This is a genomic window from Rhizobium sp. 18055 (genome assembly GCF_902706285.1).
Taxonomy (GTDB): Bacteria; Pseudomonadota; Alphaproteobacteria; order Rhizobiales; family Rhizobiaceae; genus Rhizobium.
This window is the reverse complement of sequence record NZ_CACSKD010000020.1, coordinates 1-56646: the sequence shown is the minus strand read 5'-3', so window position 1 is coordinate 56646 and position 56646 is coordinate 1. Positions and strand designations below refer to the sequence as shown.

The 56646-nt window shown below is 56.8% G+C and carries 52 protein-coding genes and 4 pseudogenes (1 of these 56 only partly in view); 27 read left to right on the top strand and 29 right to left on the bottom strand.

Annotated features, from left to right (window positions below):
* The 5 genes in view from traA to GVL52_RS25050 are tightly spaced (at most 59 nt apart) and all read left to right on the top strand, a layout consistent with a single transcriptional unit that may run on beyond the window.
* Nucleotides 1–2003, top strand: the 3' portion of a protein-coding gene (gene traA, locus GVL52_RS25070) for a Ti-type conjugative transfer relaxase TraA (protein ID WP_160012132.1). 1630 nt of this gene lie to the left of the window's left edge; only the last 2003 of its 3633 coding nucleotides appear in the window; its start codon lies off the left edge, out of view; its stop codon occupies nucleotides 2001–2003.
* A gap of 17 nt (nucleotides 2004–2020) precedes the next feature.
* Complete coding sequence (gene traF / locus GVL52_RS25065; protein WP_244619273.1) at nucleotides 2021–2566, top strand: conjugative transfer signal peptidase TraF; 546 nt, start codon at nucleotides 2021–2023, stop codon at nucleotides 2564–2566.
* Nucleotides 2556–3752, top strand: a complete 1197-nt coding sequence (locus GVL52_RS25060) for a conjugal transfer protein TraB (protein WP_160012128.1) — start codon at nucleotides 2556–2558, stop codon at nucleotides 3750–3752. Before traF ends, GVL52_RS25060 begins: the two co-directional genes overlap by 11 nt.
* Nucleotides 3734–4351 carry a TraH family protein gene (locus GVL52_RS25055; protein WP_160012126.1) on the top strand — a complete coding sequence of 206 codons (618 nt, stop codon included), beginning with the start codon at nucleotides 3734–3736 and terminating at the stop codon, nucleotides 4349–4351. Before GVL52_RS25060 ends, GVL52_RS25055 begins: the two co-directional genes overlap by 19 nt.
* Nucleotides 4352–4410: 59 nt before the next feature.
* The gene (locus GVL52_RS25050) at nucleotides 4411–5217 is read left to right on the top strand and encodes a DUF3800 domain-containing protein (protein WP_160012124.1); all 807 of its coding nucleotides are present in this window, start codon (nucleotides 4411–4413) and stop codon (nucleotides 5215–5217) included.
* A gap of 124 nt (nucleotides 5218–5341) precedes the next feature.
* Here the strand turns inward: GVL52_RS25050 and GVL52_RS25045 are convergent, their stop codons facing one another.
* Both GVL52_RS25045 and GVL52_RS25040 read right to left on the bottom strand, forming a co-directional pair.
* Nucleotides 5342–6337 (bottom strand): RcgR family putative quorum lactone hydrolase, encoded by a 996-nt coding sequence (locus GVL52_RS25045; RefSeq protein ID WP_160012122.1) that lies wholly within the window; start codon nucleotides 6335–6337, stop codon nucleotides 5342–5344.
* Nucleotides 6337–7929 carry an RcgA family putative transporter gene (locus GVL52_RS25040; protein ID WP_160012174.1) on the bottom strand — a complete coding sequence of 531 codons (1593 nt, stop codon included), beginning with the start codon at nucleotides 7927–7929 and terminating at the stop codon, nucleotides 6337–6339. Before GVL52_RS25040 ends, GVL52_RS25045 begins: the two co-directional genes overlap by 1 nt.
* A 276-nt stretch (nucleotides 7930–8205) precedes the next feature.
* Between GVL52_RS25040 and GVL52_RS25035 the strand changes: the two genes are divergently transcribed.
* Complete coding sequence (locus GVL52_RS25035; protein ID WP_160012120.1) at nucleotides 8206–8910, top strand: autoinducer binding domain-containing protein; 705 nt, start codon at nucleotides 8206–8208, stop codon at nucleotides 8908–8910.
* Here the strand turns inward: GVL52_RS25035 and GVL52_RS25030 are convergent, their stop codons facing one another.
* The 12 genes from GVL52_RS25030 to trbB all read right to left on the bottom strand — a co-directional run bounded on the left by GVL52_RS25030 (nucleotide 8911) and on the right by trbB (nucleotide 18964).
* On the bottom strand, nucleotides 8911–9210 hold the full coding sequence (locus tag GVL52_RS25030) for a transcriptional repressor TraM (protein WP_160012118.1): 300 nt from the start codon (nucleotides 9208–9210) through the stop codon (nucleotides 8911–8913).
* Nucleotides 9211–9405: 195 nt separating this feature from the next.
* Nucleotides 9406–10707 (bottom strand): IncP-type conjugal transfer protein TrbI, encoded by a 1302-nt coding sequence (trbI, locus tag GVL52_RS25025; protein ID WP_160012116.1) that lies wholly within the window; start codon nucleotides 10705–10707, stop codon nucleotides 9406–9408.
* A gap of 15 nt (nucleotides 10708–10722) precedes the next feature.
* On the bottom strand, nucleotides 10723–11169 hold the full coding sequence (gene trbH, locus GVL52_RS25020; RefSeq protein WP_160012114.1) for a conjugal transfer protein TrbH: 447 nt from the start codon (nucleotides 11167–11169) through the stop codon (nucleotides 10723–10725).
* Between the two features lie 3 nt (nucleotides 11170–11172).
* Nucleotides 11173–11994 carry a P-type conjugative transfer protein TrbG gene (gene trbG, locus GVL52_RS25015; protein ID WP_200847898.1) on the bottom strand — a complete coding sequence of 274 codons (822 nt, stop codon included), beginning with the start codon at nucleotides 11992–11994 and terminating at the stop codon, nucleotides 11173–11175.
* A gap of 23 nt (nucleotides 11995–12017) precedes the next feature.
* Complete coding sequence (locus GVL52_RS25010) at nucleotides 12018–12680, bottom strand: conjugal transfer protein TrbF (RefSeq protein WP_160012110.1); 663 nt, start codon at nucleotides 12678–12680, stop codon at nucleotides 12018–12020.
* Between the two features lie 24 nt (nucleotides 12681–12704).
* On the bottom strand, nucleotides 12705–13883 hold the full coding sequence (gene trbL, locus GVL52_RS25005) for a P-type conjugative transfer protein TrbL (protein WP_160012108.1): 1179 nt from the start codon (nucleotides 13881–13883) through the stop codon (nucleotides 12705–12707).
* On the bottom strand, nucleotides 13877–14191 hold the full coding sequence (trbK, locus tag GVL52_RS30980) for an entry exclusion protein TrbK (RefSeq protein WP_160012106.1): 315 nt from the start codon (nucleotides 14189–14191) through the stop codon (nucleotides 13877–13879). Before trbK ends, trbL begins: the two co-directional genes overlap by 7 nt.
* On the bottom strand, nucleotides 14077–14889 hold the full coding sequence (trbJ, locus tag GVL52_RS24995) for a P-type conjugative transfer protein TrbJ (protein ID WP_200847894.1): 813 nt from the start codon (nucleotides 14887–14889) through the stop codon (nucleotides 14077–14079). Before trbJ ends, trbK begins: the two co-directional genes overlap by 115 nt.
* A complete protein-coding gene (locus GVL52_RS24990) occupies nucleotides 14879–17314 on the bottom strand; it encodes a conjugal transfer protein TrbE (protein WP_160012172.1) in 2436 nt (811 codons plus the stop codon). Before GVL52_RS24990 ends, trbJ begins: the two co-directional genes overlap by 11 nt.
* A gap of 10 nt (nucleotides 17315–17324) precedes the next feature.
* Nucleotides 17325–17624, bottom strand: a complete 300-nt coding sequence (locus GVL52_RS24985) for a conjugal transfer protein TrbD (protein WP_160012104.1) — start codon at nucleotides 17622–17624, stop codon at nucleotides 17325–17327.
* Nucleotides 17617–18009: a TrbC/VirB2 family protein gene (locus tag GVL52_RS24980; protein ID WP_160012102.1), complete on the bottom strand. Its 393-nt coding sequence runs from the start codon at nucleotides 18007–18009 to the stop codon at nucleotides 17617–17619. Before GVL52_RS24980 ends, GVL52_RS24985 begins: the two co-directional genes overlap by 8 nt.
* Complete coding sequence (gene trbB / locus GVL52_RS24975; protein WP_160012171.1) at nucleotides 17999–18964, bottom strand: P-type conjugative transfer ATPase TrbB; 966 nt, start codon at nucleotides 18962–18964, stop codon at nucleotides 17999–18001. Before trbB ends, GVL52_RS24980 begins: the two co-directional genes overlap by 11 nt.
* A gap of 369 nt (nucleotides 18965–19333) precedes the next feature.
* Here trbB and repA point away from each other — a divergent pair, with 369 nt between their 5' ends.
* The 8 genes and pseudogenes from repA (at nucleotide 19334) to GVL52_RS24935 (ending at nucleotide 26097) form a co-directional block, all read left to right on the top strand.
* Entirely contained in the window at nucleotides 19334–20533 is a 1200-nt protein-coding gene (gene repA / locus GVL52_RS24970) for a plasmid partitioning protein RepA (RefSeq protein ID WP_160012100.1), read from the top strand.
* A gap of 120 nt (nucleotides 20534–20653) precedes the next feature.
* The gene (repB, locus tag GVL52_RS24965) at nucleotides 20654–21613 is read left to right on the top strand and encodes a plasmid partitioning protein RepB (protein ID WP_160012098.1); all 960 of its coding nucleotides are present in this window, start codon (nucleotides 20654–20656) and stop codon (nucleotides 21611–21613) included.
* Nucleotides 21614–21786: 173 nt separating this feature from the next.
* Complete coding sequence (gene repC, locus GVL52_RS24960) at nucleotides 21787–23007, top strand: plasmid replication protein RepC (protein ID WP_160012096.1); 1221 nt, start codon at nucleotides 21787–21789, stop codon at nucleotides 23005–23007.
* Nucleotides 23008–23157: 150 nt separating this feature from the next.
* Entirely contained in the window at nucleotides 23158–23520 is a 363-nt protein-coding gene (locus tag GVL52_RS24955; RefSeq protein ID WP_160012094.1) for a hypothetical protein, read from the top strand.
* A pseudogene (locus GVL52_RS24950) lies at nucleotides 23513–23722 on the top strand (IS6 family transposase); the annotation flags it as partial. The gene GVL52_RS24955 and the pseudogene GVL52_RS24950, both read left to right, overlap by 8 nt.
* A gap of 103 nt (nucleotides 23723–23825) precedes the next feature.
* Nucleotides 23826–24870, top strand: a pseudogene (locus GVL52_RS24945) (IS110 family transposase).
* Nucleotides 24871–25124: 254 nt separating this feature from the next.
* Nucleotides 25125–25593, top strand: a pseudogene (locus GVL52_RS24940) (transposase); the annotation flags it as partial.
* Nucleotides 25594–25764: 171 nt separating this feature from the next.
* Entirely contained in the window at nucleotides 25765–26097 is a 333-nt protein-coding gene (locus tag GVL52_RS24935; protein ID WP_160012092.1) for a hypothetical protein, read from the top strand.
* Nucleotides 26098–26140: 43 nt separating this feature from the next.
* Here GVL52_RS24935 and GVL52_RS24930 read toward each other — a convergent pair whose 3' ends face one another.
* Both GVL52_RS24930 and GVL52_RS24925 read right to left on the bottom strand, forming a co-directional pair.
* Nucleotides 26141–26674: a hypothetical protein gene (locus tag GVL52_RS24930; RefSeq protein WP_160012090.1), complete on the bottom strand. Its 534-nt coding sequence runs from the start codon at nucleotides 26672–26674 to the stop codon at nucleotides 26141–26143.
* Between the two features lie 481 nt (nucleotides 26675–27155).
* A complete protein-coding gene (locus tag GVL52_RS24925; protein ID WP_160012170.1) occupies nucleotides 27156–28289 on the bottom strand; it encodes a tyrosine-type recombinase/integrase in 1134 nt (377 codons plus the stop codon).
* Between the two features lie 431 nt (nucleotides 28290–28720).
* Between GVL52_RS24925 and GVL52_RS24920 the strand changes: the two genes are divergently transcribed.
* Genes GVL52_RS24920 through GVL52_RS24910 form a run of 3 tightly spaced genes read left to right on the top strand, consistent with a single transcriptional unit; the run spans nucleotide 28721 to nucleotide 33042 of the window.
* Complete coding sequence (locus GVL52_RS24920; RefSeq protein WP_306440386.1) at nucleotides 28721–29833, top strand: aminotransferase; 1113 nt, start codon at nucleotides 28721–28723, stop codon at nucleotides 29831–29833.
* Nucleotides 29833–32331, top strand: coding sequence for a DEAD/DEAH box helicase (locus GVL52_RS24915; RefSeq protein ID WP_160012086.1), 2499 nt, complete (start codon nucleotides 29833–29835; stop codon nucleotides 32329–32331). The genes GVL52_RS24920 and GVL52_RS24915 overlap by 1 nt, the downstream gene beginning before the upstream one ends.
* A 9-nt stretch (nucleotides 32332–32340) precedes the next feature.
* On the top strand, nucleotides 32341–33042 hold the full coding sequence (locus GVL52_RS24910) for an IS6 family transposase (RefSeq protein ID WP_160012084.1): 702 nt from the start codon (nucleotides 32341–32343) through the stop codon (nucleotides 33040–33042).
* 12 nt (nucleotides 33043–33054) lie between these two features.
* Here the strand turns inward: GVL52_RS24910 and GVL52_RS24905 are convergent, their stop codons facing one another.
* The 6 genes from GVL52_RS24905 to GVL52_RS24880 form a co-directional block, all read right to left on the bottom strand.
* Nucleotides 33055–33291 carry a DUF6429 family protein gene (locus GVL52_RS24905; protein WP_160012082.1) on the bottom strand — a complete coding sequence of 79 codons (237 nt, stop codon included), beginning with the start codon at nucleotides 33289–33291 and terminating at the stop codon, nucleotides 33055–33057.
* Between the two features lie 618 nt (nucleotides 33292–33909).
* On the bottom strand, nucleotides 33910–35037 hold the full coding sequence (locus GVL52_RS24900) for an S-(hydroxymethyl)glutathione dehydrogenase/class III alcohol dehydrogenase (protein WP_160012080.1): 1128 nt from the start codon (nucleotides 35035–35037) through the stop codon (nucleotides 33910–33912).
* A gap of 17 nt (nucleotides 35038–35054) precedes the next feature.
* Nucleotides 35055–35888 (bottom strand): sugar phosphate isomerase/epimerase, encoded by an 834-nt coding sequence (locus GVL52_RS24895; RefSeq protein WP_160012078.1) that lies wholly within the window; start codon nucleotides 35886–35888, stop codon nucleotides 35055–35057.
* Nucleotides 35889–35902: 14 nt separating this feature from the next.
* On the bottom strand, nucleotides 35903–37132 hold the full coding sequence (locus GVL52_RS24890; RefSeq protein WP_160012076.1) for an NAD(P)/FAD-dependent oxidoreductase: 1230 nt from the start codon (nucleotides 37130–37132) through the stop codon (nucleotides 35903–35905).
* Between the two features lie 2 nt (nucleotides 37133–37134).
* Nucleotides 37135–37446 (bottom strand): MocE family 2Fe-2S type ferredoxin, encoded by a 312-nt coding sequence (locus GVL52_RS24885; protein WP_160012074.1) that lies wholly within the window; start codon nucleotides 37444–37446, stop codon nucleotides 37135–37137.
* An 81-nt stretch (nucleotides 37447–37527) separates the two neighbouring features.
* On the bottom strand, nucleotides 37528–38559 hold the full coding sequence (locus GVL52_RS24880) for a sterol desaturase family protein (protein WP_160012072.1): 1032 nt from the start codon (nucleotides 38557–38559) through the stop codon (nucleotides 37528–37530).
* A 145-nt stretch (nucleotides 38560–38704) separates the two neighbouring features.
* Between GVL52_RS24880 and GVL52_RS24875 the strand changes: the two genes are divergently transcribed.
* Nucleotides 38705–39736 carry a LacI family DNA-binding transcriptional regulator gene (locus GVL52_RS24875; RefSeq protein WP_160012070.1) on the top strand — a complete coding sequence of 344 codons (1032 nt, stop codon included), beginning with the start codon at nucleotides 38705–38707 and terminating at the stop codon, nucleotides 39734–39736.
* 150 nt (nucleotides 39737–39886) lie between these two features.
* Here GVL52_RS24875 and GVL52_RS24870 read toward each other — a convergent pair whose 3' ends face one another.
* From GVL52_RS24870 to GVL52_RS24855, 4 genes are all read right to left on the bottom strand, one after another.
* On the bottom strand, nucleotides 39887–40897 hold the full coding sequence (locus GVL52_RS24870) for a LacI family DNA-binding transcriptional regulator (RefSeq protein ID WP_160012169.1): 1011 nt from the start codon (nucleotides 40895–40897) through the stop codon (nucleotides 39887–39889).
* 117 nt (nucleotides 40898–41014) lie between these two features.
* Nucleotides 41015–42025, bottom strand: coding sequence for an alcohol dehydrogenase catalytic domain-containing protein (locus GVL52_RS24865; protein WP_160012068.1), 1011 nt, complete (start codon nucleotides 42023–42025; stop codon nucleotides 41015–41017).
* Between the two features lie 16 nt (nucleotides 42026–42041).
* Nucleotides 42042–42812, bottom strand: a complete 771-nt coding sequence (locus tag GVL52_RS24860) for an L-iditol 2-dehydrogenase (RefSeq protein WP_160012066.1) — start codon at nucleotides 42810–42812, stop codon at nucleotides 42042–42044.
* A 131-nt stretch (nucleotides 42813–42943) separates the two neighbouring features.
* Nucleotides 42944–44257 carry a sugar ABC transporter substrate-binding protein gene (locus GVL52_RS24855; protein WP_200847893.1) on the bottom strand — a complete coding sequence of 438 codons (1314 nt, stop codon included), beginning with the start codon at nucleotides 44255–44257 and terminating at the stop codon, nucleotides 42944–42946.
* A 322-nt stretch (nucleotides 44258–44579) separates the two neighbouring features.
* Here GVL52_RS24855 and GVL52_RS24850 point away from each other — a divergent pair, with 322 nt between their 5' ends.
* From GVL52_RS24850 to GVL52_RS24830, 5 genes are read left to right on the top strand one after another with little or no spacing between them, the layout of a single operon-like run.
* Entirely contained in the window at nucleotides 44580–45569 is a 990-nt protein-coding gene (locus GVL52_RS24850) for a sugar kinase (protein WP_160012064.1), read from the top strand.
* Complete coding sequence (locus GVL52_RS24845) at nucleotides 45566–46834, top strand: D-tagatose-bisphosphate aldolase, class II, non-catalytic subunit (protein ID WP_160012062.1); 1269 nt, start codon at nucleotides 45566–45568, stop codon at nucleotides 46832–46834. Before GVL52_RS24850 ends, GVL52_RS24845 begins: the two co-directional genes overlap by 4 nt.
* A gap of 59 nt (nucleotides 46835–46893) precedes the next feature.
* Complete coding sequence (locus GVL52_RS24840) at nucleotides 46894–47766, top strand: carbohydrate ABC transporter permease (protein WP_160012060.1); 873 nt, start codon at nucleotides 46894–46896, stop codon at nucleotides 47764–47766.
* 13 nt (nucleotides 47767–47779) lie between these two features.
* Nucleotides 47780–48604 carry a carbohydrate ABC transporter permease gene (locus GVL52_RS24835; RefSeq protein WP_160012058.1) on the top strand — a complete coding sequence of 275 codons (825 nt, stop codon included), beginning with the start codon at nucleotides 47780–47782 and terminating at the stop codon, nucleotides 48602–48604.
* Nucleotides 48605–48633: 29 nt separating this feature from the next.
* Nucleotides 48634–49641 (top strand): ABC transporter ATP-binding protein, encoded by a 1008-nt coding sequence (locus GVL52_RS24830; RefSeq protein ID WP_160012056.1) that lies wholly within the window; start codon nucleotides 48634–48636, stop codon nucleotides 49639–49641.
* Nucleotides 49642–50077: 436 nt separating this feature from the next.
* Here GVL52_RS24830 and GVL52_RS24825 read toward each other — a convergent pair.
* A pseudogene (locus tag GVL52_RS24825) lies at nucleotides 50078–50657 on the bottom strand (IS110 family transposase); the annotation flags it as partial.
* An 18-nt stretch (nucleotides 50658–50675) separates the two neighbouring features.
* A protein-coding gene (locus GVL52_RS24820) for an IS5 family transposase (RefSeq protein WP_210254113.1) occupies nucleotides 50676–51508 on the bottom strand; the annotation gives its coding sequence in 2 pieces (ribosomal slippage) (nucleotides 50676–51484 and nucleotides 51484–51508; 834 coding nt in all).
* A gap of 268 nt (nucleotides 51509–51776) precedes the next feature.
* Here GVL52_RS24820 and GVL52_RS24815 point away from each other — a divergent pair.
* The gene (locus GVL52_RS24815; protein WP_160012054.1) at nucleotides 51777–52079 is read left to right on the top strand and encodes a hypothetical protein; all 303 of its coding nucleotides are present in this window, start codon (nucleotides 51777–51779) and stop codon (nucleotides 52077–52079) included.
* Nucleotides 52080–52237: 158 nt separating this feature from the next.
* Here the strand turns inward: GVL52_RS24815 and GVL52_RS24810 are convergent, their stop codons facing one another.
* On the bottom strand, nucleotides 52238–53035 hold the full coding sequence (locus GVL52_RS24810) for an IclR family transcriptional regulator C-terminal domain-containing protein (protein WP_160012052.1): 798 nt from the start codon (nucleotides 53033–53035) through the stop codon (nucleotides 52238–52240).
* A gap of 220 nt (nucleotides 53036–53255) precedes the next feature.
* Between GVL52_RS24810 and iolD the strand changes: the two genes are divergently transcribed.
* The 3 genes from iolD to GVL52_RS24795 all read left to right on the top strand — a co-directional run.
* Nucleotides 53256–55103 carry a 3D-(3,5/4)-trihydroxycyclohexane-1,2-dione acylhydrolase (decyclizing) gene (gene iolD / locus GVL52_RS24805; protein WP_160012050.1) on the top strand — a complete coding sequence of 616 codons (1848 nt, stop codon included), beginning with the start codon at nucleotides 53256–53258 and terminating at the stop codon, nucleotides 55101–55103.
* 2 nt (nucleotides 55104–55105) lie between these two features.
* On the top strand, nucleotides 55106–55939 hold the full coding sequence (locus GVL52_RS24800; protein ID WP_160012048.1) for an NAD(P)-dependent oxidoreductase: 834 nt from the start codon (nucleotides 55106–55108) through the stop codon (nucleotides 55937–55939).
* A gap of 11 nt (nucleotides 55940–55950) precedes the next feature.
* A partial coding sequence (locus tag GVL52_RS24795) for an NAD(P)-dependent oxidoreductase (protein WP_200847892.1) occupies nucleotides 55951–56646 on the top strand: 696 nt, incomplete at its 3' end.

The window sequence follows — 56646 nt, the reverse complement described above, 5'->3', positions numbered from 1 at the left end:
GGATGCGCGATGCGTCGCTCGATCTTGCCCGCGGAAACATATCGGATGCACTCTCCGCCTACGAGAGCCAAGGCATGGTGCGAACCGGTTGGACCCGGGACAATGCCATCACGACTTTGATCGACGACTGGGACCGCGAATACGATCCAACCAAGTCCTCTCTGATCCTCGCCCATCGCCGTCGGGACGTCCGGATGCTGAACGAGATGGCGCGCGGCAAACTCGTCGAGCGCGGACTGATCGATGCGGGTCACGCCTTCAAGACGGAAGATGGTCTTCGACAATTCGCGGCCGGCGACCAGATCGTCTTCCTGAAAAACGAGGGGTCGCTTGGCGTCAAGAACGGCATGCTGGCCCGCGTGCTCGAAGCCGCGCCCGGCCGTCTCGTCGCTGCGATCGGTGGCGGCGATGATCATCGCAAGATCGTGGTCGAGCAGCGCTTCTATGCCAATGTGGATCATGGTTATGCGACCACCGTCCACAAGAGCCAGGGCGCCACCGTCGACCGGGTGAAACTGCTTGCATCGAGCACGCTGGACCGACACCTGTCCTACGTCGCCATGACCCGCCATCGCGAGACAGCGGAGCTCTATGTCGGGCTGGAAGAGTTCGCCCAGCGGCGCGGCGGTGTGTTGATGGCCCACGGCAGAGCGCCCTACGAGCACAAGTCTGGTAACCGTGAAAGCTACTATGTGACGCTCGGCTTTGCTGATGGCCAGGAGCTGACGGTCTGGGGCGTCGATCTCGCCCGCGCGATGAATGAATCGAGAGCCGAGATTGGAGATCGCATCGGTCTCCAGCATGTCGGATCCGAGCGGGTCAGGCTGCCGGATGGCACCGAGGCGGATCGCAATTCCTGGAACGTCGTGCCCGTCGAGGAACTGGCAATGGCGCGGGTGCATGAACGGCTGTCGCGCGACGCCTCGAAGGAAACGACGCTCGACTATCAGAACGGGCCTGCCTATCGCGCCGCACTCCGGTTTGCCGACGCGCGTGGCCTGCATCTGATGAACGTCGGGCGCACCCTGCTGCGCGATCGGCTGCAGTGGACCATCCGCCAGAAGGACAAATTGACCGATCTCGTCTCGCGGCTCGCTGCCATCGGGGGCCGTCTCGGTTTGGGCCCTGGCGCCGCCAGCGAAATCCACACCCGCGACGCATCTGAAACCCGAAGCCAGGCCAACTCTGTCATCCAAGAGGAAAGGAAGCCCATGGTTGCCGGCATCAACGCATTTGCAAAATCGATCGAAAAATCCGTCGAGGACAAGGTCTCGGCCGATCCTGCCTTGAAGAGCCAGTGGCAGGAGGTCTCGGCCCGCTTCCACCTCGTCTATGCGGATCCGCAGGCGGCGTTCAACGCGGTGAACGTCGACGCCATGGTCGGTTATGCCGAGACCGCGGAGGCAACGATCGCGACGATTGCCAAGCAGCCGGAAACTTTCGGTGCGCTGAGGGGCAAGACCGGTCTGTTCACTGGTAAGGCAGAAGCTCAAGCGCGAGAGACGGCGCTGGTGAATGCGCCCGCGCTGGCGCGTGACCTGGATGGATATCTGCAGAAGCGGACTGAGGCCGAGCGTCGCTACGAGGCGGAGGAGCGTGCTGTTCGCCTGAAGGTCTCGATTGATATTCCGGCGCTCTCCGTCGCGGCCAAGCAGATCCTCGAACGGGTGCGTGATGCTATCGACCGCAACGACCTCCCCTCCGGATTGGAATATGCGCTTTCCGACAAAATGGTGAAGGCAGAACTGGAGGGGTTTGCCAGGGCTGTCTCCGAGCGCTTTGGGGAAAGGTCTTTCCTGCCGCTCGCAGCAAAAGAGGCGGACGGCAAGGTGTTCGAGAAAATTTCCGCCGGTATGGCGCCGGCCCAGAAGGCCGAGCTGCAATCGGCGTGGAATACCATGCGGACGGTTCAGCAACTATCGGCTCATGAGCGGACAGTGACCGCCCTCAAACAGGCCGAGACCATGCGCCAGACCAAGACCACGGGGCTCTCCTTGAAATGAATGTCGAGACATTGGACATGCGTCGCACCAAGCGCGCCGACCGACCTGTGGCCGCCATCCTGCTGGGCGCCGTCCTCGGACTTGCGGCGGTCCTGGCTGCAGGCTTTGGCGCTGGCATCAGGATGAACACCACGCCGAGCGAGCCGCTCGGGCTCTGGCGCATCGAGCAGCTCGATCGCCCGATCGAAATCGGGGATCTCGTCTTCGTCTGCATGCCTGACGGGGCCGAGCGAATGGAGGGGAAATCGCGAGGTTATCTTCGCTGGGGGTTGTGCTCGGGCGGAACCGGACCGCTGATCAAGCAGGTCGTTGCCGTCGCCGGGCAGCAGGTGGAAATTGGCAAAAACGTATCCATCGACGGTGCGGTATTGGACAATTCCCGTCTTGTGGAGCGTGATGGCCGCGGCCGTCCGCTGCGCCCCTATTCCGGTGGGACTGTGCCGCCTGAGCAGGTCTTTCTCCATTCTTCTTTCCCGGGCTCCTGGGACAGTCGATATTTCGGCCCGGTTCCGGTTTCCGGGATCCTCGGAATGGCGCGCGAGGTTCTGACCTATGGGCCATGATCGGTGGAAGAGTGCGATCATCGTCGGCGCAGGGGCGGCAAGCGGCTGGATTGGATGGAGTGGTTATCTGCTCCTTCTGCCGGCTTCAGTGGCCTTCCCCTATCTGTGGTCACGCGCGCCAGGTCGAGCTTCAGCAGCGCTCGCGTCCGGGGCATATTTTCTGGCAGCTTCGCGGGGATTGCCGTTGGGTGTGGCGGCCTTCTACCAATCCGATATTTGGCCAGGATTGCTCTTGTGGCTGGTGGCGTCGAGCGGCTTCGTCTTCGTCCACTCTGTGCTCTGGACGGATCGACAAGGTCTCCGAAGCGGCCTGGCCTATCTCATCGCTATGATCCTCATGGCTTTGCCACCATTCGGCATTCTCGGCTGGGCTCATCCGATCACCGCTGCAGGCGTCGTCTTTGCCGGCTGGGGTTGGGTGGGGCTGATAGGAATGGCAGCCGGCCTTTCGGTCATGGCGACGCGGTATTGGCCGGCTGCAGCCCTCACCTTCGCAGGCTGCTGGCTTTGGTCCGCCGCATTCTGGACGCAGCCTCAGATAGGGCGTGAATGGCAGGGAGTGGACCTCCAATTGGGGGCCAGAATGGGCCGCGACGCAGGACTCGCCTATCAGCGTGATCTTCTTGCAACGATCGTTCGAAGCGAGGTCCAGAACCGGATCGTCATCTTGCCGGAAAGCGCTCTTGGCTTTTGGACGACAACCGTCGCGACCCTGTGGCAGGCCAATGCTATGAAGGGCCGCATGACGGTTATCGCTGGAGCCGCCGTCGTCAACGAAACCGGATACGACAACGTTCTCGTCCGGATCACAGGCCAGCGCGCCGAGGTAGTCTACCGCGAGCGAATGCCGGTTCCAGGTGCAATGTGGCAGCCGTGGCGCCGTTTTGCCGGCGAGAATGGTGGCGCGCGCGCACATTTCTTCGCGAACCCTGTTGTCGAAATAGCCGGGAAGAAGATCGCGCCCCTGATTTGCTACGAACAACTTATCGTCTGGCCGTTCCTGCAATCGATGCTGCATGACCCAGGCTTGGTCCTGGCTGTTGGAAACGGCTGGTGGACCAAAGATACTAGTATCGTCGCGATTCAACAGGTCAGCACTCAGGCTTGGGCTCGGCTATTCGGCAAACCACTCGTGACGTCCTTCAACACCTCACCTGGAGAAACACAATGGATGCCGCATTCATAGCCAAATGCGCAAACCCGAACCTTGCCCCCGCTATCGTTGAGCGGTTCGTTATAGAGGCCGGCGCGGAAGACCCCCTTGCCGTTTCGGTAAAGTCGGATGGTCGTGTGGTCCTCATTCCGAAACCCCAATCGGCCGACGAAGCGCTCGATGTGGTGCGAACCTATGTCGGTCAAGCGGTCGTGCGCGTCGGAATCACACAATTTCCGGCGGGAGTGGGCGTCACTGATGTCTCGCAACTTCGATCGGGCATGTTCGAGGCCTGTGAAAATTTGCGGACCGGCACCGGCATCTTCGCGAAGGTCGCCCGGATCGTGACCAAGTGGTACGGCCGCCCGACGAATAAAGAGCTTCTCCCACAGATGCTCGACGATACGATCTACGCCTGGAAAACGGGTACTTTTGAAGGCGACAACGTATTCAGTGCCGAAGACCCTGGTGGTCCGATCTTCTTCGGGAAGAGTGCAGGTGACGCGAAGCCTGCTACAGGTCCAACGAACCTCACACCGGACGAAGGAGTGGCTCCGCAATCGGGCGAACCGGAGACGGCTGCAGACGCCGACATCAGGATCGATTTGTCCCGGATCGGCGGCCAGAAATAACCGGATCGAGGGAGCGAAGACGTGGCTTTCCGCGCTTCTGTCGGATAGACTGGTCGACAATGACCTCAGTTCCTGAATATCACCTTTTCATTGACGATACGGGCAGTAGGGACCCGGATCATGAACTCCCCCAAGAGCGCAAGGACGGAATGGACTGCTTCGGCTTGGGCGGGTTTCTGATCAGGCAAGAAGATGTCGACGAGCTCAAAGCGCGGCACGCCGCATTCTGCGCCGAGCACGGGATAACCTACCCTCTTCACTCGCACAAAATCCGTGGCGGGCGCGGAGACTTCGGCTGGCTCAGGAACCCCGAGAAAGCGCGGATTTTCTTTCCGGAGCTCGACGCATTCATCCTCGCGCTTCCCGTGATAGGAATTGCGGCGGTTATCGATCGGCCGGGATATGTCCTACGGTATCGAGAGCTATACAAAGAGCGGCTATGGCTGATGAGCAAAACCGCGTACTCGATACTCATCGAGCGGGCTGCAAAGTTCGCCGATAGCCGCGGCCGTACGCTCCGGGTCTTTTTCGAGGCAAGTGGCAAGCACGAAGATCGCGATCTAATTTCCTATACCAAGGCGCTCAAGGCCGACGGGATGCCCTTTGCCGGCGAAGGCGCCAACGTCTACGGCGCCCTTTCCCCCGGGGAGTTTCGGCGGATCGTGAGAGGCGAGCCTAAGCGCCGGACAAAGGAAGCAGCGATGATGCAAGTCGCTGACCTGATGTTGTATCCCATGGCCAAGGGCGGATATGATCCCACCTACAAGCCCTATGTTGATCTGATGAAAGCGGGCAAACTGATAGACGCTCATCTGCCCGAGGAAGATCGTCCTAACCTCGGCATCAAATACAGCTGCTTTAAATGAAAAAAGGTCCTTACGGACCTCAATTCATTTCGGCCAGCGCCTAGCGCTGACCCCGGAGCGTTGCTCTGATTAGAAAATAGTACACGGAAGGAGGATTTGCAAGACCGAAGCTTGCCGCTCTAATTCACGATAGAAATCGTCTCGCCGTCAACCCGGCAAAGATGATGTAGGGCAACTTTCCGAGGGAGTAGTGGCCGCAGTTTATTCGCAGAACTTGTGGCTGTCCGCCTGCGTCTCTCAGACCTCGTATCAGACCTTCTGAAATCTCCGGCAATACAACGGTGTCTCTCCTTGCTAGAATGAGTTGAACATCGAGGCCAGGTCGAGCCAGTCGGCGCACGTAGTTCTCGAGATTGAGCGGAGCCCACGCTTTTTTGAGATCCGTTAAATGAATTTCCGGCTCAAGGCTCAGCCGTATCGAGCGTGTAGCGCGGCCTGTCCAGACCATATCGGCAAGGCTTCCACCCGCCAGGAACAGCGAAGCTTTAGCCACCATCTCATCGTGAGCTGCAGTCAGTCCTGCTACCCAGGCGCCAAGGCTCATGCCGAGGACCGAAATTTCCTTGTAGCCCTCGCCTTTCAGCCACCGGATCAATTTTCGTCCATCAGAGACAGCCTGTTTCACCGCTTCCATCGTCCGACCGAGATTTGCGCTGAGCATGTAATCGGCGTGAACTGAGCCAACCCGGCCACGTTCGAAATGGTAAGGCATTGCAATTTCAAAGACCCTAATTCCGCGCTTCGAAAAGAAACTGGCAATCCGCGGGTTTCGAGTCCGGGCATTCCAATGATGAAAAACCACCAGCGCCTTATCGAATGACCCGTTTCCAGTGACTTTAGCCCAAACGATGTTGTTCTCTGGGACATCAGTCTGGATATCGGATGGGAATTTAACCCAATGATCGCGCATCTCGAAGCTTTGGTCGCAGCCTGTCGGTTCGGCAAAAAAGCCCGGATCGGTCAAAGCCCGATCTGCGCGGGCACAAAATTCACGCAGACCCTCCGTGTTCTCACCTGGGAAGGCACGCTCTGCATCAAGGATGAAACCTGTGGTTTCCTTGCCTTCCTCACCACGCTGTGCGCGATGCTCGTCCCACTGATCAAGCCAGCTAAAATACACTATGACTGCTTCCTACTCTGACGCCCTAGCCCAGGGTGAACCAGGCCGTACACGCTGGCTAGCAAACCAACGCATAAAACGAATGAAGATCCCACGAAAGCATCCACCAGCAGATAGCTGGCAAAAACAGTTGCGACGATTGCTGACATTTTCCAAACAGCCGGATGAAGCCAAGTCCCTACTCCGCGCAAACACATCGAACCATAAAGAAAAACCACGATGGTCGAAACAGCCAACAGTAGGCTGCTATAGTGTGTAGGCATACGGTAGTGGAACGCGTTGCCAACGGCTTCACGACCAGCCAACGCCAATTTCATATCATCTGACAACCAAGCCACGATGTCTCGTGCGTTTGACGTAAGATATGCGCTTTGAGCCTTCATGCACAACGCGACGAGAATGCCGACAATCGTGCAACGAAATACCCCGCGCAACAGCCTGAATCGCAGTTCATGGAGTTCGCCTCGATACGTATCTCTCCCGAGCAACTTGGCTTCTGCGTCTATTTTCCTCAGATCATGGATAATCGTGTGGAGCAGAATAAGGCCTGCGAAAAACAGAAAGAAGCAAACGCACATATAAAGGTATGCCAGCGCTGTGAACGCGATCGATGCTGGGACCGAGATGAGGTCGGGCCGGACAATTGCCAGCGTACCCCAGCTTGTCGCGTAGTCGGCCCCGCCTTTTAACAGTGGAATCAAGCAAACACCGATCCATTGGAATATTCCGGCGAACAATATGCAAATGATAAAGACCGCCCAATAGGAAGAGGACGAGGCCTGCACGTTGCGCTCCCAGGCGGCGTCACTTTTCCACTTATCGTCGTCGGCCGTCGAGAGCTTTAAGCGCCCTTCCATCTTCCAGTAAGCGAGAAGCTCTATCACCAGCACAAAAAAAAGCGGCAACAGAACCATGAAAAGAAAGGTCCAATTGGGCGCCCAGAGAAACCCGACCTGCTTCGAAACGTTATCCCCACGGACATAGACATCGTCATGGATTCCCAGGATATAGGAAAGGAAACCGAGAGCGGAGGCGCCTGCGAACACAAAAGCAGGCAAATTCAACGGCGAGCCATTGCTGTAGAATGACTCCGACCCTCGCGCCAAGCTCCAAGACCGCTTTTTGCGGGTGGGTTCGGCATCTGGTGTGACCTTGGCGTCGGCCTCGTCATCGATTTCGACATCCCCAGGTCTCTCGAAAGTATCTTGTTCAGGGCTGCTTTCCGCCCTTTTCGCTTCGCGCCTTTTGGTCAAAAGCCGGCCCTGTGCCGAGCTCAACTCGACCTGCCACGCACTTGTTGCCCCAGGATCGTCGCACCCGAAGACCCGCGCTAGCCAGCGGATATTGTTGGCACTAATCCCCCTGTCATTGTCCTGAAACCAAAGTTGGACTGTTCGCAGATCAACCCCTGCTCGGTTCGAGTCGAGTTGTGAAATCGCCTCTGTGAGCGACTCAGGAGTCCAAGGACCAGACGGAAAACCGTCGTCGCCCAAAGGCCTACCCGCACCAACCGCGGCTGCTTTTGCGAATAGTTCCTTCCAATCACTGCCGTCATTAGGTGGCGATAGAAATAATTTTCCGTTCTGAAACAACCAGTTACCAGCCAATATTTCGTTTCGTTTCGCGGCACTTCATATTACATCGTGCCAAATCACGCAATCGGCGGTTAACGAAGACTGTCTTCGGGGAACTGCAAATTGAGTGCGCGCAATCGTCGATCACGAAAGCAATCCAAGGCTGCGCACGGGTGACCGTGTCGTGCGCAGCCTAAAAGTGGGACGTCAGCCACTGGTCTGCGTTGGGCTTGCCGACAACGCTACCGGAGGCCGCCCTGCCCGATGAGGCAGGACGGAAACGGAGAGATTTGGATGAAGCAACTCATATTGGGGCTTTTAGAAATCAGCGCAGTCGCGCACGACGCATCATCATTGGGACGCGCGCTAGAAAATTTAGCCGAGCAATTCGGATTTCTCGGTTACGGCTATGTCAAGCCAGTACCGGGCGACTTTTACATGATCTCAAATCTTGATCCCGAATGGATAAAGCGAAGCAAAACTTACGCTTTGAGCCGGCAAAATCCTATTCTGAGACGAGCCCAGCAGTTATGCCGTGCTTTTATTTGGTCTGGCGCTCTACAAGTAGACCAAATGACTGACGGAGACAGTAGCTTTTACGAAACCGCGTCTCACTACGAGATCCGCTCAGGGATAACTTTCCCAATTGCTATTGCTAACGGCGCCATTTCGATGCTGAGCTTTGTCTCAGCAATGCCGGTTTTGACAGTCCAAGAAGAAATTGATCCGATCGTTGCGTCCTCTGCAGTTGGACAGCTTCATGCACATATCGAGCATTTGAAGATAGCTTCGACGCCCCAGGAGCCGTTCTACCTCACTCCCAAAGAGGGAACATACACACGGTGGCTTTCACTCGGCAAAACCGTGGAAGACACGGCTGACATCGAGCAGGTTAAATATAACACCGTTCGTATTGCGCTCGCCGAAGCAAGGCGCCGTTACGACCTTTGCAACAACACCCAGCTTGTCGCTCAAGCAATTCGGCGTGGTCTTATCTGATCAGACTTTCGGGGTCCTGCCCAGGATGCTAAGAAGCGTCGTGAGAGCAGACATTTGGGCATGCATTTCAATGGTTGCATCTAGATAGCCGATGTAGGCAGCACTCGGCTCTAGCTGTTTTGTTCTCTCATTTGCCTGGACATCTTGAAACATTCGTTCGGCGCGATCGACCAGCTTGCGGTGCTTTTTGATTGCGCCGATCGTCAAGATCTCGATAGTTTGCTCAGACTCGTCAGAGAGCAGTCCGACAACTGGCCGAAGGTCAACATCTTTGGTCGTGATATTTCTGTCGCCGCTCATCTCTTCTCTCAAAGTCTACGCTTGGCTCCCACTGTACACCTGGAGGTTTGCCCAGCCGCCAGTAGAGCGACACAGCGCGTGGGTGCCTTAAGGCTTATACTATCGAGAGCCAGACGAGTCTTCCACTGCAGTTTTGCAGCGCCGGCCGTGAGGTGATGGCAGAGCGAGTTTTCATCTCCTTTCTAGGCTCATGGCTCAGTTGCTATAAATGCCCGGAAATATCATGTCCTGATCAACAAGCACGTTGAAGCGGTATCCAGGTCTGATCTCGATTGTCGGTTGAACATTGAGGTTTTTCGAGATCGTCTGCTCCGCGGCACGCCCGAACGTTTCAGCAAAGTTGCGTCGCGCGGCGTCAGAGGCGGTATCCTGCGTGGCGAGAGTGGAGCTCTGCGGCACGGCCATGTCGATCCCAGTCCCGATGAGGGCGACGAGTGCCGCCGATCCGAAGGTGCGAAGATAATGGTTGTCTACCTTGTCTTTGAAACCACCATAGCCCTCGGAGTCCGTCCCTGACATCCCTCCAATCTGGAGGGTGGATCCATTGGGGAAGATAATGTCGGTCCAAACCACCAGTGCGCGGCTCTGGCCGAAGGAAACCTTGCTGTCATAGCGGCCGAAAAGCTTGGTTCCCTGCGGGATAATCAGAAGATGTCCGGTGGCGCTGTCGTAGACGTTTTGACTTACCTGCGCTGTGATCCGCCCAGGCAGGTCGGAATTGATACCGGTAATCAGTGTAGCCGGGATCACCGACCCACGCTTGAGCTCGAAGCGAGACTGCTGTGGCACGACCTGGTTTGGCAGATATCCAAGGCCTTTGATGTCACTGTTGAAGAAATCTTCCTTCGAAGCCTGGCCGTTCTGATCACCAGCCTGTCCGGCGGCACCCGCCCGCAGAGCTGCGGCATAGAGATCGGACGCGCCGCCGGCGGGCGCCGCTGTCGATGGACGTGCCGATGAAGACGCCGCGTCCGTGCCCTTCGCGTCGACGTCGGAGATATCCACCTTAAGCGGCGAATCCAGAGCCGCATTTTTCGCCTGTAGGCTCGCCATGCGCTGGCGTTGCTGCTCGTGCGCGATCTGGTCCCGCTGTTCGCGCAACATGCGTGCGTTCCACTCTTCCTCAGATTCCATCTGTGGACGTTGTGCTGAGCGTGGATCAGGCTTCGGAGCCGCCGGCGGCGGTTGCGGGCTTGCCTGAGCAGGTGGATTGGGTGTCGGCTGGAACATTGGCTGATCTTGTCGGTCTCCAATGATGCCGTCCTTGACACCGCGCTTCATCTGCTCCGCAAAATTGGAGGCTGGCCCGTTCGACCCGCCGTCCTGAACTCCCTGTTGACCGAAATGCAGGCCACGAGACGACAAACCGTAGACCAGAACGGCAAGAAACAGGACTGCGATTCCGATCCCCACAAACAGTGGGACGCGGTTGAGGCGCTTCATGCCTCTCTCGTCGGCGGAAGTGTTTGGGTTACCGAGCTGCAGCGATTGAACCATGATCTTCTTCCTCGGTCAGTCACGCTTCATCAGGGAAAGGGGGCTCGCCGGAACCGCGATGCCATTGGAGACCGTGTAGGCCCGGCCGAGTTCGACATTATCTGTCGAAAGACGCGCCAGCACCTGGCCGTCCAGGCTCGCGAGCGAATAGGCAAGTTCCATCGGCTTGGAAGCATCCTTGGCGGATGCGGGTTTTTCGTCCGTGACGACGGAATAGCCCCAGCCCTTCAACGCCGCTTCGAGCGCCCCTGCGAAGTCCGAAGTATCTTTGTGCAATCTGATCGGTGTTGTGGTCGCACCTGCCTGCTCGGCGAAGCGGCCGGCCAAGTCGCCGGCGATCGCGCTCGCGGCCGGTCCTGTGATATCAGGGGGTGCCGCGCTGCTGGTCAGTCCATCGGTCGCCGTCTGGCAGCCTGTGAGCGCAATGACGATGGCGATCGGAAGGAAATAGCGTATCTGCATTGGTCAGCCTCCCCGCCTGATTGTGATCTTCTGCTGATGCCAGCCGACCCCGGAAATCAGAACCGCCTTGTCGATATTGTAATCGACAATCATCATGTCGTTCTTCATCCGGTAGTTGACGATCCGGTTCTGACCACCGGAGACGACGAAGAGGACCGGCGCATCTTGGCCAGAGATCGCCCGTGGGAACTGTATGTAGGTCTTCTGTCCGTCGGAATAGACCCGTTTCGGCTGCCAAGGTGCGCTCCCACTCATCGAATAGGAAAATGCTAGCTGCTCGGGTGGTACGCCACCACCGGGTCCGCTCATCGCCTGGATGCGGGCATTGATGTCAGAGAGCTTGGTTGCCGCGTCTTCCGGATATTCGAACCCGACGCGCGCCATGTACTGGCTCGGATGGGACTTGAGCTGGATATGATAGGTCCGCCTCGATGTCGTGACGACCATCGAGGTGACGAGACCCGGCTCAGACGGTTTGACGATCAGATGGATCGCCTGTCCACCTGCGGCGCCCGAGGTTGCTGGTTCGACCTTCCAGCGAACGGTATCGCCGACCAGAACGTCACGGACGATTTCGCCGCCCTGGAGTTCGATATCGCAAACCTGAAGGGGGGAGCAGACCACGGATGGCTGCGTCTCGCCGAACAGGAAGATAACCTTGCCATCCGGGCCGCGCGTCACAAGGCCAGCCTGACCGCGCCATTGCCCCGAAAGGTTCGTTCCCTTGATCTCGTTCTTGTTGAGGCTTTGCGATGCGGCGGGCGCGGCTGCTAAAATGACCGCAACGACCGCCAGCAGGCAGCTGGTGGCTGTTTTCTTATCCATTGTCCCCATTGCAGTCTCCTGCCCTAAAGTTGCGCGGTCCAATCGAAATCGGTGACATAAAGGCCGATCGGATTGAGCCGGATTGTTGCTTCATCTTGTGGTGAGGTGATTGCGATGGTCGCGATGCCCCGGAAGCGACGTGTTGCCGTTTCCTTGCCCTTCCGGTCGCGTTCATATTCAGTCCAGTCGATCTGATAGGTCTGATTGGACAGTGCAACGATGTTGTTGACCTCGATCGCCACGGTCGCGTTGACCGCTTTTTCAAACGGAGAATTGCCTCGAAACCAGGCGTTGATTTTCTGGGTTGACGGATCAGACGTTCGAAGCAGAGCGTACGTCCGGTCAATATACTGCTTCTGCACCACGGCATCGGGCGTTATCGACCGGAAGCTCGAGATGAAATTACCAAGCGTGGCGCGAACCACACGTGTATCGGCGTACTCGATCTGCTGCGGGAAGCCGCCGGAGACCGTGTTGCCGAGTTTGTCGACCTCGACGATATAGGGAACGAGCTTGACCTGCGTGCTGAGATAGAGGGCATAGCTGAAAGCGATCACGGCCATGCCAAGGCTCAGTATGCCGACAGTGCGCCAGGCTGAGGCGGCCTTTACATAGGAGCCGTATCGTTCCGACCACTCCTGCCGCGCGGCAAGATATGGGTTGTCCGGTGCGCGTGGCGCTGCCATTTTGATCTTCCTGTCTTTGAGAAGTTATTTGTCCGGGCGCTCTGGTCGCGTGAGAGATGAGGACGTCTTTCCACGAGCCTGATCGAGCTTCGCGTTCGCAAGCCCAAGAATGGAGCCGGCATAGGCCCCTGGAGAGCCGATCGCCTTCTCCTTGGCCGCTGATCCTGCGGCGGCTGCGCCAGAACCAAAGCTGGCGCCCATGCCGCGAAGTGCCGCCCCCCCAACCGAAGAGCCCCCTGCCCTGGCCGATTGTGCCGCCGCAAAGCCGGCGCCAACTGCGCCTGCAGCCAGAAACGCCCCACCGGCGGCGAAGGATGCGGCCTGTCCACTGTGACGGATGCTTTCCATACCACCAGAAACCGAGGCGCCTTGAACGACACCTTGAATGATGTTCGGGACGTACATGGCAACGATAAAGACAACGACGGAAATACCAGCGATCGCGAGCGTCGTGATGAATTGATCAGAGTCGGCTGTCGGTGCGTTGGCGAGGCCAAGCAAGACTTGTGACCCGATCTTGGCGATCATCACCAACGCCATAAGCTTCATGCCGACGCCGAAGGCGTAAATCAGGTAGCGGATCGCAAAGTCCTTGGTGAACGACGAGCCTCCGAGCCCCAGCATGATCATGCCAGCCAGAAGGCCTACATACATCTCGACCATGACGGACACGAAGATTGCAGCCACCAGCGAAAAGCAAATGACGACGACGCACATCGACATGACCGCGGCAATCGCCAGCGCATTGTCTTCAAAGACCCCGAACTTGGCCTGCTGCGACATTTGCGATGCAACGCGAATGCCGGCGTCAAATACTTCAGCGGGGGAAGCGGAGCCGCCGCCGGCGCCGATCTGGAACAGGCTGTCGACGACGGCCTTTGCGAAAGTCGGACCTTGTGTCAGCACGAAGGCAAAAAAGCCGATGAACATGATCCGCCGAACCAGTTCGGCAAACCAGCTGTCGAGAGAGGAGGCCTGGATCGCCAACCAGACCGCAGCAATGCCGACTTCGATCCCAGCCAGGATCCAGAACAGCGATTTCGCTGCATCCATAACCGTTGATTCCCACCCTTTGGCAGCGGTGGAGACCTGGTTTTCCAACTCGGTAAGGACCTGCCCCTGCTGGGCGAAGGCTGGCGCTGCCAGCAACAGGCAGATTGCACCTGCGGTCAGCGAAATTCTAATCGCACGATCTCTTACCATCTTGGTCGCATCTCCTGGCCCTTCGGGATCGGAGCCGGCTCCTTTGCCGTCCCAAAGAATTTTTCATGCGTGTCGCGCTGCTCCGTGCTCATTTGAGGAGCGGATGGGACCTGATGTCTGGCAAGTATGACCGTCGCGATCGCCGCCAGGGCGGCAGACACTGCCAGAAGAGAAATGATGGTTATTGAGCGGGTCACCACCGAGGCTCCATTTTCTGGCCATCGGGAACGGACTGGACATCGGAATTGAAGAATTTCTCGCGGCGCGCCTGAGCGAGGTCCTTGTCGGTCTGTTGGCTTTGTAGCCATGTCCCCATGAGGGTGGTCTGCTGGGAGACGATGCCGCGAAGCTTCTGCATCTGGGCAACTTGCTGGGCGGCGATTTCATGTCCGACCTGAAGCGCTTTCATCTGACCGTCCGCTGACTCAGACATCGAGCGCAAATGGCTCATCGTGGTTTCTTCGCTGTCGAATTGATCGGCTGTGAGGCTCGCAGCCTTGAGTGAACTAGCGATCGTGTCCCGGTTCGTGTTCGACCAGGTCTGGTAAGTCGACGAGAATGTGTCGGCATTCGGTAGGCTGGTCTTAAGATCGGCGTAGCTCTGGAAGCGCTGCTTTAGGAGATCGTCAGCGTTGCCCATCGAAAAGGCGATGCCCTGGCCTTGATTGACGACGTTCCGCAACTGATTGAGATCGCCTTCGACCTGACCCCAGATATGGCTCGGCAACTGCGCCGTGTTCTGCAGCATGTTCTTGTAAATGTTGAGCTGGTTCTGGATTTGCTCGGCAAGCTGCGTGATCTGAGTGATCTGATTCTGGATCTGTGTGCCGGACTGGCCAACAAGATTGATGAGCTCGCCATTGTTGAGAAGTTGCGTCCATTCGGTGGCACCGCCTGTTGCCGCGCCGGCAAAGGAAAGTGTTGGCGTCGTGAATAAGCAAACAACGACGGCGACTGACACGCCTGCCCTTCCGAACCGTTGAAACCGATTGCCGTTACGCATCATGATTGTTCCCCCTTTCGATGAGCCACTGCTGCGGCCATTCCTTGCCGTGTGCGGACAGAAGTGCCCTGATCCGGGCAAGGTCAGATTTCCCGGACGCACCGACGAACGACAGCGTGACCGGGCCGAGCGACATGTCAAAAAGCCGCCGCCCGTCCGGAGAGGTCACGTAGTATTCCCGCTTCGGGATGGCATTTGCGACGATCTCGATCTGCCGCTCGTTGAAACCGATCCGCTCATAGAATTCGCGGGTGCCGGTCTCGCGGGCAGCACCATTCGGCAGGCAGATCTTCGTCGGGCAGGATTCTTTCAAGACATCGATGATGCCCGAGCGTTCCGCATCCGAGATCGACTGGGTGGCGAGGATGACGGCGCAATTTGCCTTGCGCAGCACCTTCAACCACTCCCTGATCTTGTCTCGAAAGACTGAGTGGCCGAGCATGAGCCAGGCTTCGTCCAGAATGATTAGGCTTGGCCGTCCATCAAGACGTTTCTCGATGCGCCGAAACAGGTATGTCAGGACGGGTACGAGGTTGCGCTCGCCCATGTTCATCAACTGCTCGATCTCGAAGCACTGGAAACGGCCAAGTGAAAGGCCATCGGCCTCCGCATCGAGAAGCTGACCCATCGGTCCATCGACGGTATAGTGATGCAGAGCATCCTTGATCTCGCGCATCTGGACACCGCTGACGAAGTCGGACAGCGAACGACCGGGTGCTGAAGCCATCAAACCGATCTGTCTGGATATCGCGTTGCGATAATCCGGCGTAATCGTCACGCCCTGGAGGGCGACGAGCGTTTCAATCCACTCGGATGCCCAGGCACGATCGCCGTCGGTCGAGAGTTCCGACAACGGGCAGAAGGCGAGATTAGCCCCCTCCCCCGCCTCACCACCAATCTCGTAATGATCGCCGCCAGCGGCCAGCGTCAACGGCAACATGGAATTGCCCTTGTCGAAGGCGAAGATTTGGGCGTCCGCGTAGCGCGAGAACTGAGCAGCGATCAACGCCAACAAGGTTGACTTCCCCGACCCAGTCGGGCCAAAAATCAAGGTGTGGCCAACATCGTCGACGTGCAGGTTCAGCCGGAACGGTGTCGAGCCGGAAGCCACCTGCATGAGAGGCGGTGCGTCCGATGGATAGAATGGGCAAGTGGCGTTCGGGCTGCCCGACCAGACCGAATTGAGCGGCACGAGATCAGCCAGGTTCCGCGTGTTGATCAACGGCTCCCGAATATTGCAGTACCAATTTCCTGGCAGGCTGCCGAGAAAAGCGTCGGTGGCGTTGAGGGTCTCGATCCGGGCGCCGAACCCTTCGGACTGGATCAAGCGACGGACAGCCTCAGCCTTGTTCTGAAGCATCTCGCGGCTTTCATCGAACAGAACGATGACAGGTGTGTAGTAGCCGTATGCGACCAATTGGGATGATGCTTCGGCGATCGCATCCTCGGTTTCCGCCACCATCGACATGGCGTCTTGATCAACGGATCGGGATTGCGTTTGGAAAAGCTGGTCAAAGAAGGGCCGAACCTTCTGCTGCCATTTCTTGCGGGTCCGCTCAAGACGCTGCTTGGCCTCTTCGGCATCGAGGAAGATGAACCTCGAGGACCATCGGTAAGTGAGCGGCATAAGGTTGAGGCTGTTAAGAATACCCGGCCAGCTTTGGGCCGGCAGGCCGTCGATGGCGATCACACCTAAAAAGCGGCTTTCGACGCGTGGCGTCAGGCCATGTTCCAATTCAGCCGTCGCCAGCCAGTCGAGATACATGGGAATTTCCGGAAGGCGGACCGGATGGTTCTCGCCTGTGATCGCGAAGCGGATGAACTGTAAGAGTTCGTCGTAGCGCGCGATGCGCTCCCCACCCCGTTCCCTGACATCGCGCGTCTGCATGCGCTGGATGGAAATGATATTGCCGAGATATTGCTCAATCTCCCGGATCGAGCGGCGGAAGGTTTCGAGGACTGTTTCGGCGTAGGTGGCCGTTCGGCTTTCGGGATCGGCATAGATGTATCGGGTGAGACCGCTCCGGCGGCGCTCCGGCGGCCGGTACGTCAGGATCAAAGCTTGCCGGCTCTCGAAATGGCCATGCTCCCGGCCAAAATGTCTGCGGCGTTCATCATCGATCATCGCGGTGACGATGTCAGGGAAGTGACTCCGGTCAGCTGAAGGATATTCGGTCGTCGGAACACGAACGGCCTCCACCTGTATAATCCAGCCGGATCCGAGCCGCGAAAGAACGGCGTTGATCTGCCGGGAGAGTTCGTTGCGCTCGGCATCGGTCGCGCTTTCCGAATCCGGGCCAGCGAAATACCAACCGGCCATCAGGCTCCCATCCTTGAGGAGTAGGATGCCGTTATCGACCAGACCGGCATAAGGGACGAGATCGGCGAAGGACGGTCCGGTTGATCGATATGCGCGCAGTGCCACCATCTTTTGATCCTCAGAAACTGCGCCAAGGGGAGGATGTCGGCAGGTAGTACGCGCGGTAGCGCATGTGGCGTACATAGACCTGCCGCATCAACGGATCGGACTTCGCCATCATGCGCAGCGCTCCCACGACCACGGTCCAGATTGCGATCCCGAACAAGGCGGAATAGACGGTCAGCACGACGAAGATGAGGATGATGGATGCCAGCCCGGCGAGGAGAACCAGTTCCCGATCCGCCCCCATCAGAAGGTTCGGTCGCGACAAAGCCCGATGGATACGGTTTTGATGAAGAGCAGAGCCGGCATCAGCCATTGACCCCCTCCCCTCTGTTCGTCTCGGTCGCCGGTCGCGTGCGGTCCCCGTCGGCGACTGTCGAAATGCCAATCGACGCTCCAGTCGCGCCGAATAGGCCGACCACAGTCGTGGCGCCGAGCAGGAGGCCGGCGACGAGAACGACATAGACGAGCCTCCGTGCGAAATCATTGAGCTCGCCGCCGAAGATCAGCATGCCGCCGGCGATTGCAACGGCCGCAAGCGCGATATAGCCGGCGACCGGTCCTGTAATCGATTCCTGGATCTTTTGGAGTGGCCCTTCCCAAGGCAGGCTCCCTCCAGAGCTGGCAAGCGCCGGTGCGGCGAATGACACGCCAAGAAAGGCAGCGAGAATTCCCAGGCGGAGCAAACGGTTACGCGGCATGGCTGTCCTCATCGATTTGCGGATAATGTTCGGTTTGATAGCGAGACCCATTGAAGCCCTCGACATGCAGGACCTCTCGCACCCGCCTCCCCCGGCCAGCGCGTTCGATCGAGATCACGAGATCGACAGCTTCGCCGATCACCGCCTGCATCGGCTGCTGGCTCGCCTCGGCGGTCAGTTGCTCAAGGCGGCGGAGCGCCGACATCGCCGTGTTGGAATGGATGGTCGTCACGCCGCCGGGATGGCCAGTATTCCAGGCCTTGAGCAAGGTGAGTGCTGCGCCATCGCGAACCTCACCGACGATGATGCGGTCGGGACGCAAGCGCATCGTGCTTTTGAGGAGCCGCGCCATGTCGATAGCGTCGCTCGTATGGAGGCTGACGGCATTCTCTGCTGCGCACTGGATTTCGGAGGTATCCTCGAGGATCACCATCCGATCTTCCGGTGCGTTGGTGACAATCTCCGCAATCACAGCATTCGCGAGGGTCGTCTTGCCCGATCCCGTGCCACCGGCGATGACAATGTTGAGCCGATTTGCGATCGCGCTTCGAATGATCGAGGCCTGGGCCTCGGTCATCACGCTGGTCTCCACATAGTTGCTGAGCGGGATAAGCTGGGATGCCCGGCGGCGGATCGTGAAGGTTGGTGAGTTGACGACCGGTGGCAAAAGCCCCTCGAAACGATGACCACCGATCGGCAGCTCGCCGGAAATGATGGGTCGTTCTCCGTCGGCCTCGGACTGCAGGGAGTGAGCAACCGAACCGATCACCGTCTCCGCGGCGGCCGCCTGCATTTCGCCGGCCGGCGCGACGCCGTGCCCGAGCCGCTCGATGAACAGTTTGCCGTCAGGGTTGAGCATGATTTCGACGACAGTTGGATCGTCGAGAGCGATGCATAAACGCTCACCAAGTGCATCCTGCAGTTTCCGGACAAGGCGGGAGTGCGATTGAAGCATGGATGAAATCGTCCCCTCGTTTGAGTATGGGGGGAGACAGACCGCGTGCAAGCGATGATGTCGAGGTGCAAATTTGCACCTCGCGAGCCACGGGTGATTCCTTCAGGGTTCGGTCGATTCGTTTATACGGCGATCTGCCGTGGTTGCCTGACCAGCCAATGAGTCACAGAAAAGATTGAAGGAGTTCAGTCTCTTGAGTGAAGGTAAACCGCTGGAATCTATCGATGAGTCACAGATTGCCTTAAATGGAGCATGTGGCGTTAAGACTTTGTTAACTTTAAAATTCTTGCAATACGCGTCCAAATAGGTTGTCGTATAGACGGCAAAAAGGTGTGTTTACGAAATTTACCGTGTGTACGAGAGGACGACGTGAAGAATCCCGCCCAGCTTCATAAGGCTATTCATAAACTGATAGCGGCGCACGCGCGAGATCTCTCCGGTGCGCTGCACGAGCATCGTGTGAAATTGTATCCGCCAGAGGCTCGCAAGACCTTACGGTCTTTCTCATCGACTGAGGCGGCCGAGCTGATCGGCATCAACGACGGATATCTGCGTCACCTGTCGCTCGAGGGCAAAGGCCCTCAGCCTGAAATCGGTAAAAATAATCGCCGATCCTATTCCGGCGAAACAATCCAAGCATTGCGCGAGTATCTGGATGAGAATGGCAAGAGCGATCGCCGCTACTCGCCGCGCCGGTCCGGTCGTGAAAATCTTCAGGTCATTACCGCTGTGAATTTCAAGGGCGGTTCGGGCAAGACCACGACGGCCGCACATCTTGCTCAATACCTCGCACTCCACGGGTACAAGGTGTTGGCGATTGACCTCGACCCGCAGGCAAGTATGTCGGCGCTCCATGGGTTTCAGCCCGAGTTCGATGTAAACGACAACGAGACCCTCTACGGTGCGGTGCGCTATGATAGCGAGCGGCGCCCGCTGAAAGAGGTGATCAAGAAAACGTACTTCACCAATCTTGACCTAGTCCCGGGGAACCTCGAACTTATGGAGTTCGAGCACGATACCGCGAAGGTTCTTGGCTCGAACGATCGGGAGAATATTTTCTTCACTCGTATGGACGAGGCGATATCTTCGGTCGCGGACGACTACGACGTCGTCGTGGTGGACTGCCCTCCTCAGCTTGGCTTTCTGACCATTTCAGCACTCTGTGCGGCGACCGCGGTTCTCGTCACCGTGCACCCACAGATGCTCGACGTGATGTCGATGTGTCAGTTCCTGCTGATGACGTCGGAGCTTTTGAGTGTCGTCGCCGATGCAGGCGGCAGCATGAACTATGACTGGATGCGCTATCTCGTGACCCGCTATGAACCTGGCGATGGACCGCAGAACCAGATGGTTTCATTCATGCGGACTATGTTTGGCGATCACGTCCTGAACCACCCGATGCTGAAGAGCACGGCAATTTCGGACGCGGGCATTACCAAGCAGACGCTCTACGAAGTCAGTCGCGATCAGTTCACCAGAGCAACGTACGACCGTGCGATGGAATCGCTCGATAACGTCAATAAGGAGATCGAGCAGCTCATCCAAACATCATGGGGTCGCAAAGTATGACCTTGCGAAGCTGCAAACTGACCCCTTTGACAAGAAAGTTGCCAGCCGGAAACTTTCTTGAAATTTGCCGTGAAACCCCTGCACTAAAGGGGAATTTCGCCCTCACGACAGGAGCGAGAAATGGCTAGGAAGCATCTACTTTCTGACCTGAAAATTCCGAAGGCGTCAGAGGATGCCCCCACTGGAGGCGCCGAGCAAGATGCAATGCCGCCACAGTATGCTCCGCGAGGTGCTATTGGTGCCGTGTCGCGTTCGATCGAACTCCTGAAGTCGCAGTCATTTACTGAGCTCGACCCGGATCTTGTGGACGCTCCGCCAGTCAAGGACAGGTTGCCCGAGGATGATGCGGACTTTGAAGAGTTCGCGCGAAATCTCCTTGAGAACGGCCAGCAAGTGCCGATCCTTGTTCGGCCACACCCGACGGCAGACGGGCGTTATCAGGTAGCGTACGGTCGCCGCCGTCTGCGCGCCGTCAAGGCGGCGGGCCTTTTGGTCAAGGCAGCGATCAGGCCTCTCACTGACGAGGAGCTGGTCAGGGCCCAAGGACAAGAGAACACGGGCCGGCGCGATCTGTCCTATATCGAACGCGCGCTCTACGCCGCCGAACTTGAAGCCAGCGGCTTCGACCGGCCGGTAATCATGGCGGCGTTAGGAGTTGATAAGAGCAATCTGTCGCGGCTCATCCAGGCAGCGACTTCTTTGCCAAAGGACGTCATCGAATCGATCGGCGCCGCGCCAAAGACGGGCCGCGATCGTTGGTATGAGATGGCGGCAAGGTTTGAAGATGAGGACGTTTTGTCTGAAGCGCGAGCCCTACTCTCCCTCGATGCCGTACAGAAACTTGGCTCGGACGATCGATTCGCGCGGGTTTTCGCGGCCGTCGCGCCGAAGAAGGTGAAGAAAGATAAGGCCGCCGCCGAAGTCTGGAAAGCAGATGACGGAGTGAAGGCGGCGAAATATCGCCAGGACAAGCGAATGCTTACATTGATGATCGACAAAAAGGCTGCGCCCGAATTCGGTGACTACCTGCTGTCGATGCTTCCAGAGATCTACGCGTCGTTCAAGAAAACGAAGCAGTAGGTACAACGTAACGAAGAAGGGATTGATAGAGCAAAGAAAAAGCCCTCCGAAACGGTGTTCCAGAAGGCCTCTCTCAGTTTGGTCGCTTAGAGAATCGCATTTCCCGGAATCACAGTCAAGAGTCAACGCCGCACCGGTGTAGGCATTTCTTTGCCTTGAGAAAGGTGAAGGACATGGAGACGGGATACATAACGACGCCCTTTGGGCGGCGATCAATGACGCTTGCCTTGGTGAAGCGCCAGCAGCTGACGGATGAGCAGTCCGTGCCGGACGTCTCAATCGATAAATGGCGCGTTTTTCGCGATGTCGGGCAAGCGAGGTCGCGTCTTGGTCTACAAGATCGTGCGCTCACGGTACTGAACGCCCTTTTAGCTTTCCTTCCAGGAACCGAGCTTGGCAGCGATAAAGGCCTCGTCGTATTTCCGTCCAATGCCCAACTCTCTGCACGTGCGCATGGCATGGCCGGAACTACTCTGCGGAAGAACCTGGCGGCGCTCGTCGATGCTGGCATCATCATCCGCAAGGACAGTCCGAACGGAAAGCGATATGCTCGTAAGGACGAGCAGGGCTCCATCGAAGACGCCTATGGCTTCAATCTCGCCCCCCTTCGCGCGCGCGCCGCAGAGTTTGCGAAACTCGCTCAGGAAGTCGCTGCTGAGCTACGGCGCTATAGGGTCTTCAAGGACCGACTCACGATCGTCCGTCGCGATGTCCGCAAGCTGATCTCGGTTGGCATGGAAGAACGCCTCCCGGGCGACTGGGAGGGTGCGGAAAATTGCTTTACCGAGATTGTGAGCCGATTTTCCCGGAGACCAACCGAAAGTGAGCTGTCAGCTCGCCTCGACGAGATGACGCTTCTACACGAGCAAGTCGTCATGATGCTGGAAACAAACGAAGAAGTTCAAAAACACGACGGCAATGCCATCGCATCCGGGCAGCACATACAGAATTCAAATACCGAATCTAATACTGAACTTGAACCTCGCTTCGAAAAGAAGCAGGGCGAAAGGTCTGCGCCAATTAATCTAGCGAAGCGGCAGGGCGAGCCGGAGGTCTTCCCATTATCGATGGTATTACGGGCTTGCCCTGGGATCGCGGCATTTGGGCAGGGTGGGTCAATCGGAAGCTGGAGGGAGATGATGATGGCCGCGGTGACGGTCCGATCGATGCTCGGCGTCAGTCCATCAGCCTACGAGGAAGCCTGTGAGGTGATGGGCGAGGTCGCTGCGGCAATTGCGGTCGCCTGCATCTACGAGCGAGCGGGGCAGATCAACTCGGCCGGGGGGTATCTTCGGGATTTGACCGCGAAGGCGAAGAGAGGTGAGTTTTCGCTGGGACCGATGTTGTTTGCACTGTTGAGGGCAAGCCACGTCCCAGGGCGGATATCGGCATAAGCCCGCGGAAACTGGCCAAAACTACATCTAACCTACGGAAATATATAGGTAAATAAGAGTAGTTGCCAGCCGGAAACTTTCGATCTCCCCTCTTTAGGCTCGCTTGAGAGCGGAGGCGGCATCGAAGCGATTAGGAAACGGAGAACGAGAATGGAGGAATTTACGTTCGAGCACCCCGCCCCCACACCTGAGATGCTTGAAAACCTCGGGCGCATGCGCGAGGCGGTCGAGGAGTATATGATCAAGGAAGGCCTGGTTGGCGACGCCTCGTTTTGCGAGATTTCAAATTGGGCGGTCCGCCAGGAGCCTTTCCTGAATGACGCCCTTCTCATCTTGCTAATCGACGGCAGCCCGCTGCACACGATTTTGAACTATGGCGGCGATCAAGACGAATTTGACGATCTCATCGCTTCATTCGGCTTTTACTACGAGTTGGGTTTTGCATGGTGCCTTGGGAGGCGTCGCCTTAACCGGCTGATGCGGATCAAGGCAATAGTCTATCGGCATGACTGAGGATGCGACCGCCCGATACAAACGCCACCGATTTCCCGCAGAGATCATCGCGCATGCGGTGTGGCTCTATTATCGATTTCCGCTGAGCCTGCGCGACGTTGAAGACCTGCTTGCCGAGCGTGGGATCGACGTGTCGTTTCAGACCGTCGCAGAATGGGCGAGGAAGTTTGGCCTGAAGTTCGCCCATCAACTTCGTCGGCGGTCCCGTGGCAATTTTGCTGACAAGTGTTGGGATGGACGGCCCCCGAACGGCATCGAAATGTGCCAGAGTGAGCTGTTAACGATCTCAAAGGAAGGGGCCGTCCGTGGATCAGATTATCCGTATTGGCATGGATACGTCAAAGCATGTCTTTCAATTGCATGGTGTGAACGCCGCCGAGCAACCGATCCTGCGCAAGAAGATGCGCCGCAAGGAGATGGTGGATTTCTTTGCGAAATGCCCACCGACCGTGATTGCGATCGAAGCCTGTGCCGCTTCGCATCACTGGGCGCGGTTGCTGACGGGGTCCGGACATGAGGTAAAGTTGATCGCGCCACAACTGGTGAAGCCCTACGTCAAGCGCGGCAAGAATGATGCGGCCGACAGCCGAAGCGCTATGCGAGGCGATGAGCCGCCCGACCATGCGGTTCGTTCCGGTGAAGAGTGCGGATCAGCAAGCCGCGCTGATGCTGGTGGGCCTGCGTGAGCGCGCTGTCGCCGCACAGACGCAGCTTGCCAATACGATTCGTGGCTATGCAGCTGAGTTCGGGCTGGCCGCGGCCAAGGGCATGTCTCATATTCCGCTCCTTCTGGAACGCATGGTGATTGATGACAATATCCCGGCTTTGGCGCGTGATCTGTTCGCATCACTCGCTGAGGAATTTGCGCAGTTGGGTGAGCGCCTGAAAGAGGTGGAGGCTAAGCTGATGGCTTGGTATCGCGACAATGAATGCTGTCGCCGTCTTGCAAAGATCCCTGGTGTTGGGCCGATCGGCGCTGTCTTGCTGGTGATGAAAGCGCCAGCACCGGAACAGTTCACATCAGGAAGGCAGTTTGCCGCCTGGATGGGCCTGACACCCAAGGATCATTCGACTGCGGGCAAAGTCAGGCTCGGTGTTATTACGAGAGCCGGCGATGAAGCATTGCGTAAGACGCTGGTTGTGGGCGCAACCTCATCGCTTCGACAGGTGAGAGCGTGACGAGGCAGGAACGCTTCATCATGGCTTGTAGAATTGCTCAAGCGCAAGCCGCCAAAACTCGCGGCTGTCGCGTTGGCCAATAAGATTGCAAGGATCGCCTGGAAAATGATGGTGACCGGCGAAGCTTATAAGGGCAATGCTGCGCGACCGGCTGTGGCCTGCGCGGCGTAAAGAGATCAGTCGGTCACGGTGAGCCGGATACAGACGCTACCGTGCTGAGCTGATGCGTGAACTTGCAGGAAACGAGTAGATGGTGTGATCGATCGATCCAAGACGTGGTCCACTCCGCAGATGCCAATGGCCCAACGAGGCCGAACAAGTGTTTGGAACCCACGTCGCGGAACCCATCTTGGCCAGCGTTCATGTGTGAGCGCACCAACAGGCCGGACATATGAACGCAAGCGATCCGATCAAATTATCAAAGAATTCTTGCAAGGAGGGGGCCGTCCACAAAATACTGGCTGTGGCGGGCCGTCGATGCCAACGGCTACGTTCTCGATGCTCTGCTACAAAGTCGCAGAAATAAGGGAGCTGCTCTTCGGTTGATGCGCAAACTGCTGAAGAGCCAAGGCGTCACGCCACGCGTGATGGTAACAGACAAGCTGCGCTCTTACTCCGCCGCAAAGCGACAGCTCATGCCGGGTATCGAGCACCGTTCGCACAAAGGGCCTCAACAACTGCGTCGAGAATTCTCACCTTCCCGTGCGACGACGAGAGCGACGCATGATGCGGTTCAAGTCGGCGCGGCAATGCCAGCGTTTCGTCTCAGCCCACGGCCAGATTGCCAATCTTTTCCATCTTCATCGAAAACACCTGACCGCCGCCGATCATCGCCAACTCCGCACCCATGCCAGCACCACCTGGCGCGGGATCACCTTGTCGATCAACGCGTGAAATTCACGCCGAAGCAACGATCGCGTGCTGTGCTCGGTTAAGGCGACGCCACCCTCGGATCCTATAAAAATAGACCCAAATATGGGACCGTAGCATACTTCAATTTGGTTTTACGCTCGTATAAAACCTGCCGGGAAGCTTCAAGACGAATCCATTAACAGGTTGAAATAGATGAAAAATATTAAGTTAGTTCTCGCAGTTTCATTCGCCGCTTTCTGCGTAACCACCGCCGCCAAAGCAGACGATCTCGTCTTCACTCTAAAGAACGGCACGAACTCTGTGCTGAACAACTTCTATGCTTCGCCCGTTGGCGTTGACAAGTGGGAAGACGACATCTTTGGTCGTCAAGCTTTAGGACCGGGCGAGACGATGAAAATTACGATCTCCGACGGCCGGTCAGTTTGCAAATATGACATGCGTTTCGAGTTTCAGGGAGACGATCTCGACACCACGACAGACACGCAAGATCTTTGCGAGCTTGGCGAATACACGATCGAGGAATGAGTTTCGAACGGGGAGCCTTCCTGGAGCTTCCCGTTACACTTTTCTAGTCGGTCCGCGGAATGCCGCTGACGCCGCGTATCAAACACGCATCCTCAAATGCCTTTGACACAGAGGCGAGCTTGATTGCTTGCCAATGACGATAGTCACGAACGAGCTGAGGTGAAATCCAACAGGCGCCACGATTGCTTTTGTTGGGCCAGCCGATGAAATGTGAATCTCGTGCAGAGGCAAGAAGCCGCGACGTGTGTGTTCTGGAAATGCGATATCGGCCTGAGAGTGCTTTCGGCGACACGTTGCCGATCCAAATCGGTGCTGTATCGCTTTCGGCTAGGGGGGCAACACTCTCGACTAGGTCGTGCAAGACGCTGCTACCAGAATCGGAACTGACGAATTTCGCGATGCTTTGCGGTGGCTTGTGCCAATCATGGCGGCTTATGAGCGCTCGTACGAAGCGCGGCTGTGCATCTGGCAGCAGCTCTGGATTTTTACATGACAGCGCGTATCTGGCCCCGCCATCGATGACATCAAGCGCCAGAAGATGAATGTCGAAATATCGTCGGATGAGTTGTTCGCTCATCTGCGTTGCCTGAACGGCGTGCTGTCGCCGATCAGATCTCTGCAAGGGAATGACGAAACCGTATTTCCGCATTTCCATGAGAAAGTTGTGAACGGTGTTTCGGCTTGCGATCCCCGTGCCGGCCACAGCCCGAACAAGATTTCCAGGCGATATCGGAGGAGAGCTTGGATCCTGCAGGTGCTCGAAATGCATCGCAATGGTTACCTGACTGAGCATCCAACGTTGCAAGTCCGCGACGTAGTGGACTTCCCGGGGCAACATCCGATGAGTGTCAAGAAGCCCGCGCGCGGCCGACGCCAAGCCATCCCGGAAAGCGGGCTTCTCGATAAGCGTCTCGACTGTATAGGAACTGGGAATGATGGCGGCGGGGGGCAGGTGCATGTTTTGGCTATTACACGCTCTGCGCTCCATTGCAATGTGCTATAGGGGAACACCGTGTTCGCGTATCTATCACGGCGGCCGCGCAATATGTTGACGACGGCTAAAGCATTCGGGCGGCTCGCCCACTTCGTCTCGTCGCATCGTTGTAATAGCTCGACGCCTGCTGAACCGAACGATGCCGTGACTGCTCCATGGCTTCGGGCAGGGGAATCCCGCGGTTGGCTGCCTCCGTCAGATAGCCGGACCGCAGCCCGTGCGCCGAAAACTCCCCAGCCTCCAAGCCAGCCAGCGCCGCCCGGTACTTCACGATGTCATTCACCGACTTCGGATCGAGCGTGCGACGGGAAACGTTGCCCCAGCGATCGATGGCCCGAAAAATGCTGCCCTTGTCGATCTTGGCTGCCTGCAGCCAGGCATTCAGGGCATCGACGGGGCGGCCGGTGAGATAGACGACCTCGTCGTGACCGTCGCCGGATGTTTTCGTCCGACCGAGATGAATCGAGAGGGAGGGAAGAGGGCTGCCGTCGGCACCAGACACCGGCTCTTCGGCCGCGAGTTGCTCGACCCGCAGACTGGCGATCTCGCTGCGGCGACGACCGCCGGATGCGAACCCGACCATCAGTACGGCGCGGTCGCGCAAATCGCGTAGGCCGGCGGTTTCGCACGTCGCCAGCAGCTTCGCCAACACGTCACCGGTCACCGCCTTTGCGCTCTTGCGGCGACGGGTCCGGGGGACGGCACGCACGGCCAGCCGGATGGCCGACTTGAGGGCAGGGGAGGAAAACGTACCGACGAGGCCGCGCCACTGGGTCAGCGTCGACCAACTGGCAAGCCGCCGGCGCACCGTGTCGGGCGCGTGCGGCCCAGCGGTTCTCAGATGGCCGGCGAGGCGCAGCGCACTATGGACGGTCGCCGGCATGCCATGATCCGGATCGGTCATCCGCCTGGTCTCGTCCCAAAGATGATGGGCGACGAATTTCAATAGCAGCGCTTCGGGCGCCGGCCAGGGCAGGGGACTACCGGTGGCGGCCATCGACCAGGCTTGCAGATAAGCCAGATCAGATGTGAGTGCCCGAAGGGTATTGTCGCCCATCCCGGCGTTGACCAGATGGCGCAGCGTCTCGACATCCTGGTCGGTGAGGAGTTCAGCCAGTTCGTCGCGGCGATCGAGCGGCAGCACGGCGGCGATGGTGTCGAGTTGTTCAGCGCGCAGGTCGACGGCGGATTTTGGCATGGCGCGGATCTCCAGAATGAAAATGGCCGAAACAGCCGCTTTGCAGCCCGTAGCAGAGCTAGGGGCTAGCCCCTTTTCGCTGATTTGTGGCTCGAAATCAATCACTTCCGATAAGCCATACTTATCGATGATTAGAGACGCGGCCATCAATCACCACCGCTTGCGGAATCAAATGGCAAAATTGCTTCCGTATAATGTTTTTTTTACAACATATATCAATGTGATAGGATCTGAAGAAATTGCACATCCAGACCCTGCTGCGGTGCTGCGGTAAAAGGGGCAGATTCGAGGGCAGTGCCGGTTTGGCGTGCAAATGTGCTTCGACGGTGTTCTATCACAATCTGTAGCAGCGGATAAGACTTGGGTGGTCGCCAAGGCGATCGACGTTCCGCCACAGGCGGCGGTGCGTTGGGGAAATGGGCTTGCACGAGATGACGGCGAGGGGGAGGTTTCGGGCGTGGGGCGCGGCTCAACTCGCGAAAGCGCTCGTAAAACAAAGTTTGACTATTTCGGGCCATGAATACAATAAGTTGTATGATCACTATGGCGGCGCGTTGGACAGATGGGATGCCCAACCGGGAGGTAATTTTTCAGGAATGATGCATAATTGCAATCCTCCAACGGAGGCTTTGAACCGGTGGCTGGCGGGCGCGGCCAGGGTGAACAACAACTACGGTCATATCCTTTTCGAACAACAGACCCCGATCGACGAGGCATTGGTGTCGTCGCTACGACCTTACTTTGAATCTGCACATCTCGATGCGCGCGACGTGTTTCACCATGCAGCTCGAATCGACCTTCATCCGGACGCAGACGGACCTGGAGGGAATGCTCGTTACCCGAACTGTCTTCCTCCAACGGCAAAGAAAGGCTTATTTGGAGAGGTCATGGCGGGGATGCTTGTTCAGGACTACCAGTTCGTCGGCCGCCATCACTGGTCGATACCAATTTTCTTGTTTCGATATCACGTGGAGGTCGAGGCCTACATTTTTGCTCTTGCGCGAGACCCGGCGCGGGTCCGCGAAGTATCTGGAAGACACGGAAACGACTTCATCGGGCTTGGCATTGATCCGGCCACCAGAGAGGTCGTTCGCTTTATAGCCGGCGAGGCAAAGTGGCGGGCGTCGTTGACACCCGCCGTCATGGACGAGTTGATGCTTGGTGAATGGGATGGACCCGCAGCGGCTGGCGTTCGCAAAGGTGACGGCATCTGGAACGAGATGAATACGGGTCTCGCAGCGCCACAGGGCTTGGAGCAGATAAACAAGCTCCTCTGTGAGAAGGCACGCGAAGAATATGCCGAGGCAATCGTATCGCTCGATCGAGCACTTCTCCTCGGCGCGGCGCCTCTTGCGCGAACTGATTATATCTTCATCGCTGGTAACAAAGCCGCTAGGCGTGCTGTTGGCCAGGCATACCTACCGATCAACGCACCACCGCCCGAATACACCGCAGGTCGCTCCCTTCAAATCGTCGAGCTGGTGATCGCAAACGGCGTCGAGCTGATCGATCGCCTGTATGACGGTCTTTGGAACCCCGAATAATGGCAAGACTGGATGAACAACGTCGCGCGCTTGCCGCGACTGTCAGGCTCAATCGCGCGGCGGAAAACGAACTGACGTCGACCCAAGCGCGATTGTTCGTCCGCAGCCTTCAGAATTCCTGGCAGGTTCCAACGATCGGTTGGGGCGCACAGGAGTCGCACGAACAGTTCGCGGATGCTCGCCGTCTGTTGCATGCGGCTGGAATATTTGCGGAAATTGAGGGACCGTCGTCGCCCGACGCGGGCGGGTGTTACCGGCGCGCTGGCGAGCTGCTTGAGTGGCTCTCAAGGTCGTCAGACCCCGTCACTCGCGATGTGCCAGTCGCGCTTCTGTCTGCGGCCGCTTATCAGATGGCCGGACTACCCGCGATGGCGACCAGCTTGCTTCGAAGGGGTGAGTTTGGTGGAGATGCCGCGGCGATCTATGCCGCGTTCCTCGCCGCCGACTTTGAAGTGGTTTTGTTGTCTGTCGCCCGGTTCTGGTTCAATCACCCCCACCTGACCGGCCGCGATGGCTCTGCACCTTTGTTGCAGGAGGTTGTCGCTGACCACGAGACTGATCGACCTGCTGACGAAGCCGGTGGCGACCCTCGTCAAGACCACGGCGCTGCACGTAGTTCAGGCAGTCGCATGGGCGAATATATCGTTGCAGAAACCGTGCGAGCAATCGGGCTATTTGCTGACGCGATACGGCGAGGCAAAAGTGAACGGGTCACGCTCGCAGTCAGCAAACTCAGCGGGCTAATCGGCACGGTTTCGCGATTTTCGAGCGATGAACTCTGGATATTGCTGACGCTGATGGAAGCGACGGCCAAACGGTTCAGCACCGACAGCATTCATGTGAAGGTCGCACGCCTTTCAGAACGCCTTCCCGCACAACAGCCTCGCATGTGGAGGTTTGCTCGGGAGCAATTCGCCCGCGGGCGAGGGATCCTGTGGCCGTCTCAAGTCCAGGGGCTTGAACGCCTCATCGAACGCGACAGCTTTGCGCTATGTACACCGACAGGATCTGGAAAGACGCTCGTCGCGAACCTGGCTTTGGTCAAAGAGCTTTTGCTTGTCGAAGGGCACGAGCATGCTCCGCTAGGTTTATATATCGTTCCGTCCCGAGCACTTGCCAGCGAAGTTGAAACAAAGCTGACTGCAGAACTCGGCGCGGACTTAATCGTCACTGGTCTCTACGGAGGGGCCGATTGGGGAATTACCGACTACTGGCTAACGGCCGATCGGCCCGCAGTACTGATTGCCACCGTCGAAAAGGCAGAAGCGCTGATTCGGTACATCGGACATTTGCTCGTGCGTCGCCTGCGTCTGCTCATAGTTGATGAAGCTCATCAAGTTGTTGGCGATGCCGATGCCAAGGCGATGAGGGAACTGGCTTCGCATAACAGCCGACCAATGCGCCTTGAATCTATGGTCTCTCGCCTTTTTGCGCTTAAGCCCGACATGCCGAGGATTGCTTTGACTGCCGTGGCCGGCGGAGCAGCAGGCCCGGTTTCTCGCTGGATCGAAAACTCGGCGCTCGCCGTGCCCGTCGGGCTCGGTTATCGTAGTAGCAGACAGGTGATCGGCTCGTTGCAGTGTGATCCTTTTCGCGCGCCTCAAGCCACCCTTGAATTTATGAACGGACAGCCCCTGTATGTTCGGGGCCGCGATGTTCCCGTCTACCTGCCATTGCGAATTCCAGTGATGCCGCAGCCGGAAGCGTCGATCAGAAATAGCCTTCCGCACTTCACTGAAATCTACACCCTTTGGACTGCGCTCCACCTCTTGGAAGGTGGCCGCAGGATTCTTGTGTCGGTGACACAGTCGCCAGAGCGTGTAATGCGTCGGTTTGCCGAGGCATTTGATCTTCCTGGCTGGGCAAACGTCTATAGGTTCGCCGTGCCCGTGGAAGAAAGCGACCGCACGCTATTTCAGGCAGCTCGTGCTGCCTGCATTGACTATTGCGGTATGGATTCGTTCGAGCGGCGATTGCTCGACCGAGGCATCGCAACCAGTCATGGCCAGATGCCACAACGACTTCGCCGTCTTATGACGACCCTCATCGAGCGACGCATTTGTCCAATCACGGTGGCGACCGCAACTCTAACCGAGGGAGTGAACCTTCCGTTTGACATTATCTTTCTGACCAGCCTGCTAAGGCGTGGCTATGATACCCAGGCAGACGAACCGGACGTTCAGCCGATGTCTACGGCTGAGTTTCGCAATCTCGCTGGTCGCGCCGGTCGCCCAGGTGCAGCGGAATCGATCGAAGGCATGACCCTTATCGTGCTTCCACAGTCGCCTTCCACGACGTCACAAAGCATGACGAGACGATCAACTCGGCAAACACAACTTCAGCAGATCCGGCAGGGTGACGGCGACTTTAACAATCTCATTCAGCGACTGACTGCTGACGAGCGGGCTGAAGGTGGCGTTCACAGCCCGCTGGTTACCCTGCTTGGTGTTGTCACGTTAAGCGGGCTGGGAGTTGCCTGCCCGACGTGTTGCGCATAAATTTCGGCGATGCAGACACCCGATATCAGTTTCAAGCGTCACCGTTTTCCGCCGCAGGTCGTTTCTCACGCGGTCTGGCTTTACCTGCGGTTCAATCTGAGTCTGCGCGAAGTCGAAGAAATGTTGCTCGAGCGTGGAATCGACGTGTCGTATGAGACGGTCCGCCGTTGGATCGCCAAGTTCGGACCCCGGATCGCCCGCAACCTACGGCGACGGCAGGCGCGCCCCGGCGATATTTGGTATCTGGACGAAGTCGTTGTGAAATGCGCTGGAGAGAAATTCTGGCTCTGGCGCGCAGTCGATCAGTACGGCACCGTTCTCGAAGAAATCTTGCAGAACCGACGTGATAAAAGGGCGGCAAGGCGCCTGCTGGTGGCGTTGATGAAGCGCTATGGCTATGTTCCCAAACGGATCATTACTGATAAGCTCCGCTCGTACGGTGCAGCAAAGGCGGACGTGGCACCCGGACTTGACCATTGGTCGCACAAGGGCCTCAATAATCGGGCCGAGAACAGCCACCTGCCGTTTCGAAAACGAGAACGAACCATGCAGGGTCACCGATCGCCGGGAGCATTGCAGCGGTTCGTCTCCATGCACTCCACTACCCGCAATTGCTTTTCTGTTCCCTCCCGCCGCCGCGCCGCGCAAACAATTCGCTACCACCGCCTCGAAGCATTCGACACATGGAAAATCGCCGCGTGCCTCGCGTGAAATCCGAGAGCGTCAGCCCATTCTCGGCCTGGGCAACTTAACGTGACAACACCCTTCCGAACGCTCCAGGCCTTCATCGGTCAGGATCAATGACTTCGACTTGTTGACTGGGTCGCCGATCATGCCCTTCTTGTGAAGCCGATCCGTCGTCGCCCAGTCGAAACCCTTCCAGGCCCAACGCTCGTTATGCAGCGTCAGCCATAACAGCGCCAAAACGGCCTCGTCGATCTTGTCCTCATCGATCTCCATCAACCGACGTTACCACGCGCGCTGCTCAAAATCCTGCGGCCCTGCTCGGATGGATACGAAACTCCCGCTGCTTGTCCATGTAAAGCCGATCACAGAGGGCGGCGAGGACAACGTGGGAGCGTAACACCGGTTACGTTGTCCCGAGGCATCCAGCGCGATGTCGTGATCGTGGCCTTGGCAAACAAGCTCGCGCGTATCGCCTGGGCGGTGTTGCGCAAGGGGCGGCCCTATGAGCGGGCCTACGGCGTGGCAGTATTCTGAGTTATTGGTTGCTCGGAGGAGCAGCCCACGATGTTTGCGAGTGGAATGGAGATGGCCTGACAGTTGATTGGCGTTCAGATAGCCCAGGCGTGGAAATGGTTCATTGAAGCCGTGTTGGTAATCGTGGCTCTGGACGTGCGGATATCCATCTTGGCCACGGCCTGACCGTAAGACCAAATACGTTGAAGCAGACTGCACAGGAAATCAAAAAACAACTTGCAAGCAGGGCGGGCCATACATTCCACGCGGAACGCGATATGCATCCGACGACGCGATATTTGGCATGAAATCACTCCGATCCGGGAAATAGAACTTGAGTCCCCTCAAATGCCTTCTTGAGTAAATCTTTTCAAGGCGTCAATACATCACGACGCCGCGGATGCTTTCGCCCGAATGCATCAGGTCGAAGCCCTTGTTGATGTCTTCGAGCGGCATGGTGTGGGTGATCATCGGGTCGATCTGGATCTTGCCCTGCATGTACCAGTCGACGATCTTTGGCACGTCGGTGCGGCCCCGCGCACCGCCGAAGGCGGTGCCCATCCAGTTGCGCCCGGTGACCAGCTGGAAGGGGCGCGTCGAGATTTCCTGGCCGGCGCCGGCAACGCCGATGATGACCGACTTGCCCCAGCCGCGATGCGACGATTCCAGCGCCTGGCGCATGACCTTGGTGTTGCCGGTGCAGTCGAAGGTATAGTCGGCGCCGCCGATCAGGTCGTTGCCGCGCTTCGTCAGGTTGACGAGATAGGGAACGATGTCGTCGCCGACCTCCTTCGGATTGACGAAATGCGTCATGCCGAACTTTTCGCCCCATGCCTTGCGGTCGGGATTGATGTCGACGCCGATGATCATGTCGGCGCCGGCAAGCCTCAGGCCCTGCAGCACGTTGAGGCCGATGCCGCCGAGGCCGAAGACGATGGCCGTCGAGCCGACTTCCACCTTGGCGGTGTTGATGACGGCGCCGATGCCGGTGGTGACGCCGCAGCCGATGTAGCAGATCTTGTCGAAGGGCGCGTCGGGATTGACCCTGGCGAGCGCGATCTCCGGCAGCACCGTGAAGTTGGAGAAGGTCGAGCAGCCCATGTAGTGATGGATCTTGTCCTTGCCGATCGAGAAGCGCGAGGTGCCGTCCGGCATGACGCCCTGGCCCTGGGTGGCGCGGATCGAGGTGCAGAGGTTGGTCTTGCGCGAGGTGCAGGAATAGCATTCGCGGCATTCCGGCGTGTAGAGCGGAATGACGTGGTCGCCCTTCTTGACCGAGGTGACGCCCGGACCGACATCGACGACGATGCCGGCGCCCTCATGGCCGAGGATGGCCGGGAACAGGCCTTCCGGATCGGCGCCTGACAGGGTGAAGTCGTCGGTGTGGCAGATGCCGGTCGCCTTGACCTCGATCAGCACTTCGCCGGCGCGCGGGCCTTCGAGCTGAACGGTCATGATCTCCAGAGGCTTGCCGGCCTGAATGGCTACTGCGGCGCGTACGTCCATAACGTTCTCCCTGTTATTTACTTTGCGACCCGTTCCCAAACCCGAAGGATCTCATCCCTCAGCACCAGTGCCTCAGCCCACCGGTCCGTTGTGTCTTCGCCTTCGAATCCTGTGATGGCGTACGGCTTGGGCCCGAGCTCGCATGTGAAAACAAGCGTGTCGGAATCTGCGGCCCGATTACGCCAGCTTCTGAAGCCGTATTCCCACCAGCTGAGAAACTGCTGAAGCCAAATCTTGTGCTGTTTGAATAATATTTCGATCTGGACTTGTTCTCTGCTCGCAACCCTGCCGTGGAAGGCCCACGCGTTGTCGAGGATTTGCTCTATCTCGCGATGATTTTCATTCGGAATTGGCCAGGCGAACTCGCGCCCCACGACGTAGTGAGAGATGTCTCCGAGCAGGCGCATCTTTGGAAACGCTTCCAGCAGATCGAGAGTGAAATGGAGATCAGTTGTCATGCGGTCGCGATGTGTCTCGATATAGACATCGACACCTGCTTCCTCGGCCAACCGGTTCCAACCTTCCAATAGTGGAAGACAATCCTGCACTCTACGAGGCCGGATATCGGGCTGCAGGTCTATATGATGAACACCAAATTCGACGGCATTATCCAAGACCGGCTTAAGATCGTCTATCGTTCGCGGAAAACATTGCCCTTCGGCAAGCATTCCTTCCTCTTTAAGGATGGAACTCACTCGACCGGCATATTCTCTGTCACGCCAGTCTGTGCTGATACCTTCGAAGCCGGCGGACTTGATGAGCTGCAGATTCTCTTCGAGCGAACGCTCGGGTTGGAGGGCACTGCGCAATTCCATCGCCCAAAGAGATTGAAACACCATAAACTTTTGCATGTCTCTGTGTCCAATTATGCCGTCGCCGGCGTTCTGAGGAAAATTCGAAGATCGGCTGCAGTCGCAATGTCGTCGGGATTTGGGGAGATTCCACGTTCGAGCATGGTACGACCAACGCTCACCGTCTTGGCGACCACTCCGATGGAACCATACGCCACGACCGCCGACAATCTCCCTACTTCATAATGGAAGGATGCTTTGCCGGCGCCGCCAAGATCTTTCACCACGATTTCTTGACCGGGGTTCACCACGCCAGCGGCTTGAACGACCTTGTCGTATTGGTCGGACCACATCCACGGCGTCCCGGAATACGGTCTAAGATCTCCAACCATATTTTGGCCTGCGATTTCCCCTTGATCGCCTGAGTTCCGCCAGCATTCAAGCCGGTAAGAGCCGTCTTGCGTGAAGACGCGACAAACGTCGCCCGCGGCAAAAATGTTTGGATCTTCGGTTCGTAGATACTCGTCAACGGCAATTCCATTGTCGACCTTCAACCCGCAGGCCTCGGCGATCGCGGTGTCTGGAACCGAACCAATGCTCACAAGTACCGCGTCACAGGCCAGACGTTCTCCATTTACAAGTTGGACCGCCTCGACACGGCCATTTCCGGTGATCTGTGAAACTGCGCTGTCAAAGTGGAAGGCAATACCGGCTTGAACATGATCACGACGTAGTTCGCCCTCTAGCTCCTCTGGCAGAATTCTCATGAGGAGCCTCGGTCCTGCTTCAATCACGTGAACCTGACATCCGGCCTTGCGAGCTGTCGCGGCGACCTCAAGTCCGATCAGCCCACCGCCAATGATGACCAAACGTGCGCCGGCGTGGAAGTTCGCTTTGAACCCCTCCACGTCAGAAATAGTTCGGATCGAGTAAATTTGAGGATAGCCGTTTTGTTGCAAAGGCAATGATCGAGCTGTAGCGCCGGTCGCGATCAACAGGCGCAAGTAAGGGATGACGCGGCCGTCATTCAGCGTAACTGATTGGTTCACCCGATCAATTAACGCGACCCTTGCAGATTGTTCGTAGAAAAAGTTTGGCCGACTGAAAATTGCGTCTCGCAGCAGCGGTAAGTCGGATACGGAACGCTCACCCGACAAAATAGCCTTTGACAGGGGAGGCCGTTCGTATGGACGACAAGCTTCGGCATTTATCAGGTGTAGCGGCCCATCCCATCCGAGATTGCAGATTGCCTCAGCGGCCCTGCATCCGGCATGACCTGCTCCAATTATGACCAACCCTGACATCTTTACAATCCAATGAGGACGCGCTCGCCCTCAATCTTGACAGGATAGGTGCGCAGATCGACGCATGCAGGTGCCTTGAGGGCTTCGCCGGTCCGGTAGTCAAATGTTGAAGCGTGCTTCGGACATTCGACTTCGTAGCCCATCACCAATCCGTCTTGGAGAAAGATGTGCTCATGCGTACATATGCCATCGGTCGCAAAATATTCGTCGTCGGGGCTGCGATAGATCAACAATACACGCCCACTATGGTCGAAGCGGAAGGATTCCTCCGCCTCAATGTCACTCTTTGCGCAAGCATCGATCCAACTTGTCATTTTTCACTCCCTCCTCTGACACGGACGATCTGCCGTGTCTCATTGTGTACAGTTCGCTGGTTGTAGCTATTCTGCGGGTGCTTATTGTGCATTCTGCTTGGCCAGCTTGGCCAGCTTGGCAGCTATGCGTTCTTTCTTCTTCCGGAAACGGACCTTCATCCGTTCGTCAGCTTCTTTGGTACCATCATGATACGATCCAAAGATGTGATCGAAGGGCATGACGCCATCAGCGTAATTCACCTCGAAATGCTTGTGATGCAGGTAGTGAGAGTAGGCGTGACTTCCGAATGCGGATGCCTCTGTAACTTCAATCCTGTCGAAGCCAAGATGGCCAATGAACGCGCCGAGGCCTGCCGTGTTCAACTGGTAGAGTGCAATCAGCGGATTGGAAGGCAGAATGAGATGCCAAACGCCAACAGAGAAGTAGAGAAGAGCCTCCAGAGGATGCATAGACAGAGAAGACCACGGGCTCGGATTTACCGAATTGTGGTGTATTGAATGAACCCATTTGTACAAGAACGGCGTGTGGATCAGGCGATGAATTGCATAGAAGTGCGTTTCGTGAATAAGCGGTACGATCAACGCCACGATGGCGAGCTTCCATGGATTTTCGGTGAAAGTGAGCCAAGGTACATAGCCATTGGCGAAGGCCCAAAGGACCAAGACTTCGACCGCAGTCCACAGCGGGATTGAAATCAAAAACGTCCGCAGAGCGTTATCGATATTCTGGTTTCCGCTGATGAACACGTCCGATTTCTGCTCACCCGGAAAGAGGTTGTTGTACTTGAACCGCGTTCCCTGACGCTTCAACACAAACATGTTGAGCTCGAAGAAACCGTAGACCACGAACAAGCTCGCCGCGTTCGCAGCAAATAGGATGAGTGGCCAGGACCACGTTAGATGTGCAAGAACACTCCGATCTGGGATGATGAAGTGCCAGTAAGCCACCGCAGTCAAAGCTAAGAATGCATTCCAAGGAAAGAAGTAGCCCGGCAGCCACTTCAAGAGCTTTAGTACCTTAGGCGGAAACGACCAGATCGGTGCAAGTTCCAGCCGCCCATTCGGTATGTAGTGCCCACGTTTGTCGCGGGTGCCGAAATTCAAATCGTCCATGATAGACCTCCCACAAATCTAAATTGCTACGATATGATGGTCAAAGGTGAGGAATAAACGCAAGGAAACCTGATCGCACAGGCAATTTACGGATCATTTCGGATCATGATATGGTGAGCCGATTTGATCCTTTTGGAGAGCTAAAATGCGACCGACGATAGAGGACTTGGCACAGGTTGCGGGTGTGTCCCGCGCGACAGTCAATAGGGTGATTGGGCGGCCACACAAGGTGAAAGCAGCTACACGACAGCTCGTAGTCGACGCAGCAGCAGAGATCGGCTATCATGGGTTTTCGACCCTAAAGATGAATGTCCAAGGGAACAAAAAACCATTTCGGCTCACGCTGTTGTTGCAGGCACCAAATCCTTGGTTCGTTGAGCAAATGTCCAAGACCCTCAGGGTCGCGCGCGATCAAATCGAACATCGGCGAAAGATAATCTTAAAGACGGAACGGTTGATTGACTTTTCCCCGGAAGCGCTGGCGGAAAGGCTTCTGGCCTTGGGTAGAAAATCGGATGCTGTTGCATTAGTTGCTGCGGAACATCCCATTGTGACCCGCGCCATAGAACAACTCGCTCAAGAGCGTATCCCGGTGTATGCGCTTGTCACCACGCTTTCAGCGCCGTCACTTGCAGGGTATATCGGACTCAATGGCCGAAAGTTTGGAAGGACTGCTGCTTGGGCCTTGGATCGGCTTTGTGGCCATCCAGAGAAATTGGGAATACTCGTGGGTTCACCCCGTTATCGCGAACACGAACTCGCAGAGAGTGGTTTCAGATCATATTTCCTTGACCATGATCAAGCGGTTCAAGTCTTGGACGCTTTGCCGACCTATGAATCCGAAGGGATCGCACGTGAGATGACCGAACGCCTCCTCAGCCAAAATCCGGACATGAATGGACTGTTTTTGGCAGGGGGGGGCACATCAGGCGTTCTCTCTGCACTGAGAGATAGCGGCAGAGCTAACGAAATCGCAACGATCGCGATTGACCTAACGGAGGAATCACGTGCAGCACTCTTGGACGGTACTCTGGACATCGTTATCGCTCACCCGTTTCCCGATATCGGGCAATCTGCTCTCGAGCTTATAATATCGAAGGCAGATGGAGATCCGTTTCAGGGCCGCACGATGACTTATGTTAATCTTAACCTGATTACCGCCGAGAACGTCGAATAACCATGTAAGCTTACACTGTGTTGGCGTGTGCGGCTCAGCTTGTCGAGAAAGCGTGACCTTGCCCCCAAGTTTTATCCAGGCCTGAGCTACAGAACTCTCACTCAGTTGGTCAACGTCACACGTCTCCGGCCAACCGTCAGTTTTCAAGCGTTAAGCCGAGCGGCGCAGCATCAATTCGGACTTCAGGAGGATCTGATCCCTCCCATGAAAGGTTTCATCTTCTTCGCTTAGCTTGCTCAACAGCAGCTCGATCGCAAGACGGCCGATTTCGTTGTAGTTCTGCGCGACGGTGGTGATTGGCGGGCACGCGTATTCGGAGAGAGGATGATCATCATGGCCGGCGACACGCAGGTCGTATTCTGCCCCATGCCCAATCTTCAAACCTCTCTGCCAAGCAGCAGCGATAAACCCAAAGGCAAGGCGGTCGTTTGCGCAAAGGATGGTTCTGGTGGGAAGCCGATCCGGATTCTCGAGAAGACGGCTTGCCTCCTCAAAAGCAAAGCGTTCAAAGTCCCATGTCTTGGAGTCAGTAATTGAAACGTACTTCGGCTCAACGTGGAGCCGCTCCATCGCCTCCGTGTAGGCGCTACGGCGCGTCGCGGCGTTTGTATTGACCTGCGGCATCCCGAAATAGCACGGTGGCTCCCCCGAGCGGCAGAGATAGTCTACAATGAGCCCAAAACTCTGACGGTTGTCAGTACCTACAAAAGCTGAGGTCTCATTGATAGGGGAATCAACGTATACAAGCGGAATCGACTCTCCTAGTTGTTCAAGGGTCGTTTGGCGGGACTGTACGCCAAGCGGTGCAATGATAGCGCCAGCAACATTCATTGATTTAAACGTCTTTATAGCATTGTCTTCCATGTCGGGACGGCCCTCCGATGAAAGTACAAAGGCAAGGAACCCCGCCTCGTTAGCAATAATTTCGATGCGCCTCGTCAACGCCATATAAAATGGATCCGTTGAATTCGGGATGACGACGCCTATGATATTGCTACGGCGACGATTAAGGTTGACTGCGAAGATATTTGGCCGGAACCCAGATTTCTCGAGCGCTTCCTCGATCAGATCGCGGGTCTTTTTGCGCACTGAGGAAGGATCATTGAAATATTTTGATACTGTGGGCCTGGAAAGGCCGACGAACTCAGAAAAATCCTCCATTGTTCTGATCGACTTGGCCAAACTGTTCGCTCCTTGCGGTTCTGATCTTCGTGGTCTTAGCTGGCTCGGAATCGCGGGGAAAGCCGGAATCCGAGCCTGTCATAGGAGAATCAGAATTCAGTCAGCGGCAAATTGAACCTTCATCGTCGCGGCGTCCGTCGTCTTCTTTGTGAAAAACGGTAGCATCTCCTCAAGTGTCAGCCGGTGTGAAACAAGCTTCGCCATGTTACCGCCGTCCTTTTTCAGAATCTCGAGTGCATCGGGAATGTTTCGGTTCAGCGAATGCGAGCCGACAAGCTTGAGTTGGCGGCGGAAGATCTCAAAGGGCGCAACCGAAATACGGGCCTCTGGCGAGCAGACTCCGAAGACCAAAGCGGTCCCTCCATCGGCAACCATATTGATCATGCTTTCGACGACACTGGAGATGCCGGTAGCATCCGCTACGAAATCGAAGGATCGATGCCCTTCCGCGAACTGGGATGAGCCAGAGACTACAGTCCCAAGCCCTAACTCACCAGCAAATGTGAGGCGGCTCTCATTGATGTCGGCTACTGTAACGCTTTTCACGCCTTCCGACTTCAATGAAAGACCCAATAACAGCCCGATCGGACCTGCGCCTACCACCAGGGCATTGCGCGGTAAGGCAGAGCCGTTTCTCAGGCCAGCGCTGCCAAGTGCGTTGACCACGCAGGCGAGTGGTTCAGCGAGCGCCGCGACGTGATAGGGCATATCGCCGATGTCATGCAGGTGGTCGGCGTGAACGACGCTGTATTCGGCAAAGCCACCATTATGCGAAACCCCATACGCTTTGAGGTTACGGCAAAGGTTCGTAAGACCTTTCCGGCAAGCCGGGCAGGTGCCGCAGGGTAGGTTCGGGTCGACAACAACCCGAGCGCCAACCCTCATCGCCGAAACATCGGCGGCGATGGCCTCAACTTCGCCGGCATACTCGTGCCCCGGCACAAGTGGGAACGCCCCGTCGCCATAGCGGGCGTGCAAAACATCGATGTCAGTGTGGCAGAGGCCGGAAGCCTTGACCTTGACCAGCGCGTGGCCAGGTGGGATGCCATCGATTGCGAGATCGACAAGGCGGGCCTCGCCCTTCGCAATGAAGTGGATTGCTTTCATAACGATTACTCCCTGCTCAACTCATCCAGTTTCCGCCATCGACGTTATATGTCTGAGCGAGAATGTAGTTGCTGTCTGAAGAAGCGAGGAAGACAGCAAGACCCTTGATATCGTCTGGCGTTGCGAACCGACCGATCGGAACTGACTTGGCAACCTGCGCCTTCTTCTCGCCCGGCTTCAGGCCTTCCCACTCGGCGAACTTCGCATCGACGATTTCCCAATGCTCGCCGTCGACAACTCCTGGCGCGATAGCGTTGACGTTGATGCCGTATTTGACAAGGGCAAGCGCCGCCGATTGCGTCGCGGAGATGATCGCAGCCTTCGAGGCGCAATAGAGGGTCACCAATGCTTCGCCGCGCCGTCCGGCCTGGCTCGCCATGTTGATGATCTTGCCGCCGCGGCCTCGTGCAATCATTACGTTGGCAACCGCCTTCATAGCAAACAGGGGGCCCTTCAGATTAACTCCAAGCACCCGATCATAGCTCTCTTCTGTAATTGCTTGGATCGGCGCCATATCGAAAATCGCGGCGTTGTTGACGAGGATGTCGATGCCTCCGAATTCTTCATCGACTTTTTTCACGGCAGCGTCGATATCGCTGAGACTGGTCACATCAAGTGCGATGGCACTTGCCGCCGGTCCGATGGATCCTGCCGCCTCTTTAGCGCGCTCATAATTGATGTCCGCGATAACGACACGCGCACCCTCTGCAACGAAAGCCTCCGCAAACCCGAGCCCGATGCCGCGTGCGCCACCGGTGATGAGAGCGATCTTGTTCTGAAGTCTCATGTCTGTTCTCCTTTTGGTCGACACGACAAAGCCGGCCTGGAAATCTGGTAAAAGGTGGAAAATTTCTGGCGGCCGAGAGCCCGGCGGCGAACCGCCGAGCTGCTGGAGGACCCACGCCAAGGTTGGAGCCGTTACTTAATGTAGCCCGCCCGGGTCATATCGCGCTCGATTTTTTGCTGGGAGGCTTCCAGAGCATCGTCAACCTTAGTCTGGCCAGAAAGTGCGGCAGCTACCTGTTGTCCAACATAAGTGCCGATCGCCTGCCATTCCGGGATAGGCGCGAACGTCACGCCGACGTAGGGTACCGGATCCTTCGTGGGATGTGCGGGATCGGCCGTCAAGATGGCGGTAAGGACCGCTGGCGCGAACGGAGCGGCCTTCTGGTACTCTGGAAGGGCATATGTGGATTTGCGGGTGCCAGGCGGCACTGCGACCCAACCTTCGGATTCGCCGACCTTCTTCACGTAGTCCTTGGACGTTGCCCACTTAATGAAGGATTTCGCGACATCGACTTTCTTCGAGCTTGCCGGAATGGCAAGGTCCCAAGACCATGCCCAGCTTGAACCGTTCGGAGTGACATCGACAGGCGCAGCCGTGAAACCGATCTTATCGGCGACTTGACTTTGCTTCGGGTCATAAACGCGACCTGCTGCCGACGTAGCGTCGATCCACATCGCGCAGTGCCCGGTCGCAAAGACTGCCTGGTTTTCGTTGAAGCCGTTAGATGTTGCGCCCGGGGGGCCGTATTTAGAAAGCATCTCGACGTAGTCGGTGAGGGCCTTCTTCCATGGCTCCGTAGTCAGCTGAGGCTTCCAGTTCATGTCGAACCAGCGACCGCCATAGGTGTTGACCATGGTTCCAAAGAACGTCATGTTCTCACCCCAGCCCGGCTTGCCGCGAAGGCATATACCGTACTGTTGCTTAGACTTATCGGTGAGCTTGGCAGCAAATTCCTTGATTTGGTCGTAGGTCGGGTGCGCAGGCATCTCAAGACCGGCAGCCTTGAAAAGGTCCGTTCGGTAAAGCGTGAAAGAGCTTTCTGCATAGAACGGGACAGCATACAGCTTGCCGTCTACAGTCAGGCCTTTGCGCACCGGATCGAGCAGGTCATCGTAGTCATAGTCCTGACCAAGGTCGTCGACGGAAGTCAGCCAGCCTTGCTTGCCCCAAATTGGGGTTTCGTAGGCGCCAATGGTGAGAATATCGAACTGGCCGCCCTTGGTGGCGATGTCGGTCGTGACGCGTTCACGCAGAACGTTCTCTTCAAGGATAACCCAGTTGATCTTGTTCCCCGTTTCCTTTTCCCATTCGCCGGAAAGCTTCTGCATGATGATCATATCGCTGTTGTTAACAGTCGCGATCGTGATCTCCTCGGCATGTGCCAGCCCTGTAAGCAACCCAAGGCCGACAACTGACGACGATAGAATGCGAATTAAACACCTCATTGATCCGTTCCTCCTTTACGAATGTCCACGCACACTCCTACATGCGTAAAGTTTTATCATCCAATCTTTGCGGACAAGTCAAGCGACTTATTTGTTGAGCTCTACAGTAAGGCCAGCCGCGTTCCTGTAACAAACTGTTATAAAACGATATTTAAGTTCGATATGCTGCATCGCAGTTTCTATTTTGCTGCATCGCGGCGAAAACCGCGAGCTTTTTGTTATTTACGCGCGTAAAATATGATTGACTTGTGCAACGCTAGTCCATTATCTCCACGGCGGATTTGGTGGCAGTAACCACCCAGAATATCCAGGGAGGGAGAAAATGGGCATTGCGAGCACATTGGCGCCGGAAGCCTTAGGTCCAACGATAACCGTAGGTGAGATTCTCGTGGAGATCATGGCGACCACTATCGGGTCCGGCTTTCGGGAGCCGCAGCCTCTCGTTGGTCCATTCCCGAGCGGCGCTCCCGCAATTTTCATCGACCAGGTGGCGCGCATTGGTGGCGCAGCGGGCATCATCGCTGCTGTCGGCGATGATGATTTCGGAACTATCAATATAGATCGCTTGCGAGTTGACGGTGTCGATGTTTCCGCGATTGCGGTGATCCCCGGTAAGCCGACGGGCAGTGCTTTTGTTCGGTATCGGCCGAGCGGGGCTCGCGATTTCGTATTCAACATTGCTCATTCGGCTGCTGGTGAGACGCGTATGACGACCGAAGCGCGTGGTCTCATTAATCGTGCAGGCCATATTCATGTCATGGGGTCGGCCTTCGCCATCCCAGGCATCGCCGCCATCCTGCTCGAGGCTGTCGCAACCGTGAAAGCGCGAGGGGGCTCGGTCTCCTTTGATCCTAACATCCGGAAAGAGCTGATGCAGGGTGGGGACGGCAGAAAGTTATTCGACGACATGCTCGCTGTCACCGATCTGCTCTTGCCTTCAGGCGATGAATTACTGGTAGCCGCCGACGAAGCATCCGAGGCCGGGTCAGTAGAGCGCCTCCTTAAACTTGGAATCGGCGAGATTGTGCTTAAGCGTGGCATCGACGGTTCGAGCCACTTCAGCAATGCATTCGGCCGCGTTGATTGCGCTGCGTTCAAGGTTGAGGAAATCGACCCGACCGGAGCGGGTGATTGTTTTGGCGCTGCCTATCTTACCTGTCGGCGCGGCGGCATGCTCCCTGCCGATGCGCTTGTCTATGCGAATGCTGCCGGGGCTCGCACGGTCACAAAGCAAGGTCCCATGGAGGGCGTCTCAAGCAAAGCTGAACTCGATCAATTCATTGTCACTGAAAGCCGGGAGCTCACTGCATGAGCAAACATCTAATGAGCCTTGCGGCTGCACGGCGCGCTGGACGACCTTTCGGAATAGCCTCAGTCTGCTCCGCTCATCCGATCGTTATACGGGCGGCGCTGCGGCGCGCCGCAAGGAGCGATAGACCTGTGCTGATCGAGGCAACATGCAATCAGGTAAATCAGTTCGGCGGCTACACGGGCATGACACCGGCCGCCTTTGTTTCTTTTGTAGAAGAAATCGCTCTCGATGAGGGTGTCAGCCGAGACCAGATCATATTCGGTGGCGATCACCTCGGGCCCAACCCTTGGCGCAAGGAGCCAGCAGAGATCGCCCTTAAGAAAGCTTCCGACATGGTCGAGGCCTATGTTGCCGCTGGTTTCGGCAAGATCCACATCGACGCGTCGATGGGATGTGCCGGCGAGCCAACCGCGCTCGACGATCGTACGGTAGCGGATCGCGCTGCACTTCTCTGTTCAGTGGCCGAAGCTGCCGCAGCACGCGCTGAGATGCCCGCTCCTGTGTACATCCTAGGCACGGAAGTTCCTGTACCTGGCGGCGCGGATCACGCTCTGTCAACAGTCGCGCCGACAGAACGGGAGGCTGCGCGCGAGACTATCGCTGTTCACCGCGCCGCTTTCGATGTGGCTGGCCTTGGCCCGGCGTTTGACCGAGTCATTGCTTTCGTTGTGCAGCCCGGTGTGGAGTTCGGAAGCGATAACGTCATCGCATATGATCCGCCGCGCGCCGCAGCTCTCAGTAGTCTTCTCAACGACGAGCCCGCGCTGGTCTTCGAAGCCCATTCGACCGATTATCAGACGGAGGAGGCATTGGCCTCGCTCGTCAGTGACGGCTTCCCAATCCTGAAAGTCGGACCAGGGCTTACATTTGCCTATCGCGAAGCGCTCTACGCGCTCGATCTGATTGCATCGGACCTCGTACCCGGATACGGCGAACGTCCGCTTGCCAAGGCCATAGAGGCCTTGATGGTGCAGTCACCCGCGAATTGGAGCGGCTATTACCATGGGGACGAGACGTCACTGCGCATCCAGCGTCATTTCAGCTATAGCGACCGGATCCGATACTATTGGACACGTCCAGAGGCTGAAGCCGCTGTGACAGCGTTACTATCTGCGTTGGAGGGGACACGTATCCCCGAGACCGTGCTGCACCAGTATCTACCACAAATTGACCAGGTCAATGCATCCGGGCCTATCGACATCCTGATTGCTGCCGTCGATCAAGTGCTCGCAGTGTACGACAACGCAACCCTAGCTGTTCATTAAACCAACACGTCGTGCCGGGGAATTTTGCCGTCGATGTAAGCGATGGGTGGAGGAAAGAAATGGCAACAAGTAATACAAGGGCATTGGCGCGCCTCATGTTAGCGCCGTCGGTTGGCGTCTTGCTGACCTGGATGATCGTGCCGCTGGCCATGACATTGTGGTTCTCCTTTCAGAACTACAACATGCTGAACCCGGCCAACGTTAATTGGGCGGGGATACTCAACTATCAGTACTTCTACAGCGATCCGGCCTTCTTCCAGTCGATCTGGAACACACTCGTGATTGTGATCGGAGTTCTGATGATCACCGTCGTCGGCGGGATTGGAATAGCGCTCCTGATTGACCAACCGATCTTGGGGCAAGGCGTGGTGCGGATCCTCGTCATTTCACCGTTCTTTGTCATGCCCCCGGTTGCGGCTTTGGTCTGGAAGAACATGATCATGCACCCCGGTTACGGAGTTCTGGCCGCCATTAGCAGGTGGCTTGGTCTTCAGCCGGTCGATTGGTTTGCGCAGTACCCACTATTCTCCATCATCATCATCGTCGCCTGGCAATGGTTGCCGTTTGCTACCCTCATCCTGCTTACTTCGCTGCAGTCGCTTGATACAGAACAGATGGAAGCAGCCGAAATGGATGGCGCTGGCGCTGTGAGCCAGTTCGTTTATCTGACGCTCCCACATCTAGCGCGTGCCATAACGGTCGTCATTCTCATTCAGACGATCTTTCTCCTCGGCGTCTACACGGAGATCCTCGTTACAACAAACGGAGGACCCGGCTATGCGTCGACCAATTTGCCGTTCCTAATCTATCGCACCGCGCTTCTTGGCTACGACGTCGGAGGCGCATCCTCGGGCGGCATCATCGCAGTTATCCTAGCCAATATCGTCGCCTTCTTCCTAATGCGCGCCGTTGGTAAGAACCTCGACAAATAAGGGAGGCAAGATCATGGCACGTTCAGTTTCAACCAGAAAAACCGCCATCTGTACAATCGGAGCATGGATTGTTGCACTTACAATCTTCTTCCCGATCCTCTACACGATCATCACCAGCTTCAAAACCGAGACCGAGGCGATCAACGGCTTCAATCTTATCCCGTCGGGTTCTCTTGAAAGTTATTCGGACGTTCAGGCGCAGAGCAACTATTTCAAGTTTTTCCTCAACTCGGTCATCCTGTCAGTTGGCTCGACCCTATTAGCACTTCTGATCTCGGTGCCTGCCGCGTGGTCGATGGCGTTCTCTCCAACCGCCAGGACCAAGGACATCCTTATGTGGATGCTGTCTACGAAGATGATGCCGGCCGTCGCCGTCCTAGTACCGATCTACCTCCTTTTTCGAGACTGGGGCCTGCTCGACAGTCGTATCGGCCTAACGGTGATGCTGACGATGATCAACATGCCAATCGTGATCTGGATGCTCTACACCTATTTTCGCGAAATTCCGGGTGAGATTCTTGAGGCAGCGCGCATGGACGGTGCATCGCTGTGGGGTGAAATTGCCTACGTCCTGACGCCGATGGCGGTACCCGGCATCGCCTCGACGATGCTGCTCAACATAATCCTCGCCTGGAACGAGGCTTTCTGGACCATCCGCCTGACGACCACAAACGCTGCGCCGCTGACCGCCTTCATTGCCTCCTTCTCCAGTCCGCAAGGTCTGTTCTGGGCAAAGCTGTCGGCTGCGTCGACGCTGGCCATTGCTCCGATCCTGATCATGGGTTGGTTTAGCCAGAAACAACTTGTCCGCGGCCTGACTTTCGGCGCCGTAAAGTAACGACGATAAGACTTGGGGAAGAAACATCTATGGGCAATATCACACTCAAGACGGTCAATAAGTCCTTCGGCGCGACACAGGTCATCCCGGGGATCGACCTCACGATCAACGAAGGCGAGTTTGTCGTCTTCGTCGGTCCCTCCGGATGCGGAAAATCGACGCTGCTACGCCTAATCGCTGGCCTCGAAGACACCACCTCCGGCACGATCGAGATCGACGGCCGAGACGTCACTGGGGCGGCACCTGCAAAGCGCGGCCTGGCTATGGTATTCCAATCATATGCGCTTTATCCGCATATGACGGTGCGAAACAATATTGCTTTCCCACTGAAGATGGCAAAGTTGGAGCAAGGAGCGATCAACAAGAAGGTCACTGAGGCGGCACGAGTGCTGAACCTTACTGACTATCTCGAGCGACGCCCCGGCCAGCTTTCTGGCGGCCAACGCCAGCGTGTTGCGATTGGCCGTGCCATCGTGCGCGAACCTTCGGCGTTCCTTTTCGATGAGCCCCTGTCGAACCTTGATGCAGCCCTGCGAGGCACTATGCGCCTCGAGATCAGCGAACTTCACCAGCAGCTTAAGACGACGATGATTTACGTCACCCATGATCAGGTCGAGGCGATGACCATGGCCGACAAGATCGTCGTCCTCAATGCGGGCAGGATCGAACAAGTCGGTTCTCCGCTTGAGCTCTACAACAAGCCGGACAACCTTTTCGTTGCAGGCTTTATTGGCTCGCCACGCATGAACTTCGTCTCTGGTCAGGCAGCAAACTCCTTTAACTCGTCAACTATGGGCATCCGGCCCGAGCATATTCGGCTTTCCAGAGAGGATGGCACTTGGAAGGGCCTCGTCGGTGTGGCCGAGCACCTCGGCTCCGACACGTTCCTTCACGTAACGGTGAACGGCGTCGGCACTCTGACAGTTCGCGCGAGCGGCGATTTCCCTGTCAATCACGGAGACACCGTCTTTCTCACTCCTGATGCGGCTCGCATCCATCGGTTTAACGAGAACGGCCAAGCTATCCGCGGAGCGTAGACGCTCCGCTTGACAACACCCGTTTAAAAATTGGCTTCCTGTGGAGTGGCGATGCCCAATCCACAAGATTCCATAAACGGGCCTATTTGGAGAAATCTATTACATTTCAGTGACCTAAAGAATTCGAACTCATCGCTGAAGGTTCCAATCCCATATGTGGACGGCCCCCGACTCGCAAGATATTTTGAGATAATTTGATCTGATCGCTTGCGTCCATATGTCCGGCCTGTTGTTGCGTTCGCACATGAACACTGGCCAAGATGGTTTCCGCAACACAGGTCCCAAACATCAAGGCGGCCTTGGGGGGCCAATGGGATTCCCGGTGTATCCTGTGTCTCGGATCGATCGATCACACCATCTGCTATTATCTTGCAAGTTGTAGTATCACCAACGCGCGGTGAAGATCAGGACGTCTTGGATGCTTGCTTCCCCATCTTCATGCGGCGCATCCCGTCAAGGCTGGTCCTGATTTGGCGCTGTATGTCTCTCCCGAGACCATGAGCTTCCAGGCTATGCGCGCCATCTTGTTGGCGAGTGCGACAGCTGCCAATTTGGGCGGCTTTCGCGTGAGCAGTTCCGCCAACCATGGAGAAGCCTTACCCGATCGCCGCGCGTGATGAATGACAGCTGTTGCTCCAGCCACCAAGACGGCCCGCAGAGCTTCGTCGCCGGCTCGCGTGATACCACCGAGCCGCAGCTTGCCGCCGGTGGTCTTTTGGTGTCAACCCTATCCAGGCTGCGAACTGGCGGCCAGATTGAAAGAGCTTCGGAGCGGGTGTCTTCATGATCAAAAGAGCCGAACCGATTGGGCCAATGCCGGGAATGGTGTTGAGACGTATGCTGCGTTCGTCGTTACGTTGCCACGCCTTTACCTTGGCCTCAATATCCGCAATCTTCCTGTCCAGTTGAGCGTATTCCTCGGCCTGGCTTAGGAACAATTCCTGTGCGAGCTCTGGCACAGTCGCGTCGGCCTTTATCCTTTCAAGCAGCAGAGGGATCTGTACCAGCCCCTTAGAGTCGGATTCAAAAAGAGTTCAATAAACATAATACCTTGCGAGCCGCCTGGTGAGCATGCGTATATGAGCGATGATGATCCAGGCCTCGGCCGAGGCGATGGATTTCTCGAAGTCTTTTGCGAGCCTTCTGCATCTTCCCAGCCATGCAAAGGTTCGCTCTACCACCCATCGGCGTGGCAATAGCTCGAAGCCTTTGGCCTTGTCGGACCGCTTGATGATTTCCAGCGTCCACTTGCCGATTTTCTGCAATCGCTTCTTCAGTTTTGCGCCAGCATAGCCGCCGTCGGCAAAGATGTGGAGCAACCACGGCCAGCGGTGGCGAATGGATTTCAACAGATCAGGAGCGCCATCACGATCTTGGATGTCGGCGCTGTGAACCATCAGACCCACCATTAGGCCCAGCGTGTCGACAACGATATGCCGCTTACGACCCTTGATTTTCTTGCCGGCGTCAAAGCCCCGGATGCCCGCACTTTCAGTCGTTTTGACGCTCTGGCTATCGATGGCTCCAGCCGATGGCGAAGCCTCCCTTCCTTCCAGTTCTCGAGCCGCCATGACCAGTTGATGATTGATCCGCGTCCACAGCCGCATTGCACGCCATTCGTAGAAATAACGCTGCACCGTCGAGCATGGCGGAAAGTCCTTGGGCAGCATACGCCACTGACAGCCGGACGACGCAATATAGAGGATCGCGTTCATGACTTCCCGCAAATGGGCCTTTCGGGGTCGCCCTAGCCGACGCGGCAAAGGCAAATGAATTGCAATCAAATCCCACTCCCGGTCCGTCAGGTCACTTGCATAACGGGATGCCTTGCGGGCATAATCTTCCGGGTGGTTTCAGTCCAGGCCATCGTGGTCTCCGTCGAATCTTTGCAAATCCGAAGGAATCACAACTGGCTGAAATCACTCAAGCCTTTTTGAGGTCGCCTCTTAGCTGCGGAGAACCCAAACTCATTGGCGTAGCCCCGGATAGCGTTGGCGAGTTGGGTGCGGTTGGCTATGAGGCGGGTACGGACACTGATCAAAAATACTGGAACGCGTCGAAAGCGATAGGAAAGTTCATTCAATTTATCGACAATGTGAAGAAATTTACTGCTGAGTGGGCTGGAAGGAAGAAGAATGGCTTATCGACGTTCAGGCCCGGCAATAGATGCCGGTTGCGAGGTTAGCGACGCTGTCTCCCCACCAGCGGCGTGGCAGTTCGATATGCTCCAACGCGCATCGGCACAGAAATCCTTGCTGGAACCCTTCAGTGACACTACCGAGAGATGCGACGACTCTTCGGCATCCATGAATGCTTCTGGCTATTTGCTTCCCAGCCTGGACAGAGAAGGACATAAAGGAAAACAATTTGTCCAGGTCACGGCTTTAACTTGCCCGGCCGCAAGCTATATTGGTTCTGCTGGATTTGATGTGTTTTGACGAACCGCCCACTTTCCTCACCGAGTGATCGGCAATCATTGAGTGCGCTATCTCTCGTCGCTTTTGAGAAGGTCACATTTATTGGCAACCTTTTCAACTTGGTCTATCCACTGAAACGATGGTTCGACCCTCATCAAGAGCTCAATGAGCCCTAATTCCTAGAGAACAGCCCAGTTTCTATCTTGAAAATCGCGCAGCAAGCCTTGGACATCGCGAGCCGATTGACGCAGCGGGGGAAGAATCTTCCCCTGCAAATCGTCAGGGGCCATCCGATCGCGATGGGACGCAACGCTCATGGCCGCAACCACCCGGCCACTTCTTTCCCGCAATGGGACGGCGACAGAGATCGTGCCGTTCTCCATCTCATCGATTGCCATCGCGTAATCCAACTGCCGGGCTTCGCCGAGCCTCGATTTCAAGGTCTCGATGTCGGTGATCGCTGCCGGACCCTGTTTCCGGAGGACGGCGCCTTCAAGGCGTCGGTCAAGCTCGCCAACCGGCAGTGAAGCAAGAAGCATCTTCCCGCTCGCGGAGCTATGAGCGGGCAGCCTGTCACCGACGCCGAGACGCGATGTGTAGATCCGCCTGGTGGCATCGCGACTGACGAAAAGAATATCGAGTCCTTCCAGCACTGAGATCGAGCAGGGTTCGTTCAATGCGTCTGCCAGGCTCATGACGATCGACGATGCCGCCGTCCACACATTTGTCCTTCGAAGTATGCCTCGACCCAAAGAAAGGACTTTTGGGGTGGACGCATATAGACCTCGCTCTTCCTTGACGTAGCCAAGGCTCTCCAAGGTCAGCAGGATCCGCCGAGCTGCTGCTCGACTGACATCCATTGCGGTTGCTACTTCAGTGCAGGTCGCCGGCGCATCAGTTTCTGCCAGCTTTTCCAAGCAACTCAGGCCTCTGGCGAGGGTTTGAGCGAAGTCACGTTTTTGAATCTCGTTATCCATAAGCATTTCATCTCACGTCTTTCAAAACAAGTCAATGTGCGGTTATCGCGCAATTGCGCGATATGTTGACATCGTTTTTTGAATGTGAAATAGGTATCGTCATCGCTTCGGGGGATGAATATTCGGCGGGAGCAACACGGAGAGGAAACTATCGAAACGCGAGATAGCCACCACGCATATGGTCGGTGACAGATTGCAGGGCGATGGTAAGGAGGAATGCATGGGTACGGTTCGTTTGACGCTTGCGCAGGCGATTGTTCGTTTTCTAACTGCGCAGAAGATCGATGACGAAGGTGAGGTCCTGTCGCTGTTCACCGGCGTCCATTCGATTTTCGGTCACGGCAACGTCACGTGCCTCGGTTCGGCGCTCGAGCAGGTCCAAGAAGAACTTCCCACTTACCGTGGTCAGAATGAGCAATCTATGGGATTGGCTGCTGTCGCCTACGCCCGCGCTCGCCGACGCAAGCAAATTCATGTCTGTGCAGCCTCGGTTGGTCCTGGCTCCTCGAACATGGTGACGGCCGCGGGCGTCGCCCTTTCCGATCGTCTTCCGGTCCTGTTCCTGTGTGGTGACAACTACGCATCGCGCCTGCCGGATCCGGTGCTTCAGCAGGTCGAACACTTCCACGACATGTCGTTAACGACCAATGATTCCTTCAAGGCCGTATCCTCCTACTTCGATCGCATCACGCGTCCCGAACAGATCCTGACGTCGCTTCCACAGGCTGTCGCGCTGATGCTTGATCCCGCCGCCTGCGGCCCGGCGACCATTTCTCTTGCCCAGGACGTCCAGGGCGAGGCGTTCGATTATCCGGAAGTTTTCTTCGCCGAGCGCATCCACCGTATCCCACGCTATCCAGCCGCCGATTATCAGATCGAGCTGGCGATGCGCCTGATCAAGGAAGCGAAGAGGCCGTTGATCATTGCCGGCGGCGGCGTCCACTATTCCGGAGCAACCGAAGAGCTTGCCGCGTTTAGCGACCGCTTCGGCATCCCTGTTGCGGAAACCATCATGGGTCGCTCCGCACTCCTGGACGAGCATCGCCTCAACATCGCGTCGATCGGCGTCATGGGCGGCAACGCCGGAAACAATATCGGTGGGAAGGCGGATCTCGTCATCGCAATCGGCACGAGAATGGCTGACATGATCACTGGCTCCTGGAGCGTGTTCCGTGATCCAGATGTCAAATATCTGTCGCTGAACACCAATCGTTTCGATGCAAACAAGCATCTGGCCAACCCGGTTGTTGGCGATGCTAAGCTGTCGCTGGATGCCATCGCTTCGAAGCTCGGCGGTTGGTTAGCTCCTCAAGCGTGGTCCGATGAAGCTGTCCGCGAAAAGGCGGCTTGGAACGCGATCGTCGAGAAGCGCACCGGTCCGACCAACCAAGAGGTTCCGAACTATCCGCAGGTCATCGGCGCTGTTCAAAGAAGTGCCAAGCCGGACGATGTGATCGTTTCGGCGGCGGGTGGCCTGCCCGGCGAACTGTATTGCACCTGGAAGTCTATCGGTGTCGGCACGTTCGAGTCCGAGTACGGCTTCTCCTGCATGGGCTACGAAATCGCTGGCGCATATGGCCAGAAGATTGCCAATCCCAAGCGGGAAATCATCGCCATGCTCGGCGACGGATCGTACATGATGCTCAACTCCGACATCTATTCGTCGGTTCTGACCGGCAACAAGATCATCTGCATCGTATGCGATAACGGCGGCTTTGCTGTGATCAACCGACTGCAGACGAGCAAGGGCGGTGCCGAGTTCAACAATCTGTATGCCTCTTCCAAACACGTGGGAGACGTGCCGCGCATTGATTTCGCCATGCATGCCCGCTCGATGGGCGCGGAATCGGAAAATGTGAAGACGATTGAGGAACTCGAAGCTGCGATCGTCCGTGCACGTGCAAGTGAGCGTACCTACGTCATAGCGATCCAGACCCACCCTTATGAGTGGATGGAAGGCGGATCCTGGTGGGATGTAGGTATGCCGGAAGTGACGGATCGGCCCTCAATCACGGCGGCACGTGAAACACAGGAAAGCCAGCGCGAATACCAGCGTAAAGGCGTTTGACGATGTCAGGCGCGACCCAACGCCGGGTCCTGTTGACGGGTTCGACAGGCAACCTTGGTCACAAGGCAACCGTCGCACTCTGTGCGATCGACGGCCTCGAACTTACACGAATAGGACGGAATGGAGGCAATGATCCAGGGGTCATAACGGCCGATCTGGAGGTATATAACGAAAGCTGGGCAAGGCACTTCGCCGGAATTGACACGGTACTGCATCTGGCCGCGGATCCACGCGCAGCCGGAGACTGGGACACGGTGACGCCGTTGAATGTCGATCTCGCCCTAAACGTTATGCGGGCCTCACGACTGGGCGGCGTAAAGCGCTTTGTGTTTGCCAGCTCCAACTGGGTGCTCGGCGGCTACAGATTTCGTCATGAGGAGCTGAAAGCTGGCGTGCAACCGCGCCCTATCAATCCTTACGGAACCTCGAAGCTGTTTGTCGAGCGCCATGGCAAAGCCGTCTACGATGAAACAGGCATGGCATTTCTATCGCTCCGGATCGGCTATTGCCAGCCAGGCGAGAACAAGCCCGGACCGCATATGGCCTTCGGTATCTGGGGGCAGCAGATGTGGCTCGGCAACGAGGACTGGGCACAAGCCGTGGTGAAGTCCGCGACAGCCGACTTCCAGGGCTTTGACGCGATCAATATCGTTTCCAGAAACGAGGGAATGCGCTGGAATGTCGAGGAGGCTCGCCAGGCAATTGGCTACGAACCAGTCGAGCGACACAGCCCTAAAATGAGTTTGGCGGGGCGCCTTAAAGACGATGCGGCGTGGCTTCGTGAGAAGCTGATGCCTTCGGGATCCGCGGTGCCAGCCTTTGGAAGGCGTTGGTGAGGAAAGAAGCAGTGAAAAAAATCTTAGTGATACAACCTTTGAGAGCGGAGGCGCTTGCGCTGCTCGATGAACGGGCGGACGTCACCTATCAGGTCGTTACAGATTTCTCGAAAGACAACCTCCTCAAGCACGTCGCCGATGCCGACGCGATTACCGTCCGCGATGCTCCGCTTCCCATTGAAGTGTTGGCTGCCGCTCCAAACGTCAAGGTCGTATCGAGACATGGTGTCGGCTACGACAACATACCGATCGACTATTGCACTTCCAGGGGCATACCGGTCACGGTGGTCGGCGATGTGAATGCGATTTCCGTTGCTGAGCAGACGATGTTCCTGATGCTTGCTGCCGCGAAGTCAGGAGTTCAGCTCGACACAGCAGTCCGCAAGGGAGATTTTGCAGCCCGCTCGAGACTGATTGGCATTGAGTTGAGAGGGAGAACGCTTCTCGTCGTTGGCTTCGGCCGAATCGGTCGCGAAGTTGCAAAGCGGTCTGCAAGCTTCGGCATGAATATCGTGGTCTTTGACCCCTACGCTAAGAGGGATGGATACGACGGTGTTTCTTTCGTCGATCGTCTTGAAGATGGTCTTGCGGTCGCAGACGTCGTGACGCTCCATGTACCGTTGTCGGATTCAACGCGTAATTTGATCGATGACGGCGCCCTCAACCAAATCAAGCGCGGCGCTATCGTCGTCAATACCGCCCGCGGC

What these genes read in the sequence shown, in the direction of transcription:
- GVL52_RS24900 (WP_160012080.1), bottom strand. Translation starts at nt 35,037, where the DNA reads ATGGACGTACGCGCCGCAGTAGCCATTCAGGCCGGCAAGCCTCTGGAG.
- GVL52_RS24845 (WP_160012062.1), top strand. Translation starts at nt 45,566, where the DNA reads ATGAGCAAACATCTAATGAGCCTTGCGGCTGCACGGCGCGCTGGACGA.
- trbI (WP_160012116.1), bottom strand. Translation starts at nt 10,707, where the DNA reads ATGGTTCAATCGCTGCAGCTCGGTAACCCAAACACTTCCGCCGACGAG.
- GVL52_RS24840 (WP_160012060.1), top strand. Translation starts at nt 46,894, where the DNA reads ATGGCAACAAGTAATACAAGGGCATTGGCGCGCCTCATGTTAGCGCCG.
- traF (WP_244619273.1), top strand. Translation starts at nt 2,021, where the DNA reads ATGCGTCGCACCAAGCGCGCCGACCGACCTGTGGCCGCCATCCTGCTG.
- GVL52_RS24980 (WP_160012102.1), bottom strand. Translation starts at nt 18,009, where the DNA reads ATGCCGCGTAACCGTTTGCTCCGCCTGGGAATTCTCGCTGCCTTTCTT.
- GVL52_RS25035 (WP_160012120.1), top strand. Translation starts at nt 8,206, where the DNA reads ATGAAGCAACTCATATTGGGGCTTTTAGAAATCAGCGCAGTCGCGCAC.
- GVL52_RS24930 (WP_160012090.1), bottom strand. Translation starts at nt 26,674, where the DNA reads ATGAGCGAACAACTCATCCGACGATATTTCGACATTCATCTTCTGGCG.
- GVL52_RS24880 (WP_160012072.1), bottom strand. Translation starts at nt 38,559, where the DNA reads ATGGACGATTTGAATTTCGGCACCCGCGACAAACGTGGGCACTACATA.
- GVL52_RS24815 (WP_160012054.1), top strand. Translation starts at nt 51,777, where the DNA reads ATGGCTTATCGACGTTCAGGCCCGGCAATAGATGCCGGTTGCGAGGTT.
- GVL52_RS24875 (WP_160012070.1), top strand. Translation starts at nt 38,705, where the DNA reads ATGCGACCGACGATAGAGGACTTGGCACAGGTTGCGGGTGTGTCCCGC.
- GVL52_RS24885 (WP_160012074.1), bottom strand. Translation starts at nt 37,446, where the DNA reads ATGACAAGTTGGATCGATGCTTGCGCAAAGAGTGACATTGAGGCGGAG.
- GVL52_RS25055 (WP_160012126.1), top strand. Translation starts at nt 3,734, where the DNA reads ATGGATGCCGCATTCATAGCCAAATGCGCAAACCCGAACCTTGCCCCC.
- GVL52_RS24955 (WP_160012094.1), top strand. Translation starts at nt 23,158, where the DNA reads ATGGAGGAATTTACGTTCGAGCACCCCGCCCCCACACCTGAGATGCTT.
- GVL52_RS24830 (WP_160012056.1), top strand. Translation starts at nt 48,634, where the DNA reads ATGGGCAATATCACACTCAAGACGGTCAATAAGTCCTTCGGCGCGACA.
- GVL52_RS24990 (WP_160012172.1), bottom strand. Translation starts at nt 17,314, where the DNA reads ATGGTGGCACTGCGCGCATATCGATCAACCGGACCGTCCTTCGCCGAT.
- GVL52_RS24935 (WP_160012092.1), top strand. Translation starts at nt 25,765, where the DNA reads ATGAAAAATATTAAGTTAGTTCTCGCAGTTTCATTCGCCGCTTTCTGC.
- trbK (WP_160012106.1), bottom strand. Translation starts at nt 14,191, where the DNA reads ATGGCTACAAAGCCAACAGACCGACAAGGACCTCGCTCAGGCGCGCCG.
- GVL52_RS24905 (WP_160012082.1), bottom strand. Translation starts at nt 33,291, where the DNA reads ATGGAGATCGATGAGGACAAGATCGACGAGGCCGTTTTGGCGCTGTTA.
- trbH (WP_160012114.1), bottom strand. Translation starts at nt 11,169, where the DNA reads ATGCAGATACGCTATTTCCTTCCGATCGCCATCGTCATTGCGCTCACA.
- GVL52_RS24810 (WP_160012052.1), bottom strand. Translation starts at nt 53,035, where the DNA reads ATGGATAACGAGATTCAAAAACGTGACTTCGCTCAAACCCTCGCCAGA.
- GVL52_RS24860 (WP_160012066.1), bottom strand. Translation starts at nt 42,812, where the DNA reads ATGAGACTTCAGAACAAGATCGCTCTCATCACCGGTGGCGCACGCGGC.
- repB (WP_160012098.1), top strand. Translation starts at nt 20,654, where the DNA reads ATGGCTAGGAAGCATCTACTTTCTGACCTGAAAATTCCGAAGGCGTCA.
- iolD (WP_160012050.1), top strand. Translation starts at nt 53,256, where the DNA reads ATGGGTACGGTTCGTTTGACGCTTGCGCAGGCGATTGTTCGTTTTCTA.
- GVL52_RS25030 (WP_160012118.1), bottom strand. Translation starts at nt 9,210, where the DNA reads ATGAGCGGCGACAGAAATATCACGACCAAAGATGTTGACCTTCGGCCA.
- GVL52_RS24925 (WP_160012170.1), bottom strand. Translation starts at nt 28,289, where the DNA reads ATGCCAAAATCCGCCGTCGACCTGCGCGCTGAACAACTCGACACCATC.
- GVL52_RS24855 (WP_200847893.1), bottom strand. Translation starts at nt 44,257, where the DNA reads ATGAGGTGTTTAATTCGCATTCTATCGTCGTCAGTTGTCGGCCTTGGG.
- trbL (WP_160012108.1), bottom strand. Translation starts at nt 13,883, where the DNA reads ATGGTAAGAGATCGTGCGATTAGAATTTCGCTGACCGCAGGTGCAATC.
- GVL52_RS25050 (WP_160012124.1), top strand. Translation starts at nt 4,411, where the DNA reads ATGACCTCAGTTCCTGAATATCACCTTTTCATTGACGATACGGGCAGT.
- GVL52_RS24800 (WP_160012048.1), top strand. Translation starts at nt 55,106, where the DNA reads ATGTCAGGCGCGACCCAACGCCGGGTCCTGTTGACGGGTTCGACAGGC.
- GVL52_RS24895 (WP_160012078.1), bottom strand. Translation starts at nt 35,888, where the DNA reads ATGCAAAAGTTTATGGTGTTTCAATCTCTTTGGGCGATGGAATTGCGC.
- GVL52_RS24890 (WP_160012076.1), bottom strand. Translation starts at nt 37,132, where the DNA reads ATGTCAGGGTTGGTCATAATTGGAGCAGGTCATGCCGGATGCAGGGCC.
- GVL52_RS25010 (WP_160012110.1), bottom strand. Translation starts at nt 12,680, where the DNA reads ATGGCAGCGCCACGCGCACCGGACAACCCATATCTTGCCGCGCGGCAG.
- GVL52_RS24985 (WP_160012104.1), bottom strand. Translation starts at nt 17,624, where the DNA reads ATGGCTGATGCCGGCTCTGCTCTTCATCAAAACCGTATCCATCGGGCT.
- GVL52_RS25060 (WP_160012128.1), top strand. Translation starts at nt 2,556, where the DNA reads ATGGGCCATGATCGGTGGAAGAGTGCGATCATCGTCGGCGCAGGGGCG.
- GVL52_RS24835 (WP_160012058.1), top strand. Translation starts at nt 47,780, where the DNA reads ATGGCACGTTCAGTTTCAACCAGAAAAACCGCCATCTGTACAATCGGA.
- trbJ (WP_200847894.1), bottom strand. Translation starts at nt 14,889, where the DNA reads ATGATGCGTAACGGCAATCGGTTTCAACGGTTCGGAAGGGCAGGCGTG.
- GVL52_RS24910 (WP_160012084.1), top strand. Translation starts at nt 32,341, where the DNA reads ATGCAGACACCCGATATCAGTTTCAAGCGTCACCGTTTTCCGCCGCAG.
- repC (WP_160012096.1), top strand. Translation starts at nt 21,787, where the DNA reads ATGGAGACGGGATACATAACGACGCCCTTTGGGCGGCGATCAATGACG.
- trbB (WP_160012171.1), bottom strand. Translation starts at nt 18,964, where the DNA reads ATGCTTCAATCGCACTCCCGCCTTGTCCGGAAACTGCAGGATGCACTT.
- GVL52_RS24850 (WP_160012064.1), top strand. Translation starts at nt 44,580, where the DNA reads ATGGGCATTGCGAGCACATTGGCGCCGGAAGCCTTAGGTCCAACGATA.
- GVL52_RS24915 (WP_160012086.1), top strand. Translation starts at nt 29,833, where the DNA reads ATGGCAAGACTGGATGAACAACGTCGCGCGCTTGCCGCGACTGTCAGG.
- GVL52_RS24865 (WP_160012068.1), bottom strand. Translation starts at nt 42,025, where the DNA reads ATGAAAGCAATCCACTTCATTGCGAAGGGCGAGGCCCGCCTTGTCGAT.
- trbG (WP_200847898.1), bottom strand. Translation starts at nt 11,994, where the DNA reads ATGGATAAGAAAACAGCCACCAGCTGCCTGCTGGCGGTCGTTGCGGTC.
- GVL52_RS24870 (WP_160012169.1), bottom strand. Translation starts at nt 40,897, where the DNA reads ATGGAGGATTTTTCTGAGTTCGTCGGCCTTTCCAGGCCCACAGTATCA.
- GVL52_RS24920 (WP_306440386.1), top strand. Translation starts at nt 28,721, where the DNA reads ATGACGGCGAGGGGGAGGTTTCGGGCGTGGGGCGCGGCTCAACTCGCG.